This is a genomic window from Dactylosporangium sp. NPDC051087, assembly GCF_055586325.1.
Genome location: NZ_JBVJIJ010000031.1, coordinates 1 through 56669 on the forward strand (window position 1 = coordinate 1; position 56669 = coordinate 56669).

51 protein-coding genes (1 of these 51 running past the window's edge) are annotated in these 56669 nt (G+C 71.2%); 30 read left to right on the forward strand and 21 right to left on the reverse strand.

What is annotated here, in order from left to right; translation table 11 throughout:
- Positions 1–245: 245 nt before the first annotated feature.
- Positions 246–668 (forward strand): TOBE domain-containing protein, encoded by a 423-nt coding sequence (locus ACZ6TV_RS43420; protein WP_465305304.1) that lies wholly within the window; start codon positions 246–248, stop codon positions 666–668.
- A gap of 12 nt (positions 669–680) precedes the next feature.
- On the opposite strand, the gene ACZ6TV_RS43425 is transcribed toward ACZ6TV_RS43420, so the two are convergent.
- Positions 681–1835, reverse strand: coding sequence for a molybdopterin molybdotransferase MoeA (locus tag ACZ6TV_RS43425; RefSeq protein ID WP_465305306.1), 1155 nt, complete (start codon positions 1833–1835; stop codon positions 681–683).
- A gap of 148 nt (positions 1836–1983) precedes the next feature.
- Between ACZ6TV_RS43425 and ACZ6TV_RS43430 the strand changes: the two genes are divergently transcribed.
- From ACZ6TV_RS43430 to ACZ6TV_RS43460, 7 genes are all read left to right on the forward strand, one after another.
- Positions 1984–2322, forward strand: a complete 339-nt coding sequence (locus ACZ6TV_RS43430; RefSeq protein WP_465305308.1) for a gamma-glutamylcyclotransferase family protein — start codon at positions 1984–1986, stop codon at positions 2320–2322.
- Positions 2319–2981 carry a cysteine hydrolase family protein gene (locus tag ACZ6TV_RS43435; RefSeq protein WP_465305310.1) on the forward strand — a complete coding sequence of 221 codons (663 nt, stop codon included), beginning with the start codon at positions 2319–2321 and terminating at the stop codon, positions 2979–2981. Before ACZ6TV_RS43430 ends, ACZ6TV_RS43435 begins: the two co-directional genes overlap by 4 nt.
- Positions 2982–3191: 210 nt before the next feature.
- Entirely contained in the window at positions 3192–4184 is a 993-nt protein-coding gene (locus ACZ6TV_RS43440; protein ID WP_465305312.1) for a LacI family DNA-binding transcriptional regulator, read from the forward strand.
- A 56-nt stretch (positions 4185–4240) separates the two neighbouring features.
- Positions 4241–5539, forward strand: coding sequence for an enolase C-terminal domain-like protein (locus ACZ6TV_RS43445; protein ID WP_465305314.1), 1299 nt, complete (start codon positions 4241–4243; stop codon positions 5537–5539).
- 187 nt (positions 5540–5726) lie between these two features.
- On the forward strand, positions 5727–7712 hold the full coding sequence (locus ACZ6TV_RS43450) for a PQQ-dependent sugar dehydrogenase (RefSeq protein WP_465305315.1): 1986 nt from the start codon (positions 5727–5729) through the stop codon (positions 7710–7712).
- Between the two features lie 74 nt (positions 7713–7786).
- Positions 7787–10597, forward strand: coding sequence for a glycoside hydrolase family 2 protein (locus ACZ6TV_RS43455; RefSeq protein WP_465305317.1), 2811 nt, complete (start codon positions 7787–7789; stop codon positions 10595–10597).
- A gap of 122 nt (positions 10598–10719) precedes the next feature.
- Positions 10720–10986 carry a hypothetical protein gene (locus tag ACZ6TV_RS43460; protein WP_465305319.1) on the forward strand — a complete coding sequence of 89 codons (267 nt, stop codon included), beginning with the start codon at positions 10720–10722 and terminating at the stop codon, positions 10984–10986.
- A gap of 131 nt (positions 10987–11117) precedes the next feature.
- On the opposite strand, the gene ACZ6TV_RS43465 is transcribed toward ACZ6TV_RS43460, so the two are convergent.
- The 3 genes from ACZ6TV_RS43465 to ACZ6TV_RS43475 form a co-directional block, all read right to left on the reverse strand.
- Positions 11118–11324: a hypothetical protein gene (locus tag ACZ6TV_RS43465; protein WP_465305321.1), complete on the reverse strand. Its 207-nt coding sequence runs from the start codon at positions 11322–11324 to the stop codon at positions 11118–11120.
- Positions 11325–11496: 172 nt separating this feature from the next.
- A complete protein-coding gene (locus ACZ6TV_RS43470) occupies positions 11497–12786 on the reverse strand; it encodes a ricin-type beta-trefoil lectin domain protein (RefSeq protein WP_465305323.1) in 1290 nt (429 codons plus the stop codon).
- 229 nt (positions 12787–13015) lie between these two features.
- On the reverse strand, positions 13016–16042 hold the full coding sequence (locus tag ACZ6TV_RS43475; RefSeq protein WP_465305325.1) for a 3-keto-alpha-glucoside-1,2-lyase-like domain-containing protein: 3027 nt from the start codon (positions 16040–16042) through the stop codon (positions 13016–13018).
- A 689-nt stretch (positions 16043–16731) separates the two neighbouring features.
- Here ACZ6TV_RS43475 and ACZ6TV_RS43480 point away from each other — a divergent pair.
- Positions 16732–17535, forward strand: a complete 804-nt coding sequence (locus tag ACZ6TV_RS43480; RefSeq protein WP_465305327.1) for an SGNH/GDSL hydrolase family protein — start codon at positions 16732–16734, stop codon at positions 17533–17535.
- A gap of 238 nt (positions 17536–17773) precedes the next feature.
- On the opposite strand, the gene ACZ6TV_RS43485 is transcribed toward ACZ6TV_RS43480, so the two are convergent.
- Complete coding sequence (locus tag ACZ6TV_RS43485; RefSeq protein ID WP_465305329.1) at positions 17774–19951, reverse strand: NACHT domain-containing protein; 2178 nt, start codon at positions 19949–19951, stop codon at positions 17774–17776.
- Positions 19952–19969: 18 nt separating this feature from the next.
- Between ACZ6TV_RS43485 and ACZ6TV_RS43490 the strand changes: the two genes are divergently transcribed.
- Entirely contained in the window at positions 19970–20161 is a 192-nt protein-coding gene (locus ACZ6TV_RS43490) for a hypothetical protein (protein ID WP_465305331.1), read from the forward strand.
- A gap of 11 nt (positions 20162–20172) precedes the next feature.
- Positions 20173–20394, forward strand: a complete 222-nt coding sequence (locus ACZ6TV_RS43495; protein ID WP_465305333.1) for a hypothetical protein — start codon at positions 20173–20175, stop codon at positions 20392–20394.
- Between the two features lie 24 nt (positions 20395–20418).
- On the opposite strand, the gene asnB is transcribed toward ACZ6TV_RS43495, so the two are convergent.
- Positions 20419–22323, reverse strand: a complete 1905-nt coding sequence (gene asnB / locus ACZ6TV_RS43500; RefSeq protein WP_465305555.1) for an asparagine synthase (glutamine-hydrolyzing) — start codon at positions 22321–22323, stop codon at positions 20419–20421.
- Positions 22324–22557: 234 nt separating this feature from the next.
- Between asnB and ACZ6TV_RS43505 the strand changes: the two genes are divergently transcribed.
- Complete coding sequence (locus ACZ6TV_RS43505; protein ID WP_465305335.1) at positions 22558–23307, forward strand: SDR family NAD(P)-dependent oxidoreductase; 750 nt, start codon at positions 22558–22560, stop codon at positions 23305–23307.
- 6 nt (positions 23308–23313) lie between these two features.
- On the opposite strand, the gene ACZ6TV_RS43510 is transcribed toward ACZ6TV_RS43505, so the two are convergent.
- The gene (locus ACZ6TV_RS43510) at positions 23314–24333 is read right to left on the reverse strand and encodes a DUF4331 family protein (RefSeq protein WP_465305337.1); all 1020 of its coding nucleotides are present in this window, start codon (positions 24331–24333) and stop codon (positions 23314–23316) included.
- A 284-nt stretch (positions 24334–24617) separates the two neighbouring features.
- On the opposite strand from ACZ6TV_RS43510, the gene ACZ6TV_RS43515 reads away from it, so the two are divergent.
- Complete coding sequence (locus ACZ6TV_RS43515) at positions 24618–25172, forward strand: dihydrofolate reductase family protein (RefSeq protein ID WP_465305339.1); 555 nt, start codon at positions 24618–24620, stop codon at positions 25170–25172.
- Here ACZ6TV_RS43515 and ACZ6TV_RS43520 read toward each other — a convergent pair.
- Positions 25148–28165 carry an AfsR/SARP family transcriptional regulator gene (locus tag ACZ6TV_RS43520; protein WP_465305341.1) on the reverse strand — a complete coding sequence of 1006 codons (3018 nt, stop codon included), beginning with the start codon at positions 28163–28165 and terminating at the stop codon, positions 25148–25150. The genes ACZ6TV_RS43515 and ACZ6TV_RS43520 overlap by 25 nt on opposite strands.
- 58 nt (positions 28166–28223) lie before the next feature.
- On the opposite strand from ACZ6TV_RS43520, the gene ACZ6TV_RS43525 reads away from it, so the two are divergent.
- Complete coding sequence (locus tag ACZ6TV_RS43525; protein WP_465305343.1) at positions 28224–29066, forward strand: alpha/beta fold hydrolase; 843 nt, start codon at positions 28224–28226, stop codon at positions 29064–29066.
- On the opposite strand, the gene ACZ6TV_RS43530 is transcribed toward ACZ6TV_RS43525, so the two are convergent.
- Positions 29047–29964, reverse strand: coding sequence for an NADP-dependent oxidoreductase (locus ACZ6TV_RS43530; protein ID WP_465305345.1), 918 nt, complete (start codon positions 29962–29964; stop codon positions 29047–29049). The genes ACZ6TV_RS43525 and ACZ6TV_RS43530 overlap by 20 nt on opposite strands.
- Positions 29965–30106: 142 nt before the next feature.
- Here ACZ6TV_RS43530 and ACZ6TV_RS43535 point away from each other — a divergent pair, with 142 nt between their 5' ends.
- The 3 genes from ACZ6TV_RS43535 to ACZ6TV_RS43545 are packed head-to-tail and all read left to right on the forward strand — an operon-like array spanning position 30107 to position 32110.
- Complete coding sequence (locus tag ACZ6TV_RS43535) at positions 30107–30940, forward strand: LLM class F420-dependent oxidoreductase (protein WP_465305347.1); 834 nt, start codon at positions 30107–30109, stop codon at positions 30938–30940.
- Positions 30937–31341 (forward strand): TIGR03668 family PPOX class F420-dependent oxidoreductase, encoded by a 405-nt coding sequence (locus tag ACZ6TV_RS43540; RefSeq protein ID WP_465305349.1) that lies wholly within the window; start codon positions 30937–30939, stop codon positions 31339–31341. Before ACZ6TV_RS43535 ends, ACZ6TV_RS43540 begins: the two co-directional genes overlap by 4 nt.
- A 10-nt stretch (positions 31342–31351) precedes the next feature.
- Positions 31352–32110: a dienelactone hydrolase family protein gene (locus ACZ6TV_RS43545; RefSeq protein WP_465305351.1), complete on the forward strand. Its 759-nt coding sequence runs from the start codon at positions 31352–31354 to the stop codon at positions 32108–32110.
- A gap of 68 nt (positions 32111–32178) precedes the next feature.
- On the opposite strand, the gene ACZ6TV_RS43550 is transcribed toward ACZ6TV_RS43545, so the two are convergent.
- The gene (locus ACZ6TV_RS43550) at positions 32179–32781 is read right to left on the reverse strand and encodes a TraR/DksA family transcriptional regulator (RefSeq protein ID WP_465305557.1); all 603 of its coding nucleotides are present in this window, start codon (positions 32779–32781) and stop codon (positions 32179–32181) included.
- Positions 32782–33001: 220 nt separating this feature from the next.
- On the opposite strand from ACZ6TV_RS43550, the gene ACZ6TV_RS43555 reads away from it, so the two are divergent.
- From ACZ6TV_RS43555 to ACZ6TV_RS43570, 4 genes are all read left to right on the forward strand, one after another.
- A complete protein-coding gene (locus ACZ6TV_RS43555) occupies positions 33002–35122 on the forward strand; it encodes a sigma-70 family RNA polymerase sigma factor (RefSeq protein WP_465305353.1) in 2121 nt (706 codons plus the stop codon).
- Between the two features lie 367 nt (positions 35123–35489).
- Positions 35490–36533, forward strand: coding sequence for a cellulose binding domain-containing protein (locus tag ACZ6TV_RS43560; protein WP_465305355.1), 1044 nt, complete (start codon positions 35490–35492; stop codon positions 36531–36533).
- 127 nt (positions 36534–36660) lie between these two features.
- On the forward strand, positions 36661–38418 hold the full coding sequence (locus ACZ6TV_RS43565; RefSeq protein WP_465305357.1) for a cellulose binding domain-containing protein: 1758 nt from the start codon (positions 36661–36663) through the stop codon (positions 38416–38418).
- An 82-nt stretch (positions 38419–38500) separates the two neighbouring features.
- A complete protein-coding gene (locus ACZ6TV_RS43570; protein WP_465305359.1) occupies positions 38501–39832 on the forward strand; it encodes a pectinesterase family protein in 1332 nt (443 codons plus the stop codon).
- 94 nt (positions 39833–39926) lie between these two features.
- Here the strand turns inward: ACZ6TV_RS43570 and ACZ6TV_RS43575 are convergent, their stop codons facing one another.
- The 5 genes from ACZ6TV_RS43575 to ACZ6TV_RS43595 form a co-directional block, all read right to left on the reverse strand.
- Complete coding sequence (locus ACZ6TV_RS43575; RefSeq protein ID WP_465305559.1) at positions 39927–40121, reverse strand: response regulator transcription factor; 195 nt, start codon at positions 40119–40121, stop codon at positions 39927–39929.
- A gap of 288 nt (positions 40122–40409) precedes the next feature.
- On the reverse strand, positions 40410–41177 hold the full coding sequence (locus ACZ6TV_RS43580) for a phosphatase PAP2 family protein (protein ID WP_465305361.1): 768 nt from the start codon (positions 41175–41177) through the stop codon (positions 40410–40412).
- On the reverse strand, positions 41177–41863 hold the full coding sequence (locus tag ACZ6TV_RS43585) for a response regulator transcription factor (protein WP_465305363.1): 687 nt from the start codon (positions 41861–41863) through the stop codon (positions 41177–41179). The genes ACZ6TV_RS43580 and ACZ6TV_RS43585 overlap by 1 nt, the downstream gene beginning before the upstream one ends.
- Before the next feature lie 9 nt (positions 41864–41872).
- Positions 41873–42673 (reverse strand): COG4705 family protein, encoded by an 801-nt coding sequence (locus ACZ6TV_RS43590; RefSeq protein ID WP_465305365.1) that lies wholly within the window; start codon positions 42671–42673, stop codon positions 41873–41875.
- Between the two features lie 10 nt (positions 42674–42683).
- Positions 42684–43871: a hypothetical protein gene (locus ACZ6TV_RS43595; protein WP_465305367.1), complete on the reverse strand. Its 1188-nt coding sequence runs from the start codon at positions 43869–43871 to the stop codon at positions 42684–42686.
- A gap of 275 nt (positions 43872–44146) precedes the next feature.
- On the opposite strand from ACZ6TV_RS43595, the gene ACZ6TV_RS43600 reads away from it, so the two are divergent.
- Entirely contained in the window at positions 44147–44488 is a 342-nt protein-coding gene (locus ACZ6TV_RS43600; protein WP_465305369.1) for a hypothetical protein, read from the forward strand.
- A gap of 76 nt (positions 44489–44564) precedes the next feature.
- Here the strand turns inward: ACZ6TV_RS43600 and ACZ6TV_RS43605 are convergent, their stop codons facing one another.
- Together ACZ6TV_RS43605 and ACZ6TV_RS43610 are read right to left on the reverse strand one after the other, a co-directional pair.
- Positions 44565–45458, reverse strand: coding sequence for a M48 family metalloprotease (locus tag ACZ6TV_RS43605; RefSeq protein ID WP_465305371.1), 894 nt, complete (start codon positions 45456–45458; stop codon positions 44565–44567).
- Positions 45455–45811, reverse strand: a complete 357-nt coding sequence (locus ACZ6TV_RS43610; protein ID WP_465305373.1) for a BlaI/MecI/CopY family transcriptional regulator — start codon at positions 45809–45811, stop codon at positions 45455–45457. Before ACZ6TV_RS43610 ends, ACZ6TV_RS43605 begins: the two co-directional genes overlap by 4 nt.
- A 109-nt stretch (positions 45812–45920) precedes the next feature.
- Here ACZ6TV_RS43610 and efeU point away from each other — a divergent pair, with 109 nt between their 5' ends.
- Together efeU and ACZ6TV_RS43620 are read left to right on the forward strand one after the other, a co-directional pair.
- A complete protein-coding gene (gene efeU, locus ACZ6TV_RS43615) occupies positions 45921–47165 on the forward strand; it encodes an iron uptake transporter permease EfeU (protein WP_465305375.1) in 1245 nt (414 codons plus the stop codon).
- A 183-nt stretch (positions 47166–47348) separates the two neighbouring features.
- Positions 47349–47930: a DedA family protein gene (locus tag ACZ6TV_RS43620; RefSeq protein WP_465305561.1), complete on the forward strand. Its 582-nt coding sequence runs from the start codon at positions 47349–47351 to the stop codon at positions 47928–47930.
- Between the two features lie 61 nt (positions 47931–47991).
- Here ACZ6TV_RS43620 and ACZ6TV_RS43625 read toward each other — a convergent pair whose 3' ends face one another.
- Both ACZ6TV_RS43625 and ACZ6TV_RS43630 read right to left on the reverse strand, forming a co-directional pair.
- The gene (locus ACZ6TV_RS43625; protein ID WP_465305377.1) at positions 47992–48756 is read right to left on the reverse strand and encodes a methyltransferase domain-containing protein; all 765 of its coding nucleotides are present in this window, start codon (positions 48754–48756) and stop codon (positions 47992–47994) included.
- Positions 48757–48830: 74 nt separating this feature from the next.
- Positions 48831–49151 carry a hypothetical protein gene (locus ACZ6TV_RS43630; RefSeq protein ID WP_465305379.1) on the reverse strand — a complete coding sequence of 107 codons (321 nt, stop codon included), beginning with the start codon at positions 49149–49151 and terminating at the stop codon, positions 48831–48833.
- A gap of 78 nt (positions 49152–49229) precedes the next feature.
- Between ACZ6TV_RS43630 and ACZ6TV_RS43635 the strand changes: the two genes are divergently transcribed.
- The 4 genes from ACZ6TV_RS43635 to ACZ6TV_RS43650 are packed head-to-tail and all read left to right on the forward strand — an operon-like array spanning position 49230 to position 53746.
- On the forward strand, positions 49230–49787 hold the full coding sequence (locus ACZ6TV_RS43635) for a hypothetical protein (RefSeq protein WP_465305381.1): 558 nt from the start codon (positions 49230–49232) through the stop codon (positions 49785–49787).
- Positions 49784–50464, forward strand: a complete 681-nt coding sequence (locus ACZ6TV_RS43640) for an ABC transporter ATP-binding protein (RefSeq protein ID WP_465305383.1) — start codon at positions 49784–49786, stop codon at positions 50462–50464. The genes ACZ6TV_RS43635 and ACZ6TV_RS43640 overlap by 4 nt, the downstream gene beginning before the upstream one ends.
- Position 50465: 1 nt before the next feature.
- Positions 50466–51131: an ATP-binding cassette domain-containing protein gene (locus tag ACZ6TV_RS43645; protein ID WP_465305385.1), complete on the forward strand. Its 666-nt coding sequence runs from the start codon at positions 50466–50468 to the stop codon at positions 51129–51131.
- On the forward strand, positions 51125–53746 hold the full coding sequence (locus ACZ6TV_RS43650) for an FtsX-like permease family protein (RefSeq protein WP_465305387.1): 2622 nt from the start codon (positions 51125–51127) through the stop codon (positions 53744–53746). The genes ACZ6TV_RS43645 and ACZ6TV_RS43650 overlap by 7 nt, the downstream gene beginning before the upstream one ends.
- Positions 53747–53829: 83 nt before the next feature.
- On the opposite strand, the gene ACZ6TV_RS43655 is transcribed toward ACZ6TV_RS43650, so the two are convergent.
- Positions 53830–54396 (reverse strand): DinB family protein, encoded by a 567-nt coding sequence (locus ACZ6TV_RS43655; protein WP_465305563.1) that lies wholly within the window; start codon positions 54394–54396, stop codon positions 53830–53832.
- Positions 54397–54545: 149 nt separating this feature from the next.
- Between ACZ6TV_RS43655 and ACZ6TV_RS43660 the strand changes: the two genes are divergently transcribed.
- Complete coding sequence (locus ACZ6TV_RS43660) at positions 54546–55130, forward strand: hypothetical protein (protein WP_465305389.1); 585 nt, start codon at positions 54546–54548, stop codon at positions 55128–55130.
- A gap of 7 nt (positions 55131–55137) precedes the next feature.
- On the opposite strand, the gene ACZ6TV_RS43665 is transcribed toward ACZ6TV_RS43660, so the two are convergent.
- Positions 55138–55719, reverse strand: coding sequence for a hypothetical protein (locus ACZ6TV_RS43665; protein ID WP_465305391.1), 582 nt, complete (start codon positions 55717–55719; stop codon positions 55138–55140).
- A 203-nt stretch (positions 55720–55922) separates the two neighbouring features.
- Here ACZ6TV_RS43665 and ACZ6TV_RS43670 point away from each other — a divergent pair, with 203 nt between their 5' ends.
- Positions 55923–56669: the 5' portion of a hypothetical protein gene (locus ACZ6TV_RS43670; RefSeq protein WP_465305393.1), read on the forward strand. It continues 198 nt past the right edge of the window; the window shows 747 of its 945 coding nt (coding positions 1–747); it begins with the start codon at positions 55923–55925; the stop codon falls past the right edge of the window.

Consider the following 56669-nt stretch of genomic DNA (forward strand, 5'->3'; position numbering starts at 1 on the left):
CGACCCGGCCGGTCACCCCCACACGCCCGACCAGCACAACAAGATCACTAACCCAGGCCAGCCCAGCACCGAAACCTCATCGGTGGATCAGGGCTAAGGGGCGCCTTCGCCGGTCGCCGGACGCAACTGGTGATCCATTAGCTTGTTTATGTCGAATGGTGTCCAGGCTTCGGCCCGCGCCGGCGCCCGGTAGCCGGCGCCGCATTGCCGGGTGGCGGGGCCCGGCTGCGGCTACGGTGGATCCCATGCAGCTGAGCATTCGCAACCAGTTCGCCGGGACCGTGGAAGGTGTCGCGTCCGGTGAGGCGATGAGCACCGTGCGGGTGCGCCTGGACGGCGGGCAGGAGGTCACCGCCGCGATCACCACCGAGTCGGCGCGTGACCTGTCGCTCGCCGAGGGCACCGGCGTGCTCGTGCTGGTGAAGTCGACCGAGGTGGCCGTCGCGTCCGCCGCGGTGCCGGGGATCAGCATCCGCAACCAACTGCCGGGCACCGTCACGGGGGTGGAGCACGGCGCGGTGATGACCACCGTCAAGCTCGGCATCGCCGGTGGCGCGACGGTCACGGCCGCGATCACCAAGGACGCCGCCGAGGACCTCGACCTGACCGAAGGGGCCGAGGCGGTCGCGCTGATCAAGTCGACCGAGGTGAGCGTGGCGCTGGCGTAGCCCGCCCGCCGTCTACGGGACGTGGAGCAGTCGCGCAGTGGCCCCGCTGACCCAGCCGGCGTCGAGCACGGCGAGCGCGTCGGCGCGGGCAATGGCGCACAGGCTCCCGGACCGGGCGCCGGGCACGATGTGTGCGCCGTCGGCGGACAGCTCCACCGGGACGATCCGGCACCCGCGAGGAACAACCTTCGCGTCGCCGGTGACCGGCACGACCGGCAGTGGCTGACGGCGGCGGCCGGCGAGGGCGGCCAGCAGCGGTTCGAGCAGGGTGAGCGCGGCCACGAGCCCGGCGTACGGATTGCCGGGCAGGCTGACCACCCACCGCCCGCCGGCGGTGCGGGCGAGACCCTGCGGATGCCCGGGCCGGCACGCGACCCCGTCAACATGCCAGTCCGCGCCGAGCCGGTGGAGCGCGGCGCGGAGATGGTCGGCGGCGCCGGCGGACGACGCCCCGGACACGGCCAGCACCTGCGCATCCGTGGCGGCGACCGCCACCCGCAACGACTCCAGGTCGTCGTCGATGCGGCGGTACCCGCGCAGCCGCCCACCGGCCCGCTCGGTCACGGCCGTCACCAGCGGTACGAACGCATCCCGGACCTGACCCGGCCCCGGCGGGCCGTGCAGCACCACCTCGTCGCCGGTGACCAGCAGCTCCACCGTGGGTCGCGGACGCACCAGGACGTCCTCGACGCCGACCTGCGCGGCCGCGGCGACAGCGGCGGCGGTGACCGCCCGCCCGGCAGGCACCAGCACATCCCCCGGCACCGCGTCCTCGCCGGCGCGGCGGATGTGGGTCCGCGCCGTCCGCGGTCCGGACACCGTGTCGCCGTCGCGCCGGCAGTCCTCGTACGGCACCACGGCGTCGGTGCCGTCGGGAACTCGCGCGCCGGTGGCGATCTCGACCGCCTCACCGTCCCGGATCGGCCGGGGATGCGGCGGCCGGCCGGCCAAGGCCCGGCCCGTGACCTGCCAGGGTCCGGCACCGGCGACGGCGTAGCCGTCCATGGCGGCGGCGTCGAACCTCGGCGCCGGGACGGCGGCGACGACCGGGCCGGCGAGGATCTGCCCGGCCGCGTCGCCGACCGGTAGCCGCACCGCCGGGAGCGGCGCGGCCGCGCCCCACGCCGTGGCGTGCGCCTCGGCCCAGGGAACGTCGAACCTCGTCATCCGTGTGTCCGTGGCGACCATGAGGACAGCGAACCGTACGCCGATGTCATCGACGCAACCAACACCTCCCGAACCGGGTTGTGCCGCTGTGAGTCCACCACCTGGACGTCGACGTCGCCGCGCCCCGCGGCCCGGCAGAATCACGGGCATGCCTCTGCTCTTCTCGTACGGCACGCTGCGGGACCCGGCGGTGCAGCGGGCCAACTTCGGCCGGGAGCTCGACGGCCGGGACGACACGCTGCCCGGCTACGCGACACGACTGCTGGAGATCACCGACCCGGACGTGCTGGCGATCAGCGGCGAGACCCACCACCCGATCGTCGTGGCGACGGGCGAGCACACCGACAGCGTGCCGGGCGTGGTGTTCGACGTGACCGAAGACGACCTCGTCGCGGCCGACGGCTACGAGGTCGACGACTACCACCGCGTCCTTGTCCTACTCGCCTCGGGCGCGCCGGCATGGGTGTACGTGAGCGTCGCCGCATGACCGCCGATTTCGCCGACGCGGATCCGTGGCTGCGGCCGCAGTGGGACCGGGCCGCGCTGCTGACGATCGACACGCAGGTCGACTTCGCCGAGGACGGTGCGAGCCCGATCCCCGGCACCGCCGCCGTGGTGCCCGCCGTGGCGCGGCTCGCCGCGGCGTTCCGGGCCGCCGGCCGACCCGTTGTGCACGTGATCCGCCTGTACGACGGCGGCGACGTGGACCTGGCTCGCCGGACGCTGCTCGACGGCGGCGCACCCATCGTGCGACCGGGCAGCCCCGGCTCGCAGATCGTGCCGCGGCTGCTGCCGCCGGACGCGCCGGACCTCGACCCGGCCGAGCTGCTCGCCGGTGGTTTCCAGCCGCTCGGCCCGGCCGAGTGGGCGATGTGGAAGCCGCGGTGGGGAGCGTTCTACCGCACCGGCCTCGAGGACTTCCTGCGGCGCCGTGACGTGTCCACGGTCGTGGTGGCCGGCTGCAATTTCCCGAACTGCCCACGCGCCGCGATCGTCCAGGCCAGCGAGCGCGACCTGCGCGTCGTCATCGCCGCCGACGCGATCTCCGGCGTCGACGACCGGCACCTGGCCGAGGCCGCCCGCATCGGCGCGCTGCACGCCACCACGGAGACCGTCGCCGCCGCGGTGAGAAGGACCCACGCGTGACCGTCGAGACTCTGACCGGGGGCGGCGTTGCGGGTCCACCGGTTCGTGATCGCTGCCGAGATGCTCGAAGACGGTTGATTGTGACAGGCATGTCGTCTCAGGTGTCGAGACCTGTTGGATTTTGTGGAATCGATGGCTGTTTTCGCTTGACATGGTGTTGCAAAGGATTGCAGACTGCCTGACAACGATGACATATAGAGGAGGCGGTCGATGGCGGCGACGATCTATGACGTCGCCCGGGCGGCGGGTGTCTCACCGTCGACGGTGAGCCGGGCGTTGTCCGTGCCGGAACTGGTCAATGCCGCGACCCGCCTGCGGGTCCATCAGATCGCCGGCGAGCTCGGTTATCACCCCAACCGCGCAGCGCGTGGGCTGATCACCGGCCGGACGGGCAACATCGGGCTGATCGTCACGGATCTGAGCAACCCGTTCTTCCCCCAGGTCGTCATGGGTGTCCAGGGCCGGGCGCGAGAGTCCGACTACTCCGTCCTGCTGGCCGACACCGGTGAGGACCCGACCGTCGAGGTCGGTCTGATCCGTGCCCTGTGCAAACAGGTCGACGGCATCGTGCTGTGCTCGTCGAGGATGACCGAGGTCGACCTCCGCTCGGTCACCGGTGACACGGTGACCGTGCTGCTCAACCGCAGGGTGAGCAGGGTCCCGGCGGTCACCATCGACAACGCGGACGGCATCCGTCAGGCCGTCGCCCACCTGCAGGCGCTCGGGCACCGCCGGATCGCCTACGTGGCCGGGCCGCGCACGTCCTGGTCCAACCGGGAGCGGCTGCGGGGCCTGCGGGCCACCACGGCGGCGGCCGGCCTCGAGCTGGTCGAGGTAGGCGCGGTGGTACCGCAGTTCGCCGGTGGTGTCGCCGCTGCCGACCTTGTCCTGTCCTCCGGCGTGACCGCGGTGTTCGCCTACAACGACCTGATCGCGCTGGGACTGCTCAACCGGTTCCGGTCGATGGATGTGGCCGTGCCGGGGGACATCAGTGTCATCGGCGTCGACGACACCATGTTCTCCGAGATGGTCAGCCCGGCACTGACCACCCTCGCGCAGCCCAAGGAGCAGCTCGGCCGGGTCGGTGTCGACCTGCTGCTGTCGCTGCTGCAGGACTCCGACCCGGGCGCCGCCGTGCGCCGCACCGTCACCTCGCAGCTGGTCATCCGCAGCTCCACCGGAACGGCGCCGAGGCATAGCTGACGTGCCGCTCCGTTGCCGTCTGCGGCCGCCACCCAGATGAACCCGGAGCACTTCCATTGGCCACCATCATCGAGATCGCCGTCCACGACGTCCGCTTCCGGACTGCTGCCCGCGGCGACGGGTCGGATGCCATCAACAAGGGTGACTACTCGGCCACCTACGTCGAGTTGCACACCGACGCCGGGGTCACCGGCACCGGGCTGACCTTCACCAACGGCCGCGGCAACGAGATCACCTGCCTCGCCGTGACGGCGCTGCGCCATCACGTCGTCGGAAGGTCGATCGAGGACATCTTCGCCGCGCCCGTGGAGTTCCTCCGGTCGCTGACCGCCGACGTGCAACTGCGGTGGCTCGGCCCGGAGAAGGGCGTCATCCACATGGCGACCGGCGCGATCGTCAACGCCGTGTGGGACCTGCGGGCGAGGCTCGCCGGTCTGCCGATGTGGGAGCTGCTGGCCACGTTGCCGACCGAGGAACTGGTCGCCGCGGTCGACTTCCGGCACATCAGCGACGCGCTCACGCCTGACGAGGCCCGGGATCTTCTGGACAAGGGTGCGACCGGCTACGCCGAGCGGCTCGAGCGGCTGACCGCCGAGGGATTCCCCGCCTACACCACGTCGGTCGGGTGGCTCGGGTACTCCGACGACAAGGTCCGGCAGCTGGCCCGCAGGGCCGTCGCCAACGGGTGGACCGCGGTGAAGATGAAGGTCGGCGGCAGCATCGACGACGACGTGCGCCGGGCGAAGCTCATCCGCGCCGAGATCGGCCCCGACGCGCTGCTGATGATGGACGCCAACCAGGTCTGGGACGTCGACGAGGCGATCACCAACATGGCCGCCCTGAAGACGGTCGACCCGGCCTGGATCGAGGAGCCGACGCACGCCGACGACGTCCTCGGCCACGCCCGGATCGCCCGCGCGGTCGCGCCGATCCCGGTCGCGACCGGCGAGGTCGCCGCGAACCGGGTCATGTTCAAGCAGTTGCTGCAGGCCGGCGCCATCGGCGTGTGCCAGGTCGACGCGTGCCGGGTCGCGGGCGTCAACGAGGTCCTCGCCGTGCTGCTGATGGCCGCCAAGTACGGCGTGCCGGTCTGCCCGCACGCCGGCGGCGTCGGCCTCTGCGAATACGTCCAGCACCTGGGCATCTTCGACTACCTGCGGGTGTCCGGCTCGATGGACGGCCGCATGATCGAGTACGTCGACCACCTGCACGAACACTTCACCGACCCGGTCACCGTCGTCGCCGGACGCTACCGCGTCCCGAGCGCTCCCGGGTACAGCGTGACCCTCCGGCCTGAATCCGTGCGGCGCTTCACGTTCCCGGACGGCGAAGCCTGGAGGGCAACGGCTCGCTGACAAGGCCGGGCCGGATCGCTCCGCCAACGCGATCCGCCCGGAACCACCCCTGCCGAATCCATCGGCACTCTCATCTGGAGGAATGATGCAAACCTTTGCATCGACCGGTCGACGCCGCCCGAGGCTGCGTCTGGTACTGGCAGCAGCGGTATCCCTCGCTACCGCAGCCGTGGTCACGGCCGTGGTCATGGCTCCGGCCGGCGCCGCCGTCGGCACCACCGTCAAGGGCGTCGCGTCGGGCCGCTGCCTCGACGTGGTCGGCCAGTCCCAGGCGGACAAGGCCCTGGTCAACATCTACGACTGCAACGGCCAGGCGAACCAGGCGTGGACCTTCACCGCCGCCGGGGAGCTGCGGGTGTACGACCAGCCGAAGTGCCTCGACGTCGCGGGCAACGACACGACGGCGCCCGCGACCGCGCAGATCTACACCTGCAACGGCGGCCAGAACCAGAAGTGGCGCATCAACGCCGACGGCACCATCACCGGCGTCCAGTCGGGCCTGTGCCTCGACGTGACCGGCGCCGCCACCGCCAACAGCACCCCGGTCGCGCTGTGGACCTGCAACGGCCAGACCAACCAGCGCTGGACGAGCACGCTGGGCGACACCCAGCCGCCGACCGTGCCGGGCAACCCGCGGGTGAGCAACCTCGTCTGCGACGCGGTCACGTTCTCCTGGAACGCCTCCACCGACAACGTCGGGGTCGCGTTCTACGACGTGTTCCACGACGGGCAGCTGATGAAGTCCGTGACCACGCTGAGCACCGACCTCACCGTCGTGCCGGGGGTCACCTGGGGCCTGTATGTCAACGCCCGTGACGCGGCCGGCAACGTGTCGCAGGCCAGCACGACGGTGCCGATCTCGCCGCCGCAGTGCCAGGCCGACACCACCCCGCCGACGGCGCCGATCGGGCTGACCGGGTCCGCCGCCGGGACCACCGTCACCCTGCGCTGGACCGCCGCGACGGACAACATCCAGGTCCGCTCGTACGACGTGTACCGCGACAACGCGAAGGTCGGCACGATCACCGGTACCGCGACCAGTACCCCGGCGACCACCTTCGTCGACAGCGCGCTGGCCGCCAACCGTGCCTACGCCTACCAGGTCGTCGCCCGTGACGCGCAGGGCAACCAGTCGCCGCGCAGCAACACCGCGACCGTCACCACCGGCGCCGCGTGCGGCAGCTCCGTGTGCTCGGTGACGCAGGTCGGCACCGACACCGACATCCCCTGGGGCCTGGTGACCCTGCCGGACGGGACCATCCTCTACACCCGCCGCGACGCGCACGACATCGTCCGGCTCAACCCCGCCAACGGTTCGAAGACCAGCATCGGCACCGTGCCCAACGTGCAGAACACCGACGGCGAGGGCGGCCTGCTCGGCCTGGCGATCTCGGCGAACTACGCCAGCGACCACTGGCTGTACATCATGCACACCTCGCCGACCGACAACCGGATCGTGCGGATCAAGTACGAGAACAACACGTTGAACACGGGCAGCGAGCAGATCCTGCTGCAGGGCATCCTGCGCAACAAGTTCCACGACGGCGGCCGGCTGCGCTTCGGCCCGGACGGCAAGCTGTACGCCAGCACCGGCGACGCGCAGAACGGCGACAACGCCCAGAACCTGCAGAGTCTCAACGGCAAGGTGCTGCGCCTGAACGCCGACGGTTCGGTGCCCTCGGACAACCCGTTCGGCAACTACGTCTGGTCCTACGGGCACCGCAACCCGCAGGGGCTCGCGTTCGACTCCCAGGGCAGGTTGTGGGAGCAGGAGTTCGGCAACGCCGTCATGGACGAAACCAACCTGATCACCAAGGGCGGTAACTACGGCTGGCCCGCCTGCGAGGGCACCAGCGGCACCTGCGGCACCGCCGGCTACATCGCGCCGAAGCGCACCTACCCGACCGCCGATGGGTCCTGCTCCGGCATCGCGGTCGTCCGCGACGTGCTGTACATCGCCTGCGAGCGCGGGCAGCGCATGTACCGCGCCGTCATCAGCGGCAGCTCCCTGACCAACGTGCAGGCGTACTTCACCGGCACCTACGGCCGGCTGCGCACCGTCGAACCGGCCCCGGACGGCGGGCTGTGGCTGACCACCAGCACGACCGGCGACAAGGACAGCACGCCGAACAACAGCAACGAGAAGATCTTCCACGTCACGCTCGGCAACTGACGAAGCGCGGCCCGCCCCGGCATCCGGGGCGGGCCGTCACCGCTCCACACCCAAACCGCTATTTGGGGGTCCCCATGGAGATCAACCGTCGTAGCGCCCTCGCCCTCGGCGCCGCCGCCACCGGCGCGACAGGACTGTCAGCACTCGGCGTCACCCTCGCCCAACCGGCCGGCGCCGCCCTCGCCGGACCGGTCACCGAAACGCTGTACCTCACCGGCACCGACGCCGACAACACCGTCAACTGGGAGTTCCAGGTCACCAGCGGCCGCCGTGCCAATGAGTGGAGCACCATCCCGACCCCGTCGAACTGGGAGTTCCACGGCTTCGGCACGTACAACTACGGCGGCACCCTGGTCACGGGGGAGCGGGGCAACTACCGGCACACGTTCACCCCACCGGCCTCCTGGTCGGGACGGCGGATCTTCGTGGTATTCGAGGCCGCCATGACCGACGCCGAGGTCAAGGTCAACGGGACCTCCGCCGGGCCGCGGCACCAGGGCGGCTTCTACCAGTTCCGGTACGACATCACCGCACTGCTGAAGCTCGGCCAGTCGAACCTCCTCGAGGTGACCGTCAGCAAGGAGTCGTCGAACAACTCGGTGAACGACGCCGAACGCCGCGGCGACTTCTGGAACTTCGGCGGCCTGTTCCGGCCGGTGACGCTGCAGGCGTTCCCCGCGGCGCGGATCGACCGGGTCGCGGTCGACGCGAAGGCAGACGGCACGTTCACCGCCGACGTCACCCTCGCCGGGGTGACGGCCGCCGGCCGGGTGACCGCGCAGCTGCGCCGGCTGGACGGCACCGCCGCCGGCGGGTCGTTCTCCGCCACCGTCGCGAGCGGGACGACCAAGGTGCGGGTCAGCACCACCGCCTCCCAGCCGGCGCTGTGGACCGCGGAGACCCCGAACCTGTACCAGGTGGAGCTCACCCTCACGAACTCGGCCGGCACGGCGCTGCACAGCACCGCGACCCGCTTCGGGTTCCGCACGGTCGAGGTCCGCACCGGCGACGGGATCTACGTCAACGGCCGGCGGATCGTGCTCAAGGGCGTCAACCGGCACACGTTCTGGCCGACGCTGGGCCGGGCGTCGAGCCCGCGGCTGGCCCGCCAGGCGATCGGGCTGATGAAGGACATGAACATGAACGCGGTGCGGATGTCGCACTACCCGCCGGACGCGTTCTTCCTCGACCTGTGCGACGAGCTCGGCATGTACGTGCTGGACGAGCTGACCGGCTGGCAGCGCCGCTACGACGAGAACGTCGGCGCGCCGCTGGTGGCCGCGATGGTGCAGCGGGACGTCAACCACCCGTCGATCCTGTTCTGGTGCAACGGGAACGAAGGCGGCTGGAACACCGCGCTGGACGACGACTACGCCCTCTACGACCCGCAGCAGCGTAAGGTCCTGCACCCCTGGACGACGTTCAGCGGCATCGACACCAGCCACTACCAGACGTACACCAGCACGGTGAACAAGGCCGCGGGCGGCACGATCTTCATGCCGACGGAGTTCCTGCACGGGCTGTACGACGGCGGCGCCGGCGCCGGGCTCAACGACTACTGGAAGGTCATGAACGGCGCCCAGCGCTCCGCCGGCGGGTTCATCTGGGCTTTCGCCGACGAGTCCGTGGTCCGCGACGACCGCGGTGGCGCCATCGACACGTACGGCAACCGCGCACCCGACGGGATCCTCGGCCCGTTCCTGGAGAAGGAGGGAAGCTTCGCCACCGTCCGGGACGTCTGGTCACCGATCCAGCTCAACAGCCCCGACTACTACGCCAACACCTTCCCGTCCGCGTTCGACGGCACCACGAAGATCCAGAACAGGTACACCTTCACCAACGTCAACCAGCTCAGCTTCACCTGGCAGCTGGTGAAGTTCCCCAACCCCGGCGCCGGGACCGGGCACACCGTCACCGCGCAGCGCACCTTCACCGGCCCCGACGTCGCACCCGGCGGCAACGGCACGCTGGTCCTCGGCCTGCCCGCCGACTGGGCCGGCAACGACGCGCTCGGCATCACCGCGACCGACCCGACCGGGCGCGTCATCACGAGCTGGATGTGGCGGATCAAGAAGGCCGCCGACTTCCGCAACCGCCTCGTCGTGCCGGCATCGGGGTCCGTCACCGCGACCGAGAACTCGACCGGGGTCACCATGGCCGCCGGTGCCACCCGGATCACCATCGGCAAGTCCAACGGCCGGCTGACCGGCGTGACCCGCGACGGCACCACGGTGTCGCTGACCAACGGCCCGGCACTGTCCGCCGGCACCGGCACGTTCACCGGGCTCAGCCACTTCAAGGACGGCAGCGGCTGGGTCGTACAGGCCAACTACACCGGCGACCTGAGCTCGGTGCGGTGGCGGCTGGACGCGAACGGCTGGCTGCAGATGGAATACCGCTACCACCGCACCGGCAACCACGACTACCTCGGCGTCAACCTCGACTACCCCGAGTCCAAGGTACGCAGCGTGACCTGGCTCGGTGACGGGCCCTACCGGGTCTGGAAGAACCGGCTGCGCGGCGTCACGCCCGACGTGTGGACCAAGCAGTACAACAACGCCGCCACCGGCTCCAGCGGCTTCCAGTACCCGGAGTTCAAGGGCTACCACGCCCGCACCTGCTGGGCCCGGCTGAGCACCACCGAAGGCAGCATCACCATGGTCGCCGCCGAGGAAGGGCTGTTCCTGCGCCTGTTCACCCCAGCGGTCGGACCTGACCCGCAGACCGCCACCGCGCCCTTTCCGGGCGGCAACATCTCCTTCCTCGACGGCATCGCCCCGATCGGCAACAAGTTCCACGGCGCCGCCTCCGTCGGACCGGAGAGCCAGCCGAACGTCGCCACCGGCGACTACCACCGCAGCGTCTACTTCCAGTTCACACCCTGACCCGAGACGCACCACGGTTGCCCGCGGAAGGGCGCCGTCCCGGGCGTGCGCCGCCACCCCGGGACGGCCTGTGAACGACCGCCTTGTCTGCCCGAGAGGGAGAAACCGTGTATCGGAAGTCCTTGGACGAACCGACGGGAAAGCGCGGCAGATGGACCGCCGCCGCCGTGGCCATCGTCGTCGCGGCCGCGTGGGCCGTGCTCCCGCTGCCGGCCTTCGCAGCCGGCGTCTTCAACGTCCGCACGTACGGCGCCACCGGCAACGGCTCGACGACCGGGTCGACGCAGAACTGCGGCACGGCGCTCACGATCACTCGCCTCGCCGTCGCGGACACCGCCAACGCGGCGGACTGGTCGGTGCAGTTCGGTGTCGAGGTCCTACAGCCGTAGGCCGAGGCGCCGGCGCGTCGGCATGCGGTTTCGGTGTGCAGGCGCAGCAGGAGCGCGTCGAGGATGGGCAGATCCCTGCCGTACCCGGGCTGCTTGAGGCCGCCGTGTGGAAATCAGGTTCCGGGTTCCCCTCAGTCGCAGTCGTGTCCGCTTTTCGACTTCGATCCGCTCTTCGACTTGCTCTTGCCGCTGCCGCCGCTCTTCCCGCCTGGTTTGCCGGCGACGCTCATGGTGATCGTGTCGCAGGTGCCGCCCGAGACGAGGTTGCAGGCGCTGAGGGCCGGCGTGAGCAGCAGGGCCGCGAAGGCGGCGATGGTGGCTTTGCGGGTGCGGGTCATGGCGGTTTCCGTCCGTGGTCGGCGCTGTCCTCGGAATGATGCACGACGTTGTCGATTCCGTAGATCAGGTCTCCGACACACGGATGCGGCGTTGCTCACTCATCCACCCAGCAGGGCGCGGGAGCCTGTCCGCTCCCGCGCCCTGACCGTCAGCTTGCCCCTCGGCCGGCCGTCACGCGGCCTTCACGAAGTACTGTGCGCCCGATCCGTTGCAGTCCCAGATCTGCAGTCGCGTGCCGTCCGCTGTCGAGCCTGACGGGGAGTCCAGGCACTTGTTCGAGTTCGGGTTGCGCAACCGGTTACCTTCCTGGACCCAGTTCTGTGCGCCGCCGCCGTTGCAGTCCCAGAGCTGCACCTTCGTGCCGTTGGCCGTGCCCGCGCCGGTGACGTCGAGGCACCGGCCCAACGTCCGCAGGGTCTGGCCGTCCCGGCTCCACTGCTGGTCCTTCGAAACAGCTGACCCTTGGCACGTCCACAGCTGCACGGCCGCGCCGTTGCCGCCCGTGTCGTTGCCGGCCACGTCCACGCACTTGCCGCCCGGCCCGTTGATCTGCGTCGCGGGTCCGCCCGGCGTCGTGCCGCCGTCCTGGTAGTAGCGCACGTAGTCGACCAATGCGGTGAGCGGGAACTGGCCCTGCACGGGGTTCTGCCCGGGGTACGAGCCGCCCAGCGCCAGGTTGAAGATGACGTGGAACGGCTTGCGGAACTCTTCCAAGGTCGCCGGTGTCGTGTCGATCACGTGCGTTTGCGTACCGTCGACGTACCAGCGGATCTGTGCGGCAGTCCACTCGATCGCATAGACGTGGAAGGCCGCGGCGTTGTTGACGGCGGGGTTCGCGACGTAGTTGGCGTTCTGGCCCGCTGTCCACGGGAACACGCCGGTCCGCAGATCCCAGAAGATGTTGTTCGTCACGTTCGCGTTCGCGTTCGCGTGTTCCATGATGTCGACCTCGCCGCAGCTGGCCCAGTTGGTGGGCAGGCGGTCGTAGTAGGTCTGCGCCGGGTTGTAGGCGCTCGTGGACGACTCGTCGCACGCGTCACCGAGCATCCAGAAGGCCGGCCACGAGCCGGTGGCGGTCGGGAGCGCCATGCGCGCCTCGATGCGGCCGTACTGGAAGGACCTCTTCGTGTCCGTCGTCATGCGGCACGACGTCTGGTACCAGTTGCGGCCGTTGACCACCATGGGCGTCGTGAGCCAGTTGGCGCGCATCACGAGGTTGCCGCCGGACTGCGTGCAGTTCTCGGGGCGGTACCATTCCCACTCGCCGTTGCCCCAGCCGTCAAACGTGTTGAGGCCGGGGTTGAGGCCGTTGCCGACGTTGTAGTTCCAGTTGGCGCTGCTGGGCGCGCCGGACCCGTTGAACTCGTCGGACCACACGAGGTTCCATGCGGCGTGTGCGGGCTGCTGCAGGACGACCGCGCTGCCGACGAGCGCGGTGACGGCCGCGGTGAGCAGGATCATGAGACGTCGGCGGCGGGGCATCCGGGGTGTGTGTTCCTGTTGGGTCTCCACAGCGATTGTGCCCTTCTCGAGCAGGGGCCTCACGTGGCGGCGTGAGAGCGCTCTCAGCATCGTCATCGACTGGAAACCTTGTTGTCAACAACCTGTCATGCTTCAGCAACGGACTTTGTGCAAGACGCGACAAACTGGTGCCGCCGCACGGAAGCACGCGGCGACACCAGCGTGCGCGTCAGCTCAGCGGTTCGATCCAGATGTTGCGGAAGCGGGGGTTCGCGCCCGGGTCGCCATGGTCCTGCAAGGCTATCGAGCCGGGCGCCGACCCTTCAGGCTGCCCGTTTCCGGTGGGGCCGTTGATGGCGACGTTGTTGTGCACGACGACGCCGTTCCACACCACGGTGACCCTGGCATCTTCGAGTTTCGTGCCTGTCGCGCTGAATCGCGCCGCGCGGAACGTGATGTCGTACGTCTGCCACGTGTTGGGCGCGGTGGCCATGTTCCGGTCGGGGGCACGCTTGAGGTAGATGGCTCCGGCCTCGTTGTTGGCCAACGTGGTGTCACCGTAGGAGTCAAGGACCTGAATCTCGTACCGCTCCTGGAGGTAGAACCCGCTGTTGCCACGGCTCTGTCCGGTGACCTCCGGCGGGTAGGTGGGTTCCAGCCACTCGCCGTGCAGCTTGAAGTCGCCGAATTTTGCTCTGGTACGGATGTTCCCGCCGAGCGATTCCATCGATCCGCCCGCTACCGGCCAGGTCGCAGGGCTGCCGTCGGTGGTCTCCCAGGCCGCCAGGCCGGCGCCGTCGAACAATGCGATGCGCGGTACCGCGGCGACGGCGACGTTGTCGAGGTTGGCGCCGTTGGCACCCGTCGTCGTCACCCGGATCTTGCTCTGCCCGGCCGGTAGCGTCGTGGACAGCGACACGGTCCGCCAGGTGCTCCACGCGTTTGTCGGCGGGAACGAAAACGCTGGGCTGACGGTCGTGCCGTTGACCGCGACGGCCAGCGGACGGTCGGTGGTCCCGCCGTTGGCGTAACGGAATGCCAGCGAATAGCTTCCCGCGCTCGGCGCGTTGACGGTCCATTCGGTGTACCCGCCGGTGTTGGCCGTCGTCGCGAAGTCCGAGTAACCGGTCCCGCTGTACCCGGCATGCTCGGTCGACACGGTCGCGCCGCTGAGCGCCGCCTGCTCGGCCTCGTAGGTGGTGCCAGGCAGCGCATTGAGCGTGTACCAGGCCTCCGTGCTCCACAGCGTCTGCCCCGAAGCCGAACTGAACGGCCGCGGCGACTGCACGTGGACCACCCGCCCGGCCTCCAGGCCGTTGATCCTCAACGTGACCTTCTTGCCGTCGGCCGAAGGGATGGCCGAGCTGACGCCCAGCGTTTCCAGATCGACCTTCGGGCCGCCATAGCTGGAGGTCGGCGTGTACCGCCATTGCTGGACGGCGTACCGCGACGCCAGCGAGCTCAGCGTCGCCGCCGACAACGGCTGGGTGTATTCGAGTTCGAATCCGCCGGCCACCGCCCGCATCGCCAGGATGTCGAAGGCGTTGCTGCTGGTCGGGGTCAGCTTCTGCAGACCGAAGCGGAGCTTGCCCTGCTGACGCCAGTTGCTGCTGGCGCGTTCGTCGCCGATGCCGCCCGCGTAGATCGCGCCGTCGGGGCCGAGGGTGAGCCGGCTGATGCCGGCCTCAAGTCCCTGGGCGAACCGGAAGACCGCGCCCTGGTATTCGCCGTTGACCTTCTCCAGATACCCGCGCTGGATCCCGCCATAGGTGACATCACCGAACAGCATCTGCCCGGCGAACAGGCCTTGGGTGAGCATGACCGGTGTGCTCGGCGAGTTCGCGATCTCGTTGTGCGGCAGCCACAGGACCGGCTGCGTGACCGCGTTGGAGTCGAAGGGACCGGCCGGATCGTTGTAGTGGTTGAAGAACCGGCCGGGTTTCAGCTGCACCAGCTTGTTGGCCGACAGCCAGTCGCCCTGGTTGTCGGTGACGAAGATGCCACCTTCGGGGCCCCAGCCCATGCCGTTCGGAGTACGCAGTCCACTTGCCGTGTATTCGACCTGCCCGGTCGCTTTGTTGACTTTGATGGCGGTGCCGCGGTTGGCGGCGAGCTGCGGCTTGGTGGTGCGCCCGCCGGGAGTGATCTGCACCGACAGGTTGAGGTAGAAGTATCCGTCCTTGTACAGCAGGCCGAACGCGAACTCGTGGTAAGTCCCGCCGAACGGCCAGGTCGCCACCGTGCGCTTGCTGTCGATGACGTCATCGCCGTTGGCATCGTTGAGCTCGACCAGCCGGGACCGCTCCGAGACATAGAGCTTGCCGTCCACGTACTTGATGCCCATGGGGTCCTGCAACCCTGTGGCGATCTTCTTCACGGTCACCTGCTGGGCGGAGGTGGTGCCGGTGACGTTGCCCAGCAGGTAGACCTCGCCGAGCGGTGCGGTGGTGCCGTAGTCGCCGCCCCACGTGGTGATGGCCAGCCTGTTGTCGGGCAGCCAGTCCATCCCGGTGACTTTCGGCTCGAACCCGCTGGGACGCAGATTGGTGAGCGTGTAGTTGGGGTGCACCGCGTTCAGTGGCAGCCCGTCGCCCGGGGTGTCCATCCCCTGGACGCATTCCTTGGTGCCAGGTGCGGTCACCCGGGTGACGCCGGATTCGGTGCTCAGCGCCGTGGTCGGCACGAGCGCGAACTGTGTGGCGCCCGGTGGCTGCCACTCCAGCTTGAGCGTCTGACCACCGGTGTTGTCGAAATGTTCGATGCGCAGCTTGTGATAGCCGGCGGACAGGTCGATGGTGCCGTCTTTCGGCGACGCGCCGTGCACGCCGTCGTGGCTGATGACCGTCGTGAACGTGCTGTTCACGTCGTCGTTGTCTACGACGGTGCTCTTGTCGATACGCAGGCGGGAGCCGTCGTCACTGGTGAGCCGGAACGTGTACGAGCCGGCCGTCGGGATATTGATGTTCGCGATGACCTGGGTGTGGAACCTGTCGGCGATGCCGAAGTCGGCCTGGGTCGACCAGTTGATCGCCGGCATCAGCTTGTCGAAGTTGGGGGTCTGCCCTGGCTTGAGCGTGCACAGCCCGGGTAGATCAGATCCGATGTTGTAGGTGCGCAACGTGACGCCGGGATCCTGCGGTGGGATCGCGGCATGTGCCGGCACAGCCACCAGCGACAGCATCACGCTCAGCCCGAGGGCGACGGCTGGCGCCCGATGCCGCCGGCGGGCGACTTCTGGGACGGTCTGGGAACTCATGGCGACCCTTCTCGTGATCGCATCCGCGCAGCAGTGCACACACCGGCCCGGATGGCAGGGTGGGATCAGACGGGGTACCTGACGTAGGTCGGACGCGCGCCGCCGCGTCGTCTTCTCAACGGACCGGGCTTACTCTCGCTCCAAGCGAAACTCCCAGCGTCGGGGTCAGGAAAGCGCTTTCCGGAGCGTTGAGTCACTGTAGATGAACTATCGTGCTGTTTCAATGCCTTCACGCTGCCGGTGGGGCTGGCGCCGGACAACGAACAACCCTGGAAACCGACGTCACGATCCGAGCGCCGTCCATCAGCGGCGTGGCCGATACGTGTCAAGGGTTGTCGCCACGTGTGTCTCACACGCGGAGGGCGGACATCGGTGCGCACTGGTGTCACGGGCCGCGACTTCCCAGGTCTCGCGAGGGTGTACCGGATCCGATGACCGCACAATGCGGCAGACCGTGCGTGGACTCCCGGCTGTCCGTTTCGGCCTGAACACCCGACACGCGCCTTCAGCCGTGTCGGTCGACCGGAGGCCGGAGCATGGCGGTGCCCGGCGGGCCAGTCCGCTCCTCTCGTGCGGACCTTTGCCCCAAAAGCGACTTCGATCATTTGGCGCAAAACGATCTTCCGGTGGGCATACATAGCTTGATATCAATCTCTGCAGCCACACTCCTCCCAGCCCAGGAGTACGACATGCGGAGATCCCGTCTCGTTGCCCTCGCTCTCAGCACCGCCGCCGCCCTCGGCGTCGCCCTCGCTGCCGCCGCGCCCGCCAGCGCCGCGGCCACCGACCGGTACGTCGCCCTCGGCGACTCCTACGCCTCCGGCGTCGGCGCCGACAGCTACACCGCCGAGAGCGGCTCCTGCCAGCGCAGCACCAACGCCTACCCCGCCCTGTACAACGCCAACATCAAACCCGCCGCCTACAAGTCGGTCGCCTGCTCGGGCGCCACCACCGCCGACGTCATCAGCGGCCAGCTGTCGGCACTGTCCAGCTCCACCACCCTCGTCAGCGTCACCGTCGGCGGCAACGACATCGGCTTCACCAGCATCCTGACCACCTGCGTGCTCCAGGGCGAGGCCGACTGCATCGCCGCCGTCAACACCGCCGAGACCAAGGTGCGCACCGAGCTGCCCACCAGGCTCGGCAACGTCTACAAGGGCATCAAGGCCAAGTCCCCCTCGGCCCGCGTCATCGTCGTCGGCTACCCGGTCTTCTACCAGCTCGGCACGATCTGCGTCGGCCTGAGCGCCAACTCCCGCGCGAAAATCAACGAGGGCATCAACCTGCTCGACGACACCACCAAGGCGGCCGCCGCCGCGGCCGGCGTGAAGTTCGCCGACGTGCGCACCGCCTTCGTCGGCCACCAGCTGTGCAGCTACGGCGAGAAATGGCTGCACGCCCTGAACTACCTGACGCTCAGCAAGTCCTACCACCCGACGGCCGCGGGCCAGTTGGGCGGCTACTACCCGGCGTTCCGCTCGGCCGCCGGCTGAGCAGGCGCTTCGGGGCTGGATGATCGGGCCGTGGTCGCGCCACGTCAGGTCGTCCTCGACCAAGTTCCAGTCGCGGGAAGGCGCCGAGCAGCGCCGTCAGCGCCGCGGGGGCGGTGCGGCGGGTCAGCTCGGCGCCCGGCCGGTGGTGCCGGCCGCGGTCGAAGGACAGGTGCGGTTCGGGCGGCGAATCACATCGTTCGGTCGACGGCGGCTTCGCAGCCTGATCCCTTGCGGACGGTCAGTCCTCATCGGGCGCGACACTGAACTCCCCGCGGGCCCAGCGCAGCAGGAAGTCGGTCGCGGCCGCGGTCATCCCGCCGGCCGCGAACTGGCTCCGCGCCTTCTGTAATGCCGTCGCCGCCCTGCGCGCCGCATCGGCGCCCGTTGACTGTTCGCGGTGCGCTTCCCGGGCCGTCGCCAGAGCGCGCAGCACCGGTGCGTGCCGTTCTCCCGCGGGCCGTCCGGCCTCGTGCTCCAGGAACGGCAGCGCGAGCAGCAGCAAGGTCGCCAGACCCGCGCCGTCGCCCGCCCAAGCACCGGCCGGGATCTGCCGCCCGCGAACGGACGGGTCGCCGGCCGGGCGCCACGGCAGCCAAGGCAGCGGCGCACGGAGCAGCGCATCACCCAGCACGCCGGCACGTGGCGGCAGCACGCCCCCGGCGAGGGCCAGCAGGCAGTCCACGATGCGGGCCACCACCGGCGGCGACGGCGTCACGTGCTCCAGTGCCCTGCCGGCGAAGTCGACGATCTGCGCCTGTCCGGCCCGCCGCGCCGCCGCCTCCGCGGCCCAGCGCGCTTCCGCCGTCCTGGACGCCGCGTCCGCCGCGAGCAGGTCCGCGTCGAGCGCCGCCGCGTCGAGCGTCTCCGCCGCGTCCAGGGCGGCGGTGAGCAACCTGTCGGCGCCGCCGTCGACGTTGCGGTCCAGCAGCTGCACGGTGAGCTGACCGACGACCTCCCAGCTCGCCTCACCGACCCGGCCGTCCAGCACCGCCCACGCGTCCCCGGGCACCGGGTTGTGCCGGACCAGGTACTCCGCGGCGAAGTACTCCAGGAACGTGCGGTGCGCGAACCCGTACACCGGCTCGGCGCCCACGACCCCGAGCTCGGTCAGGACCCAGGCCCGGCCCGCGCAGAACCCCAGGAACTCCTCGGCCATCCGGGCCGCGGCGTCCTCCTCGTAGCGTTTGGCGGTCAGGTGCTCCACCAGCAGGCGCAGGATCGCCGAGCGGGGCGCCGCGCTGTCACCGCTGCCGGTCAGCAGGTGCCAGGCGAGGCGCTGCACGGACGCGCGGACCTCCCCGGCGAACTGCATCAGGATCGGCAACCCCTTGCGCATCCGGTCCCACTGCTCGAACACCATCAGCGCGCAGCGCTCGTAGACCTGGGCGCGGTTGCGGGGGATGAAGTGCTCGGCGGCGTACATCGCGCACAGCAGCGACAGCAGGAGCGGGTTGCGGCGCAGGTCCTCGATCGAGGCGCTCTCGTGCAGGAAGGAATCGGCCATGCCGGCGCGGTCCTGCGGCACGGTGCCCTCGTCCAGGCTGAACCACCGCGAGGCGTACGCCGTCACCTGCCCGGAGTCGAAGCTCTCGATCTGGTAGGTACTGAACAGCCGCCCCGACAGCGGTGCGTCCAGGTACCCGATCCGGCGTGACGTCACGACGATCGCCGTCAGCGGGTATGCGGTGGCGAAGCCCTCGACGAGCCGGACCACCCGGTTGCGCAGCGCGACGTCGGTCAGCTCGTCCAGCCCGTCGAGGATGACCAGGGCCCGGGCGTTGAGCAGCAGGTACCGCACCGTCTCCACGGTCACCCCGACGTGGTACGGCTCCTGGCACACCGCGACGAGGTGCTCGTCCAGGGAACGTTCGCCGCGTTCGAGTGCCCGCGACAGGTCACGCAGGACGACCAGGAACGGCACCAGGTGCTCGCCGCCGGGGTACCGGTGCCCCGCCACGTCGTGGGCGAGCTTCGCGGCCAGGGTCGACTTCCCGGCCCCGGGATCGCCGAGCACCACCGACCGCCTGGTCGGCAGGGCGAGACCGGCCGGCAGCGGCCCGCGCACGCTGCTGGCGCCGGCGGCCGTCAACGTCGGTTCGACATGCAGGTCCGACCACGGCACGGAGCGGTTCTGGCCGGTGTGCGGCAACCGGATCTCCGCGTGCAGCGCGGCCACCCGCGACCGCAGCTGCGCCGCGACGTGCTGCAGGTGCGTCAGGTCGTGCAGGCCGGCCAGCACCTGTGCGTTGGCCGCTGCGGTGGCGTCGTGGACCGTGGCCACGGCGGAGCCGATCACGAGTCCGTCGGTGATCTTCGTGACGTCCGGGTCGCGTAGCGCGTCGGCGATCGCGTCGGTCAGCTCGTCCAGCCTCCGGCCCGGCCGCCCGGGTTGCATCGAGCCCGTCGGAGCCAGCACCCGCCGGGGAGGAACACCATGTACACCAGTCAATTCCGCGCCGTCTGGATCGCGGTCGCGGTCCTGGCCGGCCTGCTCGCCGCAGCCGCCGCCGGCGTCCTGGCGCACGTCGCCGGTGACCGGCCGGCCCGTGCGATGCTGACGGCCGGGGCCACGTTCGCGGCCACGCTGACGCTGGGCATCACGTTGATCGCGATGCTGGTGCAGTGAACGGACGCCCAGTGTCAGCATGGTGGTGCCAAGGCCCGAGTGCCGTCCTCGCCGCGTTCATGGCCGCCCCCGGCGGGCCGCGGTGGCGGCACGCGGCGCTGTGGATGGTGCAGGAACCGGGCAACCGCGTCGCCATGGTCACCGCCGTGACGCTGCTGGTGGCAGGTGTCGCCGCGTACGCGATCCGCGTCGGCCCCCAGGTCGCCCCGGTCGAGGCGGCGATGGACCAGTAGGCGGTCGCCGTCTGCCAGGACCGGTCAGGTGAGCGCCAGCCGGACCGGGTAGCGGCGCAGCCACAGGTTGAGGCCGAGCAGCAGCTCGACCGAGCGCCGGCTCGTTCCGAACCCGCTCTCCTCCAGCGGGGCGGCCAGCGTCTCCCGGACCCGCGGCTGGTTGATCAGCTCCGCGATCGGTGCCTGCGGGTCGTCGACGACCTCGATCAACGACTGGCGCAACGTCCGTTCGTACCCCGGATCCTGCGTCGACGGGTACGGGCTCTTCCGCCGGCGCAGCACCGGCTCGGGCAGCAGGTCGGCGACGGCGGCGCGCAGCAGGCTCTTCTCCCGGCCGTCGAATGCCTTCATCGACCACGGCGTGTTGTAGCCGTACTCCACCAGCCGGTGGTCGCAGTACGGCACCCGGACCTCCAGCCCGTGCGCCATGCTCATCCGGTCCTTGCGGTCCAGCAGGATCTGCAGGAATCGGGTCAGGTGCAGGTAGGAGATCTCGCGCATCCGGTGCTCGGCCGGCGACTCGTCGGGCAGGTGATCGACCTCGGCCAGTGCCTGCCGGTAGGCGGCGTCCCGGTACCCGGGCAGATCCAGGGCGCGCTCCAACTCCGGGGCGAACAGCCCCTGGGTGCTGCCCGGTCGATCCGGCAGCGCGGTCAGCCAGGGGAACCCGTCGGCGTTGACCGCGATGGGGTCGTGGAACCAGCGGTACCCGCCGAACACCTCGTCCGCCGACTCGCCGGACAACGCGACGGTCGAGTGCTCCCGCACCGCGCGGAAGAGCAAGAACAAGGAGGTGTACAGGTCACCGAGGCTGGTCGGGACGTCGTTGGCGACCATGACCTCCGTGCGGTACAACGAATCCGTCAACTCGCCGCTGTTCAACACGATGTCGGCGTGCTGGGAGCCGACGTGCTCGGCGACCTCGTGGACGTAGGGCGTGTCCGGCTCCGGCCGCATCGCGTCCGGGTGGAAGTGCTCGGTCTGCCCGACGAAGTCGACCGCGAACGAGCGCACCGGCCCCAGCCCCTGTTCCCGCAACCCGAGCGCGGCGAGCGCGGTGACCGCCGACGAGTCGAGCCCACCGGACAGCAGGGTGCACAGCGGCACATCCGCGATCAACTGCCGGCGGATGATGTCTTCCAGCAGGTCTCGCACGGTGTGTACGGTCGTGTCGAGGTCGTCCGGATGCGGCCGCGCCGACAGCCCCCAGTAGCGGCGCGTCCGAGTCCCGTCCCGGTCGACGACGACGACGTGGCCCGGCTGGACCTCGTGTATCCCGCGATAGACGCCGTGCCCCGGCGTCTTCACCAGCGCCAGCAGCTCCCGCAGCCCGTCAAGGTCCACCTCGGCCGACACGTCCGGATGGGCCAGAATGCTCTTCGGCTCCGAGGCGAAGAGCACCCCGTCCGGCGTCGGATGGAAGCACAGCGGCTTCACCCCCATCCGGTCCCGGACCAGCAACAGGCGCTGCCGGCGGCCGTCCCACACCCCGAAGGCGTACATGCCGTTGAGCCGTTCGGCGAAATCCTCGCCCCACTCGAGGTAGGCGTGGAGCACGACCTCGGTGTCGGAGTCGGTCCGGAAGCCGTGTCCGAGCGCGCGCAGCTCCGAGCGCAGCTCCCGGTAGTTGTAGATCTCCCCGCTGTACGTGAGGGCGACGGCCGGCTGCCGGTCCTCCTCGGCGAGCATGGGCTGAACGCCGCCCGCCAGGTCGATCACGGCCAGCCGGCGATGGCCGAAGCCGCAGTGCTGATCGAGCCAGAGCCCTTCGGCATCGGGCCCGCGGAGCGCGGCGGTGGCCGTCATGGCCCGCAGCGCCGACTGCTCACGGACAAGATCTCGGTCATAAGCGACCCATCCGACAATTCCGCACATGTTAGGCAGGTACCCGTCCATCGCCGGGCACAATCGCCCGCGACGCCTGCACATGGACAGCGCCATCAACCAGATCAGACGCGACCGTGCCTGGCCTCTCGCTTCGACAAGCTCGCCGTGCGCTATCAGGCCACCGTCACCATCACCGCGATCAACGGGTGGCGCTGACCCGAACTACCGAACACGCCGTTGTCGGCGGATTGGTCGACCCTCGCTTAAGCCGGGCCGTGACGGGCATAGCTCGCGGGCGCCGTTGCGGGCGGCGCGATCCACCGCAGAGGAGTGGCAATGACCATGCTTACGGGCAAGACCGCGGTCGTCACCGGCGGTACCACGGGAATCGGACTGGCCGCGGCGCGGCGTCTCGCCGCGGACGGCGCCCACGTCTTCGTCGTCGGCCGGCGTGCGGAGCGACTGCGCGACGCCGTCTCGCACATCGGCGCCAACGCGACCGGCGTCCAGGCCGACGTGTCGGACGCCGCCGACCTCGACCGGTTGTATGCGACGGTCGGCGAGCAGGGGCGCCGGCTCGACGTGCTGTTCGCCAACGCCGGTGTCGGCTCGTTCGCCACGCTCGAACAGGTCGACGAGCAGCACATCGACCAGATTTTCGGCATCAATGTCAAAGGCGTGCTGTTCACCGTGCAGAAGGCGCTGCCGCTGCTCAACGACGGCGCGTCGGTCATCGTCAACACCTCGACCGCGGCAGACCGCGGTGAGGCGTCCTTCGGGGTGTACGCCGCGTCGAAGGCGGCGCTGCGCTCCTTCGTCCGCACCTGGGCCAACGAGCTCAGGGTCCGCGACATCCGGGTCAACGCCGTCGCGCCGGGCCCGATCGACACTCCCGGGATCGAGGGCCTGGCGCCCAGCGCCGAACATGTCGGCCGGCTCAAGTCCGACCTGACGGAGCAGGTACCGATGGGCCGGATGGGTCGGCCGGAAGAGGTCGCCGACATGGTGGCGTTCCTCGCCTCGGACCAGAGCACGTTCGTGACCGGATCGAACCTGTACGTCGACGGGGGCCAGAACCAGGTGTGACACCGGTCAGGAGGTGGCCGCCGGGTGAGGGGCGCCGAGATACGGGAACCGGTCCATGACGTCGGTGTGCGGCTTCAGGCCGGTGGACGGTGCCTCGTTCCTGGTGAGCAACGCGACACGGATGTCGATGACGTCTTCGGTGAAGGTCCGGCCGTTGGGGTACGCGGCCGGTCTGGTCGGGTCGAAACGCAGCATGTCCGGCAGCAGCCCGTGCTCGTCCAGGGCGGCGACCGCCTCTTCGCGCGTGTAACCGCCGGTGTGACCCAGCAGGTGGACGAACTGGTCGGTCCACCTGAGCCGGTCATGCACCGGCTCGCTCGCGTTGTACTCCTCCTTGGTCTCGTCCGTGTTGAAGAAGCTGCTCATCGACGGGTGCCCGGCCCGGTCCACATGGACCAGCTCGCCGTCGCGCAGCACGCTGCACCGGCCCCAGATCCGCAGCTCGGGTCCGGGCTTCAACTCGGCGGTCGGCAGCTCGACGGCCATGGAGCAGACGTTGGCGGTGGCGTTGGAGTCGACCCCGGTCCAGGGTGACCTCCCAGACAGGTGCGGCGCGGTGAAGTTCCGGTTGCCGCTGGTGTCGAACAGGTTCTTGATGCCGTCGAAGTCGAAGTAGAACGCGTCGCTGCGGCTGCCGGCGGCCACCATGGAGCTGCCGCTGCTGACCACGTTCGCCTGCGGGCCGAACGACACGGCGGCATCCGCCACGATCGGGACGCCGCCCGCCTCGGGCCTGCGGGCCTGCGCACCGGTGGCCATGAACACGCTGTAGGTCTGCCCGCCGTCGGCCGCCGGCGGGCTGAACACCCAGCTGAACGCGATGTCGACCAGGTCGTCACCGTCGTTGTCGATGTTCAGCCGATACACGGCGTCCGGATGCAGGGCGTCGGCACCGGGGTTGGCGTTGAGGATGAGCACGGTCCTGCTCCGGTCGCCTGGCGCGGCGAACGCATACAGGTCACACAGGTCGAGACGCGGATCCCCGAGGGGCGCACCGAGACTGAGTCCGGTGAAGTGGTTGGACACGTCAAGCTCTCCCGACGTTCGCTCATGGATTCGCTGGTACGCCTGGGCGCCGGTCCTGCACAATGCGGCGCACTCGCGCCCCGAGCGGTGCATCCACGCTAACCGGCGCCACCGTCGCGCTCCCCGCTGCGAGCAGTCCGAGCCGGGGGATTTGCCGGGTGACGCACCGCCAGCGAGGCCGCCGCCTTGCCGGCGGAAGGTGACCTGAAGCGAATCGTAAGCGGTCCTCGGCAGAGTGCTCCCTGTCAGCAGCGATCACCACGATCCACCCGGGAGAACCTCCGATGCGCAAGCTCATCAACTCCACCTACCTCACCCTCGACGGCGTCATCGAGAACCCGATGTGGACGGCGCCCTACTTCGCCGAGGAAGCGGCCGAGGTGGCCACCGAGGTCACCAGCGGCGCGGACGCGCTGCTCATGGGCCGCGCCACCTACGACGGCTTCTCGCAGGCCTGGCCGGCGATGGACGAGAACGATCCCGCCACCGGCGCCGCGTTCTTCAACAACGTGAAGAAGTACGTGGCGTCGACCACGCTGAAGGACCCCTCCTGGAGGAACACCGAGGTGCTGGAAGGGGATCTGGTCGAGGCGGTCGCGAAGCTCAAGGAGCAGGACGGCGGGAACATCGTGCAGTACGGCTACGGCGCGGTCACCGCGCAGCTGGTCGCGGCCGGCCTGGTCGACGAGGTGAAGTTCTGGATCCACCCGGTCATCGTGGGCGCCGCCGGCTTCTCCAGCGTGCTGAGCGATGTCAAGGCCACGTTCGAACTCATCGACACCCGGGTCTTCACCAACGGGGTCATCGTCGCGACCTACCGGCCGAAGGCCACCGCCTGAGCGAGGCTGAGTTTGGCGCCCTCGGCCACCAGCTCGTCGAAGCGTTCCTGGCCGAGCGCGGCGACCGCCCGTCGCGCCGCCCGGTCGAGCTCGTCCTGCTCGGCCGGGGAGACCGGGGCGAAGTTATGCTCGCGGGCGGTGGCCGCGGCACCCAGCAGCCGGGCCGCCACGGCCGGCTCGGCCACCGCGGCCATGCCCTCGGCAGCGCCGATACCGTCGCGGGTGGAGCCGATGGCGCTCTCGTACGCCTCCATGTGCAGCGCCCAGGCGGCCGCCGGGTCGCCCTGCGACTCCCGCGCGTAGGCCAGCTCGACCAGGATCATCGGCAGGTACGGCGGCGGGTTCGGCTCGAACCGGCCCTGGTCGGCGATGCGGGTCAGGTGGGTGACGGCCTGGTCGAGGCGGCCCGAGCGGCGGGCCGCGATGCCGAGGCCCATCTCGGCGAACACCACCGCGGTCGGCGCGCCCTGCTCCACGGCCAGCCGGTAGGCGCGTTCGGCCAGCTCCCGCGCCGTTTCGTGGTCCCGGCCCTGCACCGCCAGCCAGGCCAGCCACGACAGTTTCGCGCCGACCTGCGGCGACAACGAGAGCTCGGTCGCCCAGCGCAGCCCTTCCCGGTGCAGGGCGGCGGCCCGTTCGGGCCGGCCTTGGAACTCCGCCAGCCCGCCGAGCCAGTCACTGGCCCGCAGCCGCCCCCACCGATCGCCGAGTTCGGCGAACAGCGCGTCGCTGCGCGTCGCGGTCGCCTCCAGCGCGGACAGGTCACCGGCGGCGTGCGCGAGCATCGCCCGCGACGCCAGCACCGCCGCCTCGGTCCACGCGTCGTCGTACCGCTCCGGCAGCAGCTCCGCGGCGAGCGCCAGGTCACCGCGGTCCAGCACGGCGTCCGCCACGAACCAGGCCGACCGTCCTGCCGGGTCCAGGGCGAGCACGTCCCGTACGTTCCCGGGTACCCGCTCGCCCTGCAGCAGCGCCAGCCCGAGCCGCCAGGGCGCGGCGAGGCGCTCCTCGTCGGCCGTGCCGGTCAGCGCCAGGGCGGTGCGGGCCTCGCTGAGCCGCCCCCGCAGCACCCAGTACCAGGTGAGCGCCAGCGCCATCCGCAAGCCGCCGCCGTGCGTGAGCGCGGCCTGCAGGTTGGCCCGCTCGGCGTCCAGGATCGCCAGCCACCGCTGCTGCTCGGGGCCGCGCAACAGCGGGTCGGCGTGCTCGGCGAGGGTGCGGAAGTAACCGGTGTGCCGGCTGCGGACCGCGGCGGCGTCGGTGAGCTGCGCGGCGCCGAACTCCGCGATCGACTCCAGCAGCCGGTACCGTGGCCCCGGCTCGGCCACCACCAGCGACCGTTCCACGAGCCGGTCCACGGCGTCCAGGCCGGCGTCGCACACCTGCTCGGCGGCCTCTGGTGTGCAGCCGTCGCGGAAGACCGACAGCCGGGCCAGCACCGCACGGTCCCGCGGGTCCAGCAGGTCCCAGCTCCACGCGATCACCGCGGTGAGGGTCCGCTGCCGTTCCGGCACGTCCCGCTGCCGGGTGGTGAGCAGCTCGAAGCGGTCGTCCAGGCGGTCCACGACGCCCTGGACGCCGAGCGCGCGCACCCGGGTCGCGGCCAGTTCGAGGGCCAGGGGCAGGCCGTCCAGCCGGCGGCACAGCTGCGCCACCGCGGGTGCGGTCTGCTCGTCGAGCCGGAACCCGCGGTGCTGCGCGGCCGCGCGCGCCGAGAACAGCCGGGCCGCGGCCGAGCGCCGCACCGCGTCGACGTCGGCCGGGTCGCCCGGCAGCGCGAGCGGGCCCAGCTCCCAGACCTGTTCGCCGGTCAGCAGCAGCGGCTCCCGGCTGGTGGCCAGCACGCGCACCCCGGGCGCGTCGCGCAGCAGCCGCCCGACCAGCGCGGCGGCCGCCGCGATCACGTGCTCGCAGTTGTCCAGCACCAGCAGCATCTCGCGGTGCCGCAGCGCCGTCACCAGCCGGTCGGTGGCGGACCCGGTGGTGCCCGGTGCCTCGTGCAGGCCGAGCACCCCGAGGACCTGCTCCGCCACCCGCGGGTCCGCCGGCGGCAGCGGCGCCAGCTCCACCAGGTGCACACCGTCCGGGTGGACCTGTTCGGCGGCGACCGCCGCGGCGAGCCGGGTCTTGCCCACCCCGCCCGGCCCGACCAGGGTGAGCAACCGGACCGCCGGGATCAGGGTGCGCAGCTCCGTGAGCGCCTCGGCCCGGCCGATCAACTCGTCCAGCTGGGCGGGCAGGCTGTTGCGGACGATCGCGGACTTCGGCGGTGCGGTGAGGGCCGGATCCTGCTCGAGGATCCGCCGGTACAGGGCGGCCAGTTCCGGCCCCGGATCCAGGCCCAGCTCGTCGGCGAGCCGTTCCCGCAGCCCGGCGTAGCTGTCGAGGGCGTCGGCCTGCCGTCCCGCGGCGTACAGGGCGCGCATGTGCAGGACGCGCAGCCCTTCCCGCAGCGGGTGGAGCTCGACGAGCTCGGCCAGCTCCGCGGCGACCAGGTCGTGCTCGCCGCGGGCCAGCCGCGCCGCGGCGAGCCGCTCGTGCACGAGGAGGCGCTGCTCGGTGAGCCGGGTCGCCTCGGCGCGCGCGAACTCCTGGTCGGCGACGTCGGCGTACGCCTGGCCGCGCCACAGCGCGAGCGCCGCGCCGAGCCGGTCGACGTCGGCGGCGTCGGCGAGCGCGGCGAACCGGTCGGCGTCGACGTCGCCGGCCCGCAGCCGGTAGCCCGGCGGCCGCGACTCGATCAGGTCACGCGCGCCCGGTTCGGCGTCGTTGAGCGCCTTCCGCAGCTGTGACACCCGCACCTGCAGCGCGCCGGCGGGGTTCGCGGGTGCGTCGTCGCCCCACAGGTCCTCGATGAGCCGGTCGGCGGAGACCACCGTGTTGCGGTGCGCCAGCAGATCGGCCAGCAGCATGCGCACCTTGGCGCCCGGCACGACCACCGGCTCGCCGTCGTCGGTGGTGACGGCGAGCGGACCGAGGATCCCGAAGCGCACGACAGATCATGTTACGGCGGTAAGCCGACCGTAAGCGCAGGCCCGCACACTGCGCCGTATGGAGATGTACTTCGAGGAGCACGGTGACGGCCCGGGACGGCCGCTGATCCTCGTGCCGGCCGCGCTGTCGGGCATCCATACGTCGTTCGGCGCGCTGCTGCCGTTGCTGGCCCGCACGCGGCGGGTCGTCGCCGTCGAGCTGCCGGGGCACGGGCGCAGCCCCGACTGCGCCGGGCCGTACACCGTCAAGGGCTTCGCGGTGCAGGTGGTGCGGCTGCTGGACCGTCTCGGCCTGGCGCGGGCGGACCTGCTGGGCTGGGGGCTGGGCGCCGCGGTCGCCCTGCGGATCGGCACCCACCACCCGGCGCGGGCCGGCCGCCTCGTCCTCGCCTCGCCGGTCTTCGACCGTGGTGGCCTGCACCCCGGGCTGCTCGACGGCGCCGCGCACCTGCGGCCCGAGCACCTGCACGGCTCCGAGCTGCACGAGGAGTACCTGCGTACCGCGCCCGACCCGGCGGGCTGGGATCGCCTCGTCACGAAGATGGCGGTCCTGGACGCGCATCCGCCGCGGTGGACGGCGGCGCAGATCCGCGCCCTGCGGGTGCCCGCACTGGTCGTGGTCGGCGACGCGGACATCGTCCGGCCGGAACATGCCGTGCGGATGTTCCGCCTGCTCGGCGGCGGTGTCCCCGGCGACGTCCGCGCGATGCCGCGCTGCCGCCTCGCGATCCTGCCCGGCACCACCCACACCTCCCTGCCGCACCGGGCCGGGCTGCTGGTCCCGCTGGTCGAGGAGTTCCTCGACGAGGACCTCGCAGACGGACGGACTGCCGGCCGGTCGCCCGCCGTGCGGGTCGAGCCGGCGATCGCGTCCCGAGTCCTCACGGACGAACGCGGATGATGGTCTTGCCCTTGCGTCGCTCAGTCGGGTTGAGGGCGGCGACGGCATCGTCGAGGGCCGCGACGTCGCCGATGTTCGTCCGCAACCGTAGGTCACGCACGCGCTGGACGATCTCACCCAACTGGGCGCGATCGGGCTCGACGACGAAGTCGATCGCCAGGCCGCCGGCGGGCCGCGCCTCGGGCGGCCCTACGACGGTCACCAGTGTTCCTCCGGCCCGGATGAGGCCTGCGGACCGCCGCTGGATGTCTCCGCCGATGACGTCGAATACCAGGTCGACGCCGCCGACGTCGGCCAAGGCGTCGTTGTCGAGGTCGACGAAATCCTGCGCGCCGAAGTCGAGCGCCTTCTGACGGTCGGCAGCGCGCCCCGTACCGATGACGTACGCGCCGGCCTCACGCGCGAGTTGCGTCACCATGGTCCCGACCGCGCCGGCCGCGCCGTGCGCGAGGACGCTCTGCCCCGCCTGAAGACGGCCGTGCTGGAACAGCCCCTGCCACGCGGTCAGGCCCGAGATCGGCAGGCTCGCGCCCACCGTGAAATCGACGTCGCCGGGCAGCGGCGCGAGGTTGCGTGCCTCGACGGCCACGTACTCCGCCAGGGTGCCGTCGCGATGCCAGTCCGCGAGGCCGAACACCCGCTGTCCCACCGACAGCCCCGTCGTGCCAAAGCCGAGAGCGGTGACCACTCCGGCCAGTTCGTGTCCAGGGATCGACGGTGTCCGGTCACGGTCGAGGCGATCGGTCCAGGTCGAGGGCCACGCCATCTCAGTCGGGACGAATCCCGACGCATGAACCTGAACGATGACGTCGCCGATCGCCGGCTCCGGCTCGGGCCGCTCCACCAGCGTCATCCCGGCCGTTCCCGCGGCCTGATCGGTTACCGCAATCGCCTTCATCCGGTGTCCTACGATGCTGATCGGTAGGGTCGTGGCGAGGCCGGCACTACCCGGTCGGGTCGAGCACAAACCCGGCCGTTCGCGGCCGCGCGGGGGTACACCGTGCCGGTCGAAGCGTCGCCGGCTGGGTAGGGATGAGGCCATGGACTTCGGAGTCGGATATTTCCCCACCCACAACGCCATGGCCCCGGGGGACCTGGCGCGGCTGGTCGAGGAGCGCGGCCAGTCCGCCGTGTTCTTCGCCGAGCACACCCACATCCCGGCCAGCCGGGACACGCCGTACCAGGACGGGCAGGAACTGCCGCGGAAGTACTGGCACACCTACGACCTCTTCGTCGCGCTGACCGCGGCCGCGGCGGCCACCAGCCGGCTGCGCGTCGGCAGCGGCATCTGCCTCGTCATCGAGCGTGACCCGATCATCACCGCCAAGGAGGTCGCCTCGCTCGACCAGCTCTCCGGCGGCCGCTTCGAGTTCGGCGTCGGCGCCGGGTGGAACCGCGAGGAGATGCGCAACCACGGCACCGACCCGCGGGTGCGCATGGCCGTGCTGCGCGAGCGCATCGAGGCGATGAAGGCGATCTGGGCCGAGGAGGAGGCGTCGTACCACGGCAAGTACGTCGACTTCCAACGGATCTGGTCCTTCCCGAAGCCGGCCCAGCGCCCCCACCCGCCGATCCTCGTCGGTGGCATGGGCCCAGGCGTGCTGGACCGCGTACTGGCGTTCGGCGACGCCTGGTTCCCCAACTACGGCGAGGGCGTCATCGAGCGCATCGGCGAGCTGCGGGCCCGGGCCGAACGCCGGATCGACGTGCAGGTGCTCTCGGCGCCGGCCGATCCCGCGGTACTGCAGCGCCTCCACGAGGCCGGCGTCCAGCGCGCCAGCCGGTGGATCCCCTCCGGCCCGCGCTCGATCGTCGAGCGCGGCCTCGAGCAGTGGGAGCGGGCCATCGCCGACTTCGCCGGTGAAGGAGTGTGACGCCGGACGAGTGCCGGCAGCGTTTCGGGGCGGCGCGGGTGGCCCGGCTGGCCACCGTCGCCCCGGACGGCTCGCCCCATGCCGTGCCCATCGTGTTCGCGCTGGAGGGTGACACCGTCTACCACGGCGTGGACGCCAAGCCGAAGCGGCACACCGCCCTGCAGCGGCTGGCCAACCTGGCCGCCGAGCCGCGCGCCGCCGTGCTCGCCGACCATTACGACGAGGACTGGTCCGCGCTGTGGTGGGTCCGCGCCGACGGCATCGCGCGTGAGGTGGACCCGGCGGGGGAGGAGGGCCGCCGGGCGCTCGGGCGGCTGGTGGCGCGCTACCCGCAGTACCGGATCCGGGGGCTGGTCATCGCGGTCGACGTTGCCCGGTGGACGGGCTGGTCGGCCTCGTAGAGTCGGGGCCATGACCGACTTCTCCGCCGAGCACCGGCGGCTCATCGACACCGTCGCCGAGCGCCCGGGTGCGCAGATCGCCGAGGCGGCGGTGGCCTACGACCACGACGGGCAGCCCATGGAGGGCTACCGCGCCCATGACGCCGCGGTCGCCGGGCCGAAGCCCGCCGTGATCATCGTGCACGACTGGACGGGGCTTCGGGAGTACCCCAAGGCCCGTGCCCAGATGCTCGCCCGCCTCGGCTACTACGCCTTCGCCGCCGACCTCTACGGCACCGGACGGCGCTTCGAGGACCACCAGAGCGCTGCGGCGGAGGCCGGGAAGTACTACGGCGACCTCGCCCTGATGCGCGCCCGGGTCCGCGCCGCCTACGACGTCGTGGCGAACGACCCGGCGGTCGACGCGAGCCGGATCGTCGTCATCGGGTACTGCTTCGGCGGCTCGGCGGCGCTGGAGCTCGCCCGCACCGGGGCGCCGCTGGCCGGCACGGTCGCGTTCCACGCCCGCCTCGTGGCCCACGAGCCGGCCGACGTCGCCGCGATCACCGGCGCGGTGCTGATCTGCACCGGCGGCGCCGACCCGGTGGTGCCCGACGAGGCGGTGGCGGCCTTCCAGGACGAGCTGCGCACCCGCCCCGACCTGGACTGGCAGGTCATCACGTACTCCGGCGCCCAGCACGGGTTCACCCTGCCGGGCGGCGCGCATCACCCGGCGGCCGACGCCCGCAGCTGGCGCGAACTGACGGCCTTCCTGGACGAGGTCTTCTGAAAATCCTCGTCCGGCTGCCGCCGGCAGGCCGCCGTGCGGTGCTGACCGCACGGCGGCCCGGCGGTCCGTCAGCTGCTGTGCCGTCGCTGGCAGGGCATGCAGAAACGGGCGTGGGGCAGCAGCTGCAGACGCTCCTGCGGAATCGGCCCGCCGCACTTGTCGCAGTCGCCGTGGCGGCCCTGCGCGATCCGCTCCAGCGCACCGGTGATCTGGTCCAGTTGCTGCCGGACGTTGGCCAGCAGCGCCGCCTGCGTGTGCGCCTCGGAAGGGTCGCCGGTGTCCGCAGTGAGCTGCGTCAGCCTGGCGGTCTGCGTTTCGAACTGTTCGACGAGCGTCATCCGCAGCTCTTCGATCCAGTGTTGATCGGCCGCGACGCGGGTGTCCCTGTTCATCATGCCCACTCTCTTTGCAACAAAAAAGGGCCGAAGCTGGGAAGCTTCGCCCTGGTGGTCGTTACCCGTAACGGAATGACGACCACCAGGAGGACCACGGCCGGCCTGCGGCGGGGTGGGCAACTCCACGCGGACGACAGCAGCGCGGAGCTGCGGCGCGCGCCATTCCGTGCGGCAGTCGGCGACGGCCGGCGTCAGCATGCTGACGCCGGCGTGAGTCTGGGTGCCGGCCGGATACATCCGCCCACCATAGGCCGAGAAGTGCGCGGAGACCACCATGTTCAACGCTGCTCGTGCCGATGACGCAGCGTGACGAGTGTAGAAGCTGCATTGAGTAGATGCCGGCCGTGAGTGCGGATAACACAAATCTCTGATCTGTCCTGCTCGATGTTTCCGGCGCTTTACAGGCCTGGTGGGTTGTGCCAACATCGCCTCGGCCGGAGCGTCCGGGCGGTTGCCTGCCGCGGGGCGCCGGGGTTGCAGGTGGAAGGGAACAGCGGTGACGCAGAGTGAGACCGTGCCGGTGCAGGACGCGACCTCGCTCGTGCGGGCCGCGCAGCATGGTGACGAGTCGGCCCTCGACGCGATCATCGAGGCGCACCTGCCGCTGGTCTACAACATCATCGGTCGGGCCCTGAACGGGCATGCCGACGTCGACGACCTGGTCCAGGAGACCATGATCCAGGTCGTGCGCGGCCTGCCCGCGCTGCGCGAGCCCGCACGGTTCCGATCCTGGATCGTGGCGATCGCGTACCGGCAGATCCAGATGCACCGTCGCGGCGAGACCCGGCAGCACCCGCGCGCCCGGGAGCTGCCGGACGACCTCCCCGCCCGGGGCGGCGACGTCGAGGATCTCAGCCTCACCGAGTTCATGCTCACCGACCAGCGCAAGGAGCTCGCCGAGGCGACGCGATGGCTCGACGACGCCGACCGGCACCTGCTCGCCCTGTGGTGGCAGGAGGTGACCGGCGAGCTGACCCGGGCCGAGCTCGCCGCGGCCGTCGGGCTGAACGCGATGCACGCCGCCGTGCGAATCCAACGGATGCGGGCGCAGCTCACCGCCGCCCGCAATCTCGTCCGGTCCCTGCACGCCACACCGCGCTGTCCGGAACTGGCGAAGGCGCTCATGTCCTGGGACGGCGGGACCGACGCGCTCTGGCGCAAGCGGCTCACCCGGCACGTGCGCGGCTGTCGGCGCTGCTCCGGGCTCTCCGCTGACCTGCTGGCGCCGGAGAAGCTGCTGCCGGGCTTCGCGGCGCTGCCGTTGCCGCTGTTCGCCCTCGACGGCATCAAGGCGGCCGGGTTGAAGACGGCGTCGACCGGGATGTTCGCCCAGCTGTGGCAGACGAAGGCCGCCGCGGTGGCCGCAGCCGTGGTGGTCGGCGGCGGTGGTCTGGCGTTCGCGGTGTACGAGACACCGATGTCCGGCGCGGACCGCCCGGCCGGGACCGCCGCTCCGTCGGCCACCGGGGGCCCGGTCGTGTCCGGCCCGCCGGCCGCGGCGGGCTCCGCGTCGTCCGCGGCCCAGCCCGGGCCGCCGGTCGCCGAGTACTTCGTCGCACCGGGCGGCGACGACACCGCGGACGGCAGCGCCGCGCGCCCGTTCGCGACGATCACCAAGGCGGCGTCGGTGGTCAGGCCCGGCCAGACGATCGTGCTGCGCGGCGGCACGTACACGCCGGCCGCGCCCATCGCGCTCGACACCAGCGGCGACGAGACGCATCGCATCACGCTCAGCGCGTACCGCGACGAGAAGCCGGTGATCGACGCGCGCGACATCCCGGCCGGCCGATCGGCGATCACCCAGCGCGGCAGCTACTGGACCGTGCAGGGCCTCGAGGTCAAGAACTCCACCGGCAGCGCCTACGTGTGCCTGTCGTGCAAGCAGAACATCTTCAGGCGCCTGTCCCTGCACGACAACGTCGACGCCGGGCTGGCCCTGCGCGGCGAGGGCACGGCCGGCAACCAGGTGCTCGACAGCGACTTCTTCAACAACCACGATCCGGCCGACCAGGGCGGGTCCGGCGTCGGCCTGGCCATCAGGCTCGGCTCTGGCGAAGGCAACGTCGTGCGCGGCTGCCGTTCCTACAACAACGCAGACGACGGCTTCGACTTCGGCGACTTCGCCAGCCCGATCGACATCCAGCACAACTGGGCGTTCGGCAACGGCGTCAACCGCTGGGGCGTGACCGGGTGGCGGAGCAACGGCAACGGCTTCACGTTGGGCGGCGGCAGCCCGCCGGTCGCGGCCGGTCACAGCGTGCGGCACAACGCCGCATGGGGCAACGTCCACAACGGCTTCGCCGACGGCGGTAACCCGGCCGAGCTGCGCCTGTCGAACAACACCGCGTACAAGAACGGCGCCACCGGCTTCGGCATGCCGGCGAGTCCCGCGACGTTGCGCTCCAACGTCGCTGTCGGCAACAACGACCCGGCGGCCATGGGCGCGGGCGTCCACAGCAGCCGCAACACCTGGGACGAGGGCACCTGGACCGCGTCGATGTTCCGGTCCACCGACGCCACCGCCGCCCAAGGACCCCGCAACGCCGACGGAGCCCTTCCGGCCACGGACTATCTGTCCACCGGCAACGGCATGGGCGCGTCGATGTCCGCGCCGTGACCGGACTCGGCCCGGCGCCGGCGGTACCGCGCGACGCAGCCCGTTGACGCAGTGCCGGGCCGGCGCCTTTCCGTGGAACGGATGCCGGCACAGCTTTCACGTCCCTGCGGGCGTCCTCGGCGCGAATGCGCTGCTCACGGCCCCGAGCGGAGAATTCTCCGGCGAACTTCCACGAAGCCGTAATACCGGTGCCCGGCGTGCATCTACAAGGCGTCCACCGCCATCGGATTCCGCCAACCCCGGATGGCGACCAGCAAGCCCCGAAGGAGGACCCCACGTTGAAGGGCCACCTCGGGCGACGACCGGCACCTCCCGTCGTCGCCACCGCCTGCGCCGGTAAGGGCACCCGCCAGACGGAGACGCATTCGTGAAGACGTACAGCTCGAAGCCCCGCACGATCGCGGCGGCCGTGTCCGGGCTCGCGCTGGCCGCCCTGGCCACGGCGGTCGTCATCGCCGGGCCGGCCGCACTGGGTGGAGCGCCCGCTTCGGCGGCCACCTGCGACGACAAGCTCGTCGGCTGGGCCACCGTGGCCGGCACCGGCGTGAGCACCACGACCGGCGGCGGCAACGCCCCGCCGCAGACCATCACCACGCTGGCCGACCTGGTCAAGTACGGCGGCGACGCGACCCCGCGGGTGCTGCGCATCTCCGGCACCATCACCACCGGCTCCTACGCCGTGGACATCGCCAGCAACAAGACCCTCATCGGCGCGGACAGCAAGGCGACCATCCACGTCTACAACGACTACTACACGTCGGCAGGCAACCTCTACGCGATCGGCGTCGGGTCGCTGGCCTCGGTCCTGGTCGAGAACAACTACTTCAAGAACGTGAAGAGCCCGCACCAGTTCATGTACGTGCGGCCGTCGTACATCACGGCGCGCGGCAACATCTACGACAACACCACCGGCGCCAAGGACACCGGGGCCGGCGGCACGGGCGGTGGCGTCACACCGTTCACCGACCCGCCCTACAGCTACACGGCCGACCCCGCCTCCGCCGTGCCGTCTCTGGTCCAGTCGTGCGCCGGCCCAACGCTCGCCGGCAGCACCACCCCGTCGCCGTCCCCGTCCAGGTCCAGGTCCGCGACGGCCGCACCGACACCGTCCGCCGGCAAGGGTTGTACGGCCACCTACAGCACGGTCAACAGTTGGGAGGGCGGCTTCCAGGGTGAGGTGGCGGTCAAGGCGGGGAGTTCGCCGATCACCGGTTGGACGGTGAAGTGGTCGCTCGCCAACGGTCAGAGCGTCTCGCAGGTGTGGAACGGCAAGCTGACCACGAGCGGGTCGAGCGCCACCGTCGTCAACGAGAGCTACAACGGCGCCGTGGCCGCCGGTACGTCCACCACCTTCGGCCTGCTCGCCACCGGGACCGCGAGCACACCGACGCTGACCTGCTCGAGCACCTAGGAACCGCCTGCGCCGCACCGTGCCCGCTGCTCCAGCGGGCGCGGCTACGGGCGTGCCCAAACAGATCCCCACTCCACCTACGCACAGCAGAAAGGTCAGCATGACAACGTCACGCTCAAGGCGGTTCGTGAACGCCTTGTCAGCACTGCCGAAGCCCGTCCGCCTCGGCCTGGCCGGTGCCACGGCCGCCGGCCTGGTCGTCGCCGGACTGGTCACCACCACCCAGACGGCCAACGCGGCCACGGTGGCCGCGTTCCCCGGCGCACAGGGCCCGGCCATGTACGCCACCGGCGGCCGCGGTGGCGACGTCTACCACGTCACCAACCTCAGCGACAACGCCTCCAGTCCGCAACCGGGGTCGCTGCGCTACGGCATCAACAACGCCCCGGGCAGCGGCCGGACGATCGTGTTCGACGTGGCCGGCACCATCAAGCTCTCCCCGCCCGGGCGGCAGGGCTGGCTGTCGATCGGGAAGAGCAACATCACGCTCGCCGGACAGACCGCTCCCAAGCCCGGTATCACGGTCATGGGTCAGGCCACGAAGGTCACCGGCGACAACATCATCATCCGGCACATGAAGTTCCGCCCCGGCAAGGACCAGGCCAATCCCGGGGTGGCGACCAACGACGGCCTGTGGCTCACCGGCGACAAGATCATCGTCGATCACACGTCGGTCAGCTGGGCCGACGACGAAGGCATCAGTGCCTCCGACGGCGCGGGCCAGATCACGGTGCAGTACTCGATCGTCTCCGACGGCCTGAACTACAAGGGCCACAGCTACGGCGCGCTCATCGGCAGTGACGTGACCGGCTCGAACATCGCCTACCACCACAACCTGTTCGCCCACAACACCAGCCGCCTGCCCCGGCTCGGCAACGAGACCGGTGCGGTGAACTACGTCGAGTGGAGCAACAACATCGTCTTCGAGGGCAAGGGGTACAGCGGCGGTGACCAGCTGGCCAACGCCAACTTCGTCGGAAACACCTACCTGCGGCAGACGACCGGCAACCCCGAGGTGTACGTCGGCGCCAACGGCACGGCCGCATACCAGTCGGGCAACGTCGTGGACTACGACGGGGACGCCAACCTGACCAACGGCAGGGCCGCCACCTGGGACGAGTACGACCAGATCCCGACCCACAAGAGCAGCCGCTTCAACGTCCCGAACGTCACCACCGAGCCGGCCTCCGCGGCGCTGCCGAAGGTGCTGAGCAACGCCGGCGCGTTCTGGTGGGCCCGCGACGCGGTCGACACCCGGGTCGTCAGCGAGACGAAGAGCACCAGCGGCGGCATCGTCAACGAGGCCAACTCCACCGAGTGGAACGGCCTCTGGAACGCCTCGCAGGTGAACGCCCCCAGCGGCTGGGACACCGACAAGGACGGCATGCCGAACACGTGGGAGTCCGCGAACGGGCTGAACCCGAACAGCGACGACCACAACGGCGACGCCGACCAGGACGGCTACACGAACATCGAGGAGTACCTCGACTACGCCGCCAACGGCGGGAAGGTCACCACACCCACGTCCCCGTCGCCGTCCTCGTCTGCATCGCCGTCCGCGTCCGCGTCGAGCTCGCCGCCGGTCGGTGGCAAGGGCTGCTCGGCCACCTACAGCACGACCAACAGGTGGGAGGGCGGCTTCCAGGGCGAGGTGACCGTCAAGGCGGGCAGCTCGCCGATCACCGGGTGGACGGTGAAATGGTCGCTCGCCAACGGTCAGACCGTCTCGCAGGTCTGGAACGGCAAGCTGACCGTCAGTGGATCCAGCGCCACCGTCGTCAACGAGAGCTACAACGGCGCCGTGGCCGCCGGGGCGTCCACCACCTTCGGGCTGCTCGCCACCGGGACCGCGACAACACCGACGCTGACCTGCACCAGCGCATAGCACCCTGCCCGCCCGCCGCCACGCCACGAAGCGCGGCGGCGGGCCGGTTCCCGGCAACGCGCACATCGAGAAAGGACCGCCCGTGTCCAGGCTCCTGAAGAGCAGCACAAAGCTCCTGACCGCCGGCCTCACGCTGGCCGCCTCCGGCGTCGTGGTCGCGCTGACGGTCACGCCGTCGGAGGCGGCGACGCCTACGGTCGCCAAGGACGGCACCGGGACCTACACCACGATCCAGGCCGCCGTCGACGCCGTACCCTCGAGCAACAGCAGCCGCAAGGTGATCACCATCAAGGCCGGCACCTACCGCGAGATCGTGACCGTCAACAAGCCCTACGTCACCCTCGAAGGGCTGGGCTCCTCAGCGAGTCAGACGGTCATCGTCAACAACCACAGCAACGCCGGCGGATACGGCACATCCAACAGCGCCACCGTGTTCGTCAAGGCCAAGGACTTCGGCGCCAAGAACCTGACGATGTCCAACGACTACGGCGAAGGCAGCCAAGCCGTCGCCGTCAACGTCAACGGCGACCGCGCGGTGTTCGACAACGTCAGGTTCCTCGGCAACCAGGACACGCTGCTGGTGAACAACTACCGGCACTACTTCGTCAACTCGTACGTCGAAGGCACGGTCGACTTCATCTTCGGCGGCGCCTCCGCGGTCTTCCACAACTCGACCATCTACGAGAAGCGCTCATCCGGAGGCCCGATCACCGCGGCCAACACCGATACGTCGCTGACCTACGGCATCATGTTCTACAAGTCGACCATCACGGGTGCCGCCGGCAACGTGACGACCCTGGGCCGCCCGTGGGGCCCGGCCGCGCAGGTCCTCTACCGCGAATCCAACCTCAGCGCGACGATCAGGACGTCCCAGCCGTGGACGGACATGTCGGAGAACACCTGGAAGAACGCCCGGTTCCTGGAGTACAAGAACACGGGCGCGGGCGCGGGCACGAACAGCAACCGCCCGCAGCTGAGCGACTCCCAGGCCGCGAACTACACACCGCAGAAGTACCTGGCCGGCACCGACGGCTGGAACCCCATCGGCGCCACCGCCACGACCTCCCCATCGGCGACGAGGTCCGCCACCGCGTCGCCGTCACCGACACCGTCCGCCGGCAAGGGATGCACGGCCGTCTACAGCACGACCAACAGTTGGGAGGGCGGCTTCCAGGGCGAGGTGACGGTCAAGGCGGGCAGCTCGGCGATCACCGGGTGGACGGTGAAGTGGTCGCTCGCCAACGGTCAGAGCGTCTCGCAGGTGTGGAACGGCAAGCTGACCACGAGCGGGTCGAGCGCCACCGTCGTCAACGAGAGCTACAACGGCGCCGTGGCCGCCGGGGCGTCCACCACCTTCGGGCTGCTCGGCACCGGGACCGCGACAACACCGACGCTGACCTGCACCAGCGCATAGCACCCCGCCCGCCCGCCGCCACGCCACGAAGCGCGGCGGCGGGCGGGCGGCAACTGAGCGGCAGACGTCGCCCGGCCCGCTGGAATCGCATCGTCTACGTGCCTTGGCCGCCGCCGGGGGTGATCAGGCCGGTTTCGTAGGCGACGATGGTTGCCTGGGCGCGGTCGCGGATGCCGAGTTTGGAGAAGACCCGGGTGACGTGGGTCTTCACGGTGGTTTCGCTGATTTGTAGCTGCCGCGCCAGCTCCAGGTTGCTCAGCCCTCGGGCGATGAGTCGCAGGATGTCCAGCTCCCGGGGGTGAGAGGCTGGGAATGTTGAGGCTCACGCGGCCGAGCCGGCGAACGTCACCGCCGAGCCCGCGTTCAGCGAGGTGCCGAAGCGCACGCCGTCCGTCTCGCGAGGCGGTGCCCGCCAGGCGGTGTGATCCGGCCGGCGTGAGGAGCCAGCCCCAGGTCCGGGGGAGGGTGGTGAGCTGCCGCCGGTACAGGCCGCGCGGCATTTGCCCGGCCCTGCGTGGCATCAGGTCGACGAAGTCGTGCCGGTCGACCTGGTGCCGTCCGGTGCGCAGCCGCCGGGTCAGTTCGGCGGCGGCGCCGTCGGGCCCGGCGCCGAAGCCGGCGGAGATGACCACGATGCGCCGTTGTGTCTGCTGTGCTCGGTGCTCCGTGGTTGGCTCGTCTCGGGCCGTTGCGACCGGCCGCCGTCACGTTGAGGAGATGCTGGCTGTGCGGTGCTGAAAGATCGCTGAACCCGCAGCAGCGTGGCGGAGGCCACTGTGACACCGGCGGCGAGGAGCCAGCCGCCGAGCACGTCGGTGGGCCAGTGCGCGAGCAGAGCGACCCGGCTGATCCCGACGAGCACCGCCCAGCCGCCGGCGACGGCGACGAGCGTGCGCCGGGACCGTCGGCCGGTCAGCACCGTCCAGCCCAGGACGACGAGGATGCCCGCCGCGACCGCGGAGGATGTGGTGTGCCCGGACGGGAACGCCCAGCCGCTGGTCGGGGTGAGCCGGTCGACGGGCCGTGGGCGGTGCACCAGCGTCAGGATCGTGAGCCGGATTGCGGTAGCGGTGACCGCGGTGCCGAGCAGGAAGAGCAGGCCGGTGCGCCACCGGCGCCATAGCAGTGCCAGAGCCAGGGCGAGCGTGACCGGGAGCAGCACCTGGGTGTCGGCGCTGTGGGTCACCACCGACATCGCCGAGCGCCAGCCGCGGTGCTGCTGTGCGAACCGGCGGGCGGCTTCACTGAGCGCGGTGTCGAAGCTGATCAACGGCCCCCACCGGACGGCGACAAGGGTCGTGAGCAGGCCCAGCGCGACGGCGCAGGCCACGATGATCCGTCGCATCAGCCGCCGTCCGGGTCCATGCGGTACCCGGCGCCGCGGACGGTGCGGATCGCGGACCTCCCGTACGGATGGTCGATCTTCTTGCGGATGTAGCCGACGTAGACCTCGACGATGTTCGGGTCGCCGTCGAAGTTGGCGTCCCAGACGTTCTCGATGATGGCGGTCTTGGTGACCACGACACCTGCGTTGCGCATGAGGAACTCCAGCAGCGCGAACTCCCGCGGCGTGACCGCGATCTCGTCGTCGCCGCGGGTGATGCGCCGCCGGGCCGGGTCGAGGGTCAGGTCGCCGGCGCTCAGCACGACCGGCCGTTGCGGTGCGCCGCGCCGGATCAGCGCACGCAGGCGGGCGACCAGCACCACGAACGAGAAGGGTTTGGTGAGGTAGTCGTCGGCGCCGAGATCGAGCCCGTCGGCCTCGTCGTAGTCGCCGTCCTTCGCGGTCAGCATGAGCACGGGCGTCCACACGTCGCGCTGCCGTAGCTGCCGGCACACCTCGTATCCGCTGAGGCCGGGCATCATGATGTCGAGCATGATCGCGTCGTAGGCGCCGTTGGGCGTCTCCGTCGCAGCCCACAAGCCGTCCACGCCGTTGTGCATCAGGTCGGTGGTGAAACCCTCCGTGCGCAGCCCGTCCCGGATCGTCTCGGCCAGACCGACCTCGTCCTCGACCAGCAGCAGCCGCATCCGCTCCTCCTACCGGTAGGTGTGCGCGTTGATCGGCGCCGTCGTCTCGGTCCGGTCCTCGGACACGTCGACCCGGGTGCGGGTCAGGTGGACGACCAGCGCGGCCGAGGCGAGCAGGAACACCACGCTCGGCCCGACCGTGCCGAGTCCGAGGCCGCCGTTGTCGCGGGGCTGCGACAACCAGTCGCCGAGCGACGCGCCGAGCGGGCGGGTCAGCACATAGGCGGCCCAGAAGGCGGACACCGCACCCAGTATCCCGGCCCGGAACGCGATCGCGATGACGGCGATCAACGCGGCGAAGATGCCCGCGGACGGCAGGTAGCCGAGGTTGATCCGCTCGGCGAGCAGGTCGCCGGCGGCGGTGCCGAGCGCGAACGTGAGCAGGATCGCCACCCAGTAGAAGGTCTCCCGCCGGGTCGTGGTGATGGTGTGGATCGAGAGGGTCCGTTCGCTGCGGTACCAGAGTGCGAACGTGGCGGCGAGCGCGACGGCGAAGACCGCGGTCGTGACCTCGAGCGGGACGCCGAAGTTGTCGACCAGGTTGTCGGTGACGAGGGTGCCAACGACGCTGATCAGGATGACGACCAGCCAGTACCGCCACGGCACGTACCGGCTGGACCGCAGCTGCAGGGTCAGTGCTCCCGCGGTCAGGGCCGTCACGACGACCGTGGTCCACGTCAGACCCAGCCCGAGGTTCATGTTGAGCAGGTCGGCTGCGGTCTCGCCCACCGTGGTGGCCAGGACCTTGATGATCCAGAAGTAGACGGTGACCTCGGGCACCTTGTTTGCCATGCGGCGGGCGATCTTCATTTCCGTAGCCTCACATCCTGGACCTGAACGGTCGCTGAAAAACGGTGGTCTTCATCGGGGTGAGCAGCAGCGCCGAGCACGCCAGGACGTAGAGCAGCGTCAGCCAGCCGTGTGCGGCGTCGGGCATCGGCACCCAGCGGGCGGTGAACAGCCCGAGGCAGGCGGTCGCGGTCCACCACGGCAGTTCGGCGCGGGATCCCAGGACGTCCCAGAGCGCGGCGCCGACCACTACCCCGGCGACGTAGTACTTGTTGGTGCCCGGGTCCAGCACGACGCGGGCGCCGACGGCAACCAGCACCATCGCCGCCCACCGGCCGCGACGCCACGCCAGCAGCGCCAGCACGGTGCCGAGCGCCGCCTGTGCGGGCCGGTCCCACGGCGGGGTACGAGGGTCGTGGACGCCCAGGACACGCAGTGCCGACAGTTCGGTGTTGGCGATGGTGAAGTGCAGGGCGTTGCTGGTGGCCGGATCGGCGAGGAAGAACGGCAGCCAGGCCGCGGCGATGACGGCCGCCATCGTCGCCGCACCGGACAGCACCGCCCGCCGTCGCGCGCCGCGGTGTACTGCCCGCCACCCTGCGCCGCCGGTCGCACCGGGGGTGCTGAGCAGGAGCAGGAGGCAGCCGAACGGCAGTGCCCATGGCTTGGCGTCGACGGCCAGGCCGAGCAGCGCACCGGTGAGCACCGGCCGGCCGGAGACCGCGGCCCGCAGCGCCAGGACCGTGAACAGCAGCGCGAGGACGTCGTCGAGGTGGGTGACGCCGACGGCCAGGAACAGCCAGACGGGGACGAAGAACACGGACGCGGCGGCGACCCGCCGGTCGAGCCGCCCGTCGCGCAGCAGATCGGGCCGGGTCGTCGCGCCGATCTGGCGGATCTGCCACAGCACCACCACGCCGGCCGTCGCGCCCAGCACCTGCCAGATGGCCAGCGCGCCGACCGCGCCGGCAGGCATGGCGGCCAGGGAGGCGAGCAGCGCGACCGGCCCGATCTGCAGGATGGGCGCCGCCGCATAGGTGTGCAGCCCGCCGCGGATCGCATCGTCGGTGTCCGCCAGGGCCTGTGCCCCCTGCACGAAGAAGTGCCATGAGCCACCGCCGTTCCACGCCATGATCACGAACCAGGCCGCGAACCAGCCGGCCAGCGCCATCGCCGCTGTGCGCTCGTGGCGTGTCGTCACGCCCGGGATGCTCACCATGGCCGGACCGTAGGCAGCGCTGCCTGAAACCCCACTGAAGATACACCTACAGCGTGTAGGTGTTCCGGCGTTCAACGTATCTTCAGGTTCGGCTGCCTACCTTCAGCGGCATGAGTGCTGAACACGATCCTGTGACCCCCTCGGACGGGACGGAGCCGACGGGGCACGCAACCGCGGCGAAGCCACCGGTGTGGCCCGCGTCGAGCGCATCCGGCACCGCCACCGACACGACCGCTGATCCCGTTCCCGCGCCGAGTCGTTCCAGGTGGCGGGGCATGGTCGCCACACCGGGGCGGGCGGCCGTCGTTGCCGTTGCGGCAACCCTGGTCCTGGCGGTGGTCCCGTGCACCCTTGCCGGCGCCGTCGCCGGTGCCGCGATCGTCGGGGAGCACCACGGCGGCGAAGGCGGCGACGGTGGGGAGAAGGGCGACGGCGACCGGCGGGGCGAGCAGGGCGACCGGGAAGGTCACGAAGGCCAGGGCGACGAGGCCGACGGGGACGGCGGCCAGCAGCATCAGCAGCCGGACAAGGGGCCGACCGCGATGACAATCCCGTCGCTGTCCACGGTCCCGCCGTCCAGCACTGCGCCGAGCGTCAGCCCCAGCCAGACTCCCTGATCACCAGGCATCGTCGGCGGCCGGTCGGAGCGGAATTGGTCTGCAGGAATGACGACGACCTGCCTGGCGTCGGGGGTCAGGGCAGCCAGATCAGCGCGACGCGGATGAAGTCGGCGAGGGCGGCGCTACCTGCTGCGGCGGAGCCGAGCACGACGAGTGCGGCCAGGGTCATCGCCGCCCAGGGCCGTCCGCCGCGAGGGCGGGTCAGGGCGGTGACCCGGCGCACTACGTTGGAGCCACCGGCGTCGAGCGTGCCCGCCGTGCGCGGGCCGCCGGCGACGGCGACCTTGGCGATCGACCGGGCGACCAGGCGGCGGTCGCCGACCACTGCGGCGGCGTCCTCGTCGGCGCTGCGCTCGACCAGCAGCGCGACCGCATCAGTGACCGGGCGCAGCAGGGGGTTGACTGCGGCGGCCATGGCGGCGAGCGCCATCGTGCGGTGGTGACGGTGGTGCAGGTGGGCGCGTTCGTGTGCGGCGACGGCGGCCCATTCCGTCCCGTCGAGGAGACGCAGCAGGCCGGAGGTGACCAGCACGTGCCCGCTGCGGTGCGGGCTCGTCGCTGGTACCGCGATCGCGTGCGGCTCATCCCAGTCCGCGACCAGGAGGCCGTCGTGGGGTGTGCCGGCCGCGTGCAGGGCAGCGGCGGTGTGCCGTTGCCGGCGCAGGTGGGTCAGTCCGCGCCACACCCCGGCGGCGAGCAGCACCCCGGCGGCGACCGCGACGATGCCGGGTACCGGCTCCGGCAGTGGGTACCCGGCGGTGCGTTCGCGGACGTCGGCGGCCGGCAGGTCGTCGAGGGCCGTCAGGGCGAGCAGCAGCAGGCAGCCCGAGCCGACTGCTGCGATCACCGCCGCGCAGGCCGCGTACAGCCGTGCGGCCGGCTCCGGCCGGGCGGCCGGCGGGAGCGCCTTGAGTGTCAGGGTGAGGAGCGCGGGCAGCAGCAGCGGCAGGTACACCAGGAAGCTCACGGCGACCGGTCCAGCAGGTCGCGGAGCGTGGCGAGGTCGGACTCGGCGAGGTCGTCGGTGAAGCGGCGCAGCACCGCCTGCCGGTCGCCGGGGCCGTCCAGGGCCGCCCGCATCTGCCGGGCCGCGGCAGTGGCGGCGTCCTGGACGGGCCAGTAGACGTGGCTGCGCCCCTCCGTGCGGCGCTGTACCAGGCCTTTCTCGAACAGCCGGATCAGGATCGTCTGCATGGTGTTGTACGCCAGCCCGGCATCCACGACGTCCTTCACCTGGGCAGGCGACAGCGGCCCGTCTGCCGCCCACAGCGCTGCCATCGTCTGCGACTCCAGGGAGCCCGATGCCCGCCGTCCGGTCATGTCCGTCACCATCACACGATATCCGTCCACGCCGTGCGCTCCAGCTTGACGCGCTCCTACAATCTGTAGGAGATTGGCTGGGTTAGGAACCCTACGCTTGGAGCGTTTCGTGGGAACGGTCTTCTTCGCCAGCTACCTCATCGGTCTGCGGGACGGGCTCGAGGCCGCGCTGGTGATCAGTATCCTCGTGGCGTTCCTGAACCGCTCGGCACGCCGCAACCGGCTCCGCGAGGTGTGGGCCGGGGTCGGCGCCGCCGTGCTGGTCTCCGCTGCCGTCGGGGTGCTGCTCACCACTGTTGCCGGGTGGCTCGGCAGCGGCACCCGGATGGAGCTGTTCGAGGCCGTGACGTCGCTCGTCGCGGTGGCGCTCGTCACGTGGATGATCTTCTGGATGCGGCGCACCGCCCGCACTCTGAAGGGCGAGCTCACCGGCCGGCTGGAGACCGCACTGTCGATGGGCGGCTGGGCGGTCGTGACCATGGCGTTCTTCGCCGTGCTCCGCGAGGGCGTGGAGATGGTGCTGCTGGTCTTCGCCGCCGCCGAGGGCGCCGCCGACTCCGCCGCGCCGCTGCTCGGCATGCTGGCCGGCATCGCCTCCGCGGTCGGGCTCGGCTGGGCGATCACCACCGCCACCGTGCGGATCAACCTCGGCCGGTTCTTCACCTGGACCGGCGCGCTGCTCATCCTGGTCGCGGCGGGCATCCTCAAGTACGGCGTGCACGGCCTGCAGGGCGCCGGCGTGCTGCCGGGCGGCGGCCAGGACGCGTTCGACCTGAGCGCCACGATCGACCCGACGTCGTGGTACGCCACCCTGCTCACCGGCACCGTCAACCTGACACCGCGGGCAAGCGTGCTGGAGATCACCGCGTGGCTGGCATTCGCGGTGATCATGCTCGGGCTGTTCTTCCGGCCCGCGCCCACCCCACGGCCCGCAGCGCAGGTGCGCGCCAACGCGTTCGTCGCGGCGGGCACCGTCCTCGCGCTGGGCCTCACCCCCAGCGGCTGCGGCGGCGGGTCGGCACCCGCCGCACCGTCCGACGAGGCGATCGCGGTCACGGCCACCGACACCGTCGCGGAGACCTTCGGCGGCCTCGACCCCGGCATCGACGCCCGAGACGGCGACCTCGACCCCGGCGTCGAGTGGACCGGCTACCACCGCATCGAACAGCAGCTGTGGAGCGGAGGCGACCTGGCCGCTGTCACGCGGTCGCCGACCGGCTCCTCGCCGACGTGCGGCAGCAGCGGCAGCGCCTCGACGGCGGCAGGTGACCCGGCAGCCGGCGTCCGGCCGCCGTTCAACGGATTCTCAGGTTCGGGTCTTTACCTTGGCCACGCATGGAGGTGTCCCAGGTGAACCGCCCGACCACGCCACCGCGGCGTTCGCGATCGCCCTCGCTGTCGCGGCGTTCCTGCACCGGGGCCGGGGCGTGGCCCTGCTCATCGCGGTCGCCGTTGTCGCGTACGCACCACTGCCTACCCTCGTGAGGAAGTCGACGTGAAGTTCCTGGACCCCGAGTGGCTCATCTCCACCTTCGGGATGCTCGGCATCCTGGCGATCGTCTTCGCCGAGTCGGGCCTGCTGATCGGCTTCTTCCTGCCCGGCGACTCGCTGCTGTTCACCACCGGGCTGCTCGTCGCCGACGGCAAGTACCTGCACCAGCCGCTGTGGCTGGTGTGCCTGCTGGTGTCCGTCGCCGCCGTCGCCGGTGACCAGTTCGGCTACCTGTTCGGCCGGCGGGTCGGCCCGGCACTGTTCCGGCGACCGAACTCGCGGCTGTTCAAGCAGGAGAACCTCCGCAAGGCACAGGAGTTCTTCGCCAAGTACGGCGCCCGGTCGATCGTGCTGGCGCGGTTCGTGCCGATCGTGCGGACGTTCACCCCGATCGTCGCCGGCGCCAGCGGCATGCACTACCGCACGTTCGTGCTGTACAACATCATCGGCGGCACACTGTGGGGCACCGGCGTCACGGTCCTGGGCTACTTCCTCGGCCAGATCCCGTTCGTGAAGTCCAACATCGAGTTCATCCTCATCGGCATCGTCGTGCTGTCGGTGCTGCCGATCGCCGTCGAGCTGCTGCGAGCCCGGTCCCGGTCCGGCCCTCGCCCTCACCAGGGCTGAGGGCGAGGGAACGGGGCCGGGCCGCCCGGTCTGCGGGCCGGATCGCGTCCCCGTCGGCCGATCACATCCCCTGGGAGTCGGCGAGGACGCGTCGGGCGACGTACACGACGTTGACGGCGTAGCCGTCAGTGCCGGGCAGCAGCCGCGCCGCAGTGTCGAGGCCGCGGGCGATCCGGTCCAGGCCGCGCCGCTCGTACCAGCCTCGTGTCAGCATCGAGAAGCCCCGCCGTTCCACGATCTCAAAGCCGTGCCGGCCCAGCAGTCCGGCGACGTCGTCGTGCGACAGCTCCGCGAACCAGCGGCGACCCCGGTGCCGGTGCGCCCGCAGGTGCCGCAGCGAGCGGGCGTTGCCATGGTTCTCGACGACGAGCAGCCCGGCGTCGGCGTCCGGCAGTGCCCGCGCGGCGAAGGTGAGGGCCCGGTCGCGGACGGCGCCGTCGACGTTGAGCAGCAGCCGGAACATGGTGACCAGCGCCGGTCCGTCGGCCGTCGCGGCCGGCCAGGGGACCGGCCCGTCGGCAACGACCGCGTGCAGCCTGGCGTCGGTGCCGAGTTCGGCAGCCTTGGCCAGCATGTCGGCCGAGGTGTCGTAGCCGTGCGCCTCCCGGACCAGGCCGTGCAGGCTGCGGATGGCCCGCCCAGTGCCGCAGGCGAAGTCGTGCTGGACCGGCTGTCCGGCCGGGAAGCTCTCTCGGACCAGGTCGCGCAGGTACGCTCGCTGCCGTTCGTTGATCCTCGACGCGTAGCTGCCGGGTGCGTAGGTGACGTGCTCGTACTTGTCGACTGCGCCGGTGTCCTGGAACACCCGCGCATAGTTCGTGCCCAATCCAGATCCCCGTTCGTTGTGCGGTGACGCTGTCCCTACAACGCGTAGGAGGTAACGCGGATACGGCCGTCCCACTACGCGTCTCGTACCATGGCTGCCGGGAAGGCATGAGGAGCATGCACGGCAACGACGCCCAGATGCTCGTTCTCACCGTCCTCGCGGACGGGCCGCGGCACGGCTACACCGCGCTCGTCAGCGGGGCGACCTTGGTGATCGCGGCACGCCTCATCCTCACCGGCAACATCGACCAGTCGACCGGGCAACGGGCCGCGCAGGTCGCCGCCGCGCTCGGTGAGGCCGGGCAGGCCGCCGAGATGCAGCTGCGACCAGGCGCCCGGAGCATGCGGTGCGCGCCCGGCGGCGGCCGGCGGTGCGGCCGGGTACCAGAGCCACACCGACAGCGTGCGCGGTGTCTTCTGGCGCTGCCGGCGTATTCAGCGGACCTTCAGCCAGCCGTTCCTATGGTGCCGGTCATGCGAACCATCGGCATACTCGTGGCAGTCGGTGTCGCGGCCGGGCTGGCGCTGTCCGGCTGCGGCAGCACCAGCGCGCCGGACCAGGGCGGCGCCGGGGACATCCCGGACAACCAGGCCTTCGTCGAGTACCGGCCGCCTGGCGGCCGGTACTCGATCAAGGTGCCTGAGGGGTGGTCCCGCGCGGAGTCCGGCGGCAGCGCGACCTTCACCGACAAGCTCAACACGATCACCGTCAACCTCGGCACCCGCGCCTCAGCACCGGATGTCGCGGCCGGTCAGGCCGACCTGACCACGGTGCGCGGGACCACTGCCGGGTTCAATCCCGGCAAGGTGTCGCAGGTGCAGCGCACCGCCGGTCCGGTGCTGCTCGTCACGTACCGCGCCGACGCCGCGCCTGATCCGGTCACCGGCAAGGTCGTCAACGACGACGTCGAACGGTACTCGTACTGGCATGCGCCGGAGGACCTGCTGACCGTCACGCTCGCCGGGCCGCACGGTGCGGACAACGTCGATCCGTGGCGGACGGTCACCGACTCGGTGCGGTGGCTGCCGTGACCACACCGGTGATCCGCGCCGAACGGCTCTTCCGGTTCTTCCACAGCGGCGACGAGGAGGTCCTCGCGCTGCGGGGTGTCTCGCTGCGGCTGGACGCGGGGGAGCGGGTCGCCCTGACCGGGCCGTCCGGGTCCGGCAAGTCGACACTGCTGGCCTGCGTCGCGGGCCTCGACGAACCCGACGGCGGCACCGTGTGGATCGCGGGCCGGCGCATCACCCGCCGCCCGGAGGCCGCGCGGGCCAGGCTGCGGGCACAGCACATCGGTGTCCTGTACCAGTCCGGCAACCTCTTGCAGCACCTCACCGTCGCGCAGAACATCCGCTTCGCCCGCCGCCTGGCCCGGCATGCACGCGGCACCGACGACATGACCACCCGACTGGCCACGGTCGGGCTGGACGGGCGCGGCGACGCATTGCCCGGCGAGCTGTCCGGTGGGCAGGTCGCCCGGGCGGCTCTCGCGGTGGCCCTGGCGAACGACCCGGCGGTCCTGGTCGCCGACGAGCCGACCGGAGAGCTCGACGAGGTCACCGAACGCGCGATGCTCGGCCTGCTCGCCGCTCGTGCCGCCGCCGGGACCGCCGTCCTGGTCGCCAGCCACAGCCGTGCCGTCGCCCGTGCCGCCGACCGCGTCATCGACCTGCGCGACGGACGCGTCGCCGGCACCGAGGAGGACTGACATGGCCGACCACCCCGATGCCTTCACCGGTCTGCACCTCGTGCGCAGCTTCGGGTCGGCGGTCGCGGTCCGCGACGTGACGTGCGTCGTGCCCGCCGGCGCCCGGATCGCGGTCACCGGCCCGTCCGGATCGGGCAAGTCCACGCTGCTGCACCTCATCGCCGGCATCGACGAGCCGACCAGCGGGACCACCCGCTGGCCGGCGCTGGACGGGCACCCCCGTGACCGCCCCGGCCGGGTCGGCGTCGTCCTGCAACACCCGGCGCTCGTGCCCACCCTGGACGCCGGGGAGAACGTGGGGCTGCCGCTGCTGCTCGCCGGGTACACCGCCGGCGCGGCCCGGCAGGCCGCCACCGCGGCCCTGGACCTGCTCGGGCTCGCCGACCTCACCGGCCGCCTGCCGCACGAGCTGTCCGGCGGCCAGGCGCAACGCGTCGCGGTCGCCCGCGCGGTCGCCGCCGGCCCGGACCTCGTCGTCGCCGACGAGCCGACCGCGGCCCTCGACTCGGCTGCCGCCGCGCATCTCGTCGACGTGCTGCTCGCCGCCGCCGGGATGCGTGCCGCGCTGATCGTCGCCACGCACGACCCGGCCGTCGCCGACCGGATCGGCACCCGCTGGCTGATGCTGGACGGCGCCGTCCACGCACCGGCGGGCACAGCATGCTGACCTGGATCGCCGGGACGCTGCGCCGCCGCACCGCCCGGCTGCTCGCCACCGCCGCCGGCATCGCCACCGCCGTCGCGTTGCTCGCGACCGTCGGCGCGTTCCTCAGCGGCGCACAGGCGTCCATGACCCGCCGCGCCGTCGCCCCGGTCGACGTCGACTGGCAGGTGCATCTGGACACCGGCGCCGACCCGGCGGCGGCACTCGCCACGACCCGCGCCGAGCCCGGCGTCACCACGGCACTGCCGGTCCACTACGCCGCCGTCCCGGCACTGTCCAACCAGGACGGTGGCACCGTGAGCACGACCGGCGCGGCCGTCGTCCTCGGCCTGCCGCCCGGATACCGCGATACCTTCCCCCGGCAGGTGCGCGTCCTGGCCGGCACCGGCGACGGCGCCGTGCTCGCCCAGCAGACCGCGGCGAACCTGCATGCCGTGCCGGGCACCGTCATCACCGTCCAGCGGCCCGGCCTGCCCACCGCCGAGGTGACCGTGACGGGCATCGCCGACCTGCCGCACGCCGACACCCTCCTGGCGGACGGCGGCGCGGCGACCGCACCGCCGGACAACGTGCTGCTGCTGCCGGACGCCGTCTTCGCGCAGCTGTTCGACCCGCTGCAGGCGACCCGGCCCGACCTGGTGAGCGGGCAGCTGCACGTACGGACCGCCCGGAACCTGCCGCCGGACCCGCAGCAGGCGTACACGACCTCCACCGGCACCGCCCGGCACCTCGACGCGACGCTCGCCGGCGCAGGGCACACCACCGACAACCTCGGCGCGGCACTGGACGCGGCCCGCTCCGACGCCGCCTACGCCACCGTACTGTTCCTGTTCCTGGCCACCCCCGGCGTGGCCGCCGCCGGACTGCTGACCGCCACCCTCGTCGCGGTCGCCGCCCAGCGCCGGCAGCGGGAACAGGCATTGCTGCGGACCCGCGGCGCCACCGCCCGGCAGGTCCTGACGATCGCGGCCGCCGAGGCCGTCATCAGTGGCCTGGCCGGCGCGGTCCTTGGTGCAGGCGCTGCCGCGGCCCTCGGCACGGCCGTCTTCGGCGCCGCCGGTGCACCGGTCTGGTACCTGGCGGCCGGCGTCGCAGGACTCCTCGTCGCGGCCGGTGCCGTGCTGCTCCCGGCCTGGCGGGCACTGCGAACCCGCAGCGTCACCGACGGCCGCGCCCGCGGCCAGGTGCCGACGGGCCGGCTGCCGCTCGCGTTGCGGCTGGGCCTGGACGTGCTGGCCCTCGGGTGCGCCGCGCTGATCCTGCGGGTCACCACCGCCCACGGCTACCAGGTCGTCCTGGCACCGGAGGGCGCGCCGAGGATCTCGGTCGACTACTGGGCGTTCGCCGGCCCCGCGCTGCTGTGGCTCGGCGGGGCGCTCCTCGCGTGGCGGCTCGTCGCGGCCGTGCTGCGGTACGGGCGGCCGGTGCTCACCGCGCTGGTGCGACCCGTCGCCGGTCCGCTGTCCGGCACGGTCGCCGCGACCGTGCACCGCCGCCGGCATCCGATCGCGACCGCCGGGACCCTCATCGCCTGCGCGGTCGCGTTCGCGGTCTCCACGTCCGTGTTCACCGCCACCTACCGGCAGCAGGCCGAGGTCGACGCCCGCCTCACCAACGGCGCCGACGTCACCGTCACCGCCGCGCCCGGCACCCCACCGGGCGGGCTCACCACCACGATCGGCTCGACGCCCGGCGTCCGGCACGTCGAGACGATGCAGCACCGGTACGCGTACGTCGGCGCCGACCTGCAGGACCTGTACACCGTCCGACCCACCACGGTGGCCGCAGGCGCGCATCTCGCCGACGCGTGGTTCACCGGCGGCACCGCGGCCGGCCTCATGCACCGCCTCGACCGTCAGCCCGACGGGGTGCTGGTGTCCGCGGAGACGGTGGTGGACTTCCAGCTGCAACCGGGGGACCGGCTGACGTTACGCGTCACCGACCCGAGGACCGGCACCCAGGTCCCGGTCACCTTCCACTTCCTCGGCATCGTCAACGAGTTCCCGACAGCGCCCACCGACAGCTTCCTCGTCGCCAACCAGGACTACGTCACGGCGCAGGCCGGCGCCGGCGCCGACACGCATCTCGTCGACACCACCGGCAGCGACCCGGCGGCCGTCGCCGCCGACCTGCGCGACCGGGTCGGCGCAGGGCCGGCGATCACCGACATCACCGCCGGTCGTGCCTTGGTCGGTTCCAGCCTCACCGGCGTCGACCTCGCCGGCCTGACCCGCATCGAGCTCGGGTTCGCCCTGGTACTCGCGGTGGCCGCCGCCGGGCTGGTGCTTGCCGTCGACCTGACGGAGCGGCGACGCACGTTCACGATCCTGGGCGTCCTGCGGGCCAGGCCGCGGCACCTCGCCGGGTTCGTCGCCGCCGAGGCGGTGATCGTCACGCTGCCGGCGCTGCTGCTCGGCGCGGCGCTCGGCACCGGCCTGGCGCAGGTCCTCGTCACCACCCTCAGTGGTGTGTTCGACCCGCCGCCGGACTCGCCCGCCGTGCCATGGACGTATCTCGCCGGTGTCGTGGCCGCGATCGTCGGCGCGGTGACCGTGACCGTGACCGTCCTGGTCCTGCGGACCCGCCGCCCCGACCTGACTCAGATCCGCGGCGAATGACCACCGAATTCCTGCCGGCACCCGGAGCGCGGCGATGGGTCCGGCTCCTGTCGCGGCACTCGGCATCATCCCCCGGCCGTTGCTCAGCTCCCGTTCCGGCGCACGTCGATGATCATGGCCGCGATGAACGCGACGGCGACGGCGAGAGCGGTGAGAAGCACCGCGGCCGCCGGGGACATACCGAGAGTCAGCAGCACCAGGCCGAAGGCGAGCGCGCAGACGACGGCCGCGGCGATCTTCCAGTCGCCGCCGACGATGAAGTCGTACCTGCCGAGCCAGAGGACCGTGCGTGACTGGACCGCCGGCCAGTTGTAGACGCCGGTGCGGGTCCACTGCGCCGGGCTGAGGCCGCGGAACCCTTGCGCCAGATCGTGCGCGGCCCGCGTCAGCTGCGTCAGTACCAGCTGCGGATCCTGAGCGTTGTAGGCGTCCACGACGACGCGTTCCTCGCGGCCCATCGGCTCGAACTCCGGGTTGTCGGTGCGGAGCGCGAGCGTGAGCCGCTCGCCCTGCACCAGCAGGACGTCGCGGACATGGCAGGTGTACTCCAGCGGCGACCAGACCGCCGGCGCGGGACGGCGACGGGGGTCTCCTGCCTCGGCGAGGGCGGCCGCGAAGCGCGGGCCCGCCGTCTCGAACCGGTGCGGCAGGTCATCCGCGGCGACGGTGTCTTAGACGAAGCCGCATTCGTCGCAGTGCTCCACGTCGAGAACAGTAGGCGTACCGTCGTCGCCGTGACCGGTGAAACCGGTGGAGACCGGTGCAGCGGGTGCCGGCCGCCGTACTACGCTCGCCCGTCATGGAAGCCATCGCACCGATCGCGGACCGTGAAGGGCATGTCGGCGGCATCGAGTCCATGACGGTCGACGGGCGCAGGTGGTTCTTCGGGCTCGACTACAGCATGGACACCGTCGTGTCGCCGCTGATCGGCGACGCGGCGCGGATGGCGGAGTTCGCCGGCGTGCACATGCTGCAGACCGACGGGGCGCACGACGTCGGGTACTGGCGGGACCTGGTCGACTCGTCGGTCGGGGAGTCCGGCATCGTCAGCGAGGACGAGCACCGCACCTATGACAGCGTGACCCTCGCCGCGCAGTGGCTCACGCCGAGCACGCAGCTCGTGTACCTGCTGGGCGCGGCGACCGCATGGGACGACGCGTTCTTCCAGGATCAGGCGGTGCAGGAGGGGCTCGCCACGATCGGCGTGCCGGAGCGTGACCGCGACGAATGGGACTGCCTCGACCGGTGCGCCGCGGCGACCGGCGAGACCAGCCCCGAGGTGCGGGTGGCCGCCGTGCGCCTCATGACGCTGTACTGGCGGCACGTCTTCGACCACCTGCCGGCCAACTGGCCCGGCGTGTTCGCCGCACTCAGGCCGAGCTGACAGCGGGTCAGAACTGCACCGCGACGTCGGTGCGGACGGTCGGGCTGTGCTCGTGGGCGACCGCGAAGGCCCGCTCCTCCGAGTCGTCGCCGTCCTCCATGACGAAGCGGTCGCTCTTCCACGAGCACTCGCACAGCGCCTGGTAGTAGTCGGGTTCGTCGCCGGTACGCCCGGCGAGCAGCCAGACGGCGACCCGGTGGCCGATCTCGAAGCGGTAGTTGCCGTGGATCCACAACGCGAGCACGACCTCGCAGGCCAGCAGCACCCCCGCGGAGAAGCTCTCGCCGGCCCCGACGAGCCGGCCCGGCCCGCCCGCCCCGGTGGCCAGGTCGACGACGAAGTCCAGGGCGTGCCCGGCGACGGCCACGCCGAGCCCCAGCGACGCGACGACGCTGGTCCGGGCCCGCCGCGCCCACACCGCGCCGGCCGCGGCCCCGGCGAGGACACCCGCCCCCACCGTGGTCCAGACGTACGGCAGGCCGGCCATGTGCTCGACCGCCCGCCACACGAAGAATCCGGCCGCCGGCGGGATCAACGCCAGCAGTGCGTAGTGCCCGTTGTTGGGCACCTGCGCCCCACGCCCGAACATGCCGTCATCGTGGCAGCCCGAGTGACGTTCGTCCATCCGCCCGGAGGACCGAAGCACCGGAGGACCGAAGCACCGAAGCACCGGAGGACCGGCTGTCGTCACCGGCCGGCCAGGACGAGCTGGCGGCGGTGCCGGGTGGTCAGCAGCAGCGCGAGCTGCGCACCGGCACCGTTGCCCGGCGGTGCTATCCAGGTGGCATGGGCATGAGCGCCAGGCAGCGGCAGGAGCTGGACGCGGCGTTCCAGCGGCGGGTCGAGCAGCGGCGGCAGGAGTGCGCCGCCAACTTGCAACACGCCGTCCAGGTCGGTCAGGGGCTCGGCCTCGGTGAGCCGCTGGGCATCTACCACACCGAGATCACGCCGCCGCTCGGTACGCGCCGGGTCCTGTGGCTGATCGCGCCGGTCCCGGTCTACGTCGCCGCTGTCGTCGTGCTCGCGTTGCGGGCACCCGACGCGGCGATCCCGGCCCTCGGTGTGTTGCCGGTGCTCGCACCCGCCTATTTCCTCGTGTGCATGCTCGCGGCGCGGCGCGGGCGGTTCACCCGGTGGCTGTACGGCTACCCCGGTGGCCTGGCGGAGGCCGACCCGGACGGGCAGCCGCGCCCGGTCCGCTGGGACGAGGTGACCGACGTCGTCGACGAGTGGACCTCGTCCGGCGGGGAGTCGCCGTCCTCCTGGGACTACGAAGGGTTCCGGCTCACCACCGCCGACGGCCGGACCCTGTCGGTCACGGCGAAGTACACCAACGCGCTCGACCCGTACGGACCGGCCGGCGGTATCGTCGCCGCGCTGTTGCCGGCCGAGGTCGGCGGCGCGGTGCCCCGCTTCCCGTCGATCGGCGACCTGATCACCGGCTACGCCGTGGCCCGGGTCGTGGACCGGCAGGCCGCGGTCGTGCGCGCCGGCGGCGTCCTCGTGCGCGGCGGCGTCCGGGTCACCCGCGACGGGATC

Bases quoted from the DNA above. Each gene is read 5' to 3' on its own strand.
- ACZ6TV_RS43450 (WP_465305315.1), top strand. From the start codon at position 5,727: ATGGCTCCGGCCGGCGCCGCCGTCGGCACCACCGTCAAGGGCGTCGCG.
- ACZ6TV_RS43665 (WP_465305391.1), bottom strand. From the start codon at position 55,719: ATGTTCGGGCGTGGGGCGCAGGTGCCCAACAACGGGCACTACGCACTG.
- ACZ6TV_RS43645 (WP_465305385.1), top strand. From the start codon at position 50,466: ATGGCCGACCACCCCGATGCCTTCACCGGTCTGCACCTCGTGCGCAGC.
- ACZ6TV_RS43480 (WP_465305327.1), top strand. From the start codon at position 16,732: ATGCGGAGATCCCGTCTCGTTGCCCTCGCTCTCAGCACCGCCGCCGCC.
- ACZ6TV_RS43465 (WP_465305321.1), bottom strand. From the start codon at position 11,324: ATGACCCGCACCCGCAAAGCCACCATCGCCGCCTTCGCGGCCCTGCTG.
- ACZ6TV_RS43530 (WP_465305345.1), bottom strand. From the start codon at position 29,964: ATGAAGGCGATTGCGGTAACCGATCAGGCCGCGGGAACGGCCGGGATG.
- ACZ6TV_RS43420 (WP_465305304.1), top strand. From the start codon at position 246: ATGCAGCTGAGCATTCGCAACCAGTTCGCCGGGACCGTGGAAGGTGTC.
- ACZ6TV_RS43425 (WP_465305306.1), bottom strand. From the start codon at position 1,835: ATGACGAGGTTCGACGTTCCCTGGGCCGAGGCGCACGCCACGGCGTGG.
- ACZ6TV_RS43650 (WP_465305387.1), top strand. From the start codon at position 51,125: ATGCTGACCTGGATCGCCGGGACGCTGCGCCGCCGCACCGCCCGGCTG.
- ACZ6TV_RS43435 (WP_465305310.1), top strand. From the start codon at position 2,319: ATGACCGCCGATTTCGCCGACGCGGATCCGTGGCTGCGGCCGCAGTGG.
- ACZ6TV_RS43545 (WP_465305351.1), top strand. From the start codon at position 31,352: ATGACCGACTTCTCCGCCGAGCACCGGCGGCTCATCGACACCGTCGCC.
- ACZ6TV_RS43600 (WP_465305369.1), top strand. From the start codon at position 44,147: ATGGTCGCCACACCGGGGCGGGCGGCCGTCGTTGCCGTTGCGGCAACC.
- ACZ6TV_RS43585 (WP_465305363.1), bottom strand. From the start codon at position 41,863: ATGCGGCTGCTGCTGGTCGAGGACGAGGTCGGTCTGGCCGAGACGATC.
- ACZ6TV_RS43595 (WP_465305367.1), bottom strand. From the start codon at position 43,871: ATGGTGAGCATCCCGGGCGTGACGACACGCCACGAGCGCACAGCGGCG.
- ACZ6TV_RS43550 (WP_465305557.1), bottom strand. From the start codon at position 32,781: ATGGTGGTCTCCGCGCACTTCTCGGCCTATGGTGGGCGGATGTATCCG.
- ACZ6TV_RS43440 (WP_465305312.1), top strand. From the start codon at position 3,192: ATGGCGGCGACGATCTATGACGTCGCCCGGGCGGCGGGTGTCTCACCG.
- ACZ6TV_RS43580 (WP_465305361.1), bottom strand. From the start codon at position 41,177: ATGCGACGGATCATCGTGGCCTGCGCCGTCGCGCTGGGCCTGCTCACG.
- ACZ6TV_RS43610 (WP_465305373.1), bottom strand. From the start codon at position 45,811: ATGACCGGACGGCGGGCATCGGGCTCCCTGGAGTCGCAGACGATGGCA.
- asnB (WP_465305555.1), bottom strand. From the start codon at position 22,323: ATGTGCAGGCGTCGCGGGCGATTGTGCCCGGCGATGGACGGGTACCTG.
- ACZ6TV_RS43660 (WP_465305389.1), top strand. From the start codon at position 54,546: ATGGAAGCCATCGCACCGATCGCGGACCGTGAAGGGCATGTCGGCGGC.
- ACZ6TV_RS43535 (WP_465305347.1), top strand. From the start codon at position 30,107: ATGGACTTCGGAGTCGGATATTTCCCCACCCACAACGCCATGGCCCCG.
- ACZ6TV_RS43635 (WP_465305381.1), top strand. From the start codon at position 49,230: ATGCGAACCATCGGCATACTCGTGGCAGTCGGTGTCGCGGCCGGGCTG.
- ACZ6TV_RS43525 (WP_465305343.1), top strand. From the start codon at position 28,224: ATGGAGATGTACTTCGAGGAGCACGGTGACGGCCCGGGACGGCCGCTG.
- ACZ6TV_RS43475 (WP_465305325.1), bottom strand. From the start codon at position 16,042: ATGAGTTCCCAGACCGTCCCAGAAGTCGCCCGCCGGCGGCATCGGGCG.
- ACZ6TV_RS43620 (WP_465305561.1), top strand. From the start codon at position 47,349: ATGCTCGGCATCCTGGCGATCGTCTTCGCCGAGTCGGGCCTGCTGATC.
- ACZ6TV_RS43455 (WP_465305317.1), top strand. From the start codon at position 7,787: ATGGAGATCAACCGTCGTAGCGCCCTCGCCCTCGGCGCCGCCGCCACC.
- ACZ6TV_RS43490 (WP_465305331.1), top strand. From the start codon at position 19,970: ATGTACACCAGTCAATTCCGCGCCGTCTGGATCGCGGTCGCGGTCCTG.
- ACZ6TV_RS43470 (WP_465305323.1), bottom strand. From the start codon at position 12,786: ATGATCCTGCTCACCGCGGCCGTCACCGCGCTCGTCGGCAGCGCGGTC.
- ACZ6TV_RS43515 (WP_465305339.1), top strand. From the start codon at position 24,618: ATGCGCAAGCTCATCAACTCCACCTACCTCACCCTCGACGGCGTCATC.
- ACZ6TV_RS43430 (WP_465305308.1), top strand. From the start codon at position 1,984: ATGCCTCTGCTCTTCTCGTACGGCACGCTGCGGGACCCGGCGGTGCAG.
- ACZ6TV_RS43505 (WP_465305335.1), top strand. From the start codon at position 22,558: ATGACCATGCTTACGGGCAAGACCGCGGTCGTCACCGGCGGTACCACG.
- ACZ6TV_RS43590 (WP_465305365.1), bottom strand. From the start codon at position 42,673: ATGAAGATCGCCCGCCGCATGGCAAACAAGGTGCCCGAGGTCACCGTC.